77 protein-coding genes and 1 tRNA gene (2 of these 78 cut by a window edge) are annotated in these 50,876 nt (G+C 58.2%); 31 read left to right on the forward strand and 47 right to left on the reverse strand.

From position 1 onward, the window contains the following. The 9 genes in view from CKW19_RS29060 to CKW19_RS11770 are tightly spaced (at most 57 nt apart) and all read right to left on the reverse strand, a layout consistent with a single transcriptional unit that may run on beyond the window. Positions 1-665, reverse strand: the 5' portion of a protein-coding gene (locus CKW19_RS29060) for a hypothetical protein (protein WP_256580326.1). It extends 274 nt beyond the left edge of the window; 665 of the gene's 939 nt are visible here — the first part of the coding sequence; it begins with the start codon at positions 663-665; its stop codon lies off the left edge, out of view. Positions 666-689: 24 nt separating this feature from the next. Continuing rightward, the gene (locus tag CKW19_RS11735) at positions 690-1,349 is read right to left on the reverse strand and encodes a hypothetical protein (RefSeq protein ID WP_095058015.1); all 660 of its coding nucleotides are present in this window, start codon (positions 1,347-1,349) and stop codon (positions 690-692) included. Beyond that, complete coding sequence (locus CKW19_RS11740) at positions 1,346-1,654, reverse strand: hypothetical protein (RefSeq protein WP_256580327.1); 309 nt, start codon at positions 1,652-1,654, stop codon at positions 1,346-1,348. Before CKW19_RS11740 ends, CKW19_RS11735 begins: the two co-directional genes overlap by 4 nt. Positions 1,655-1,705: 51 nt before the next feature. Next, the gene (locus tag CKW19_RS11745; protein WP_095058017.1) at positions 1,706-4,744 is read right to left on the reverse strand and encodes a DUF1983 domain-containing protein; all 3,039 of its coding nucleotides are present in this window, start codon (positions 4,742-4,744) and stop codon (positions 1,706-1,708) included. Beyond that, entirely contained in the window at positions 4,741-5,139 is a 399-nt protein-coding gene (locus tag CKW19_RS11750; RefSeq protein WP_095058018.1) for a hypothetical protein, read from the reverse strand. Before CKW19_RS11750 ends, CKW19_RS11745 begins: the two co-directional genes overlap by 4 nt. A 2-nt stretch (positions 5,140-5,141) precedes the next feature. After that, positions 5,142-5,744, reverse strand: coding sequence for a hypothetical protein (locus CKW19_RS11755; RefSeq protein WP_095058019.1), 603 nt, complete (start codon positions 5,742-5,744; stop codon positions 5,142-5,144). Continuing rightward, entirely contained in the window at positions 5,744-6,328 is a 585-nt protein-coding gene (locus CKW19_RS11760) for a hypothetical protein (protein ID WP_095058020.1), read from the reverse strand. Before CKW19_RS11760 ends, CKW19_RS11755 begins: the two co-directional genes overlap by 1 nt. A gap of 19 nt (positions 6,329-6,347) precedes the next feature. Next, complete coding sequence (locus tag CKW19_RS11765; protein WP_095058021.1) at positions 6,348-9,182, reverse strand: phage tail tape measure protein; 2,835 nt, start codon at positions 9,180-9,182, stop codon at positions 6,348-6,350. 57 nt (positions 9,183-9,239) lie between these two features. Next, a complete protein-coding gene (locus CKW19_RS11770; protein WP_095058022.1) occupies positions 9,240-9,590 on the reverse strand; it encodes a hypothetical protein in 351 nt (116 codons plus the stop codon). A gap of 88 nt (positions 9,591-9,678) precedes the next feature. Between CKW19_RS11770 and CKW19_RS11775 the strand changes: the two genes are divergently transcribed. Next, positions 9,679-10,404 carry a DUF2971 domain-containing protein gene (locus CKW19_RS11775; RefSeq protein WP_095058023.1) on the forward strand — a complete coding sequence of 242 codons (726 nt, stop codon included), beginning with the start codon at positions 9,679-9,681 and terminating at the stop codon, positions 10,402-10,404. A gap of 551 nt (positions 10,405-10,955) precedes the next feature. On the opposite strand, the gene CKW19_RS11785 is transcribed toward CKW19_RS11775, so the two are convergent. Further along, positions 10,956-11,633, reverse strand: coding sequence for a PDZ domain-containing protein (locus tag CKW19_RS11785; RefSeq protein ID WP_095058024.1), 678 nt, complete (start codon positions 11,631-11,633; stop codon positions 10,956-10,958). Positions 11,634-11,851: 218 nt separating this feature from the next. Here CKW19_RS11785 and CKW19_RS11790 point away from each other — a divergent pair, with 218 nt between their 5' ends. After that, the gene (locus CKW19_RS11790; protein ID WP_095058025.1) at positions 11,852-12,082 is read left to right on the forward strand and encodes a hypothetical protein; all 231 of its coding nucleotides are present in this window, start codon (positions 11,852-11,854) and stop codon (positions 12,080-12,082) included. Positions 12,083-12,209: 127 nt separating this feature from the next. On the opposite strand, the gene CKW19_RS11795 is transcribed toward CKW19_RS11790, so the two are convergent. The 21 genes from CKW19_RS11795 to CKW19_RS29505 form a co-directional block, all read right to left on the reverse strand. After that, a complete protein-coding gene (locus CKW19_RS11795) occupies positions 12,210-12,449 on the reverse strand; it encodes a hypothetical protein (protein ID WP_095058026.1) in 240 nt (79 codons plus the stop codon). A gap of 17 nt (positions 12,450-12,466) precedes the next feature. Continuing rightward, positions 12,467-12,937: a hypothetical protein gene (locus tag CKW19_RS11800; protein ID WP_095058027.1), complete on the reverse strand. Its 471-nt coding sequence runs from the start codon at positions 12,935-12,937 to the stop codon at positions 12,467-12,469. Between the two features lie 77 nt (positions 12,938-13,014). Next, the gene (locus CKW19_RS11805) at positions 13,015-13,935 is read right to left on the reverse strand and encodes a phage tail tube protein (protein ID WP_095058028.1); all 921 of its coding nucleotides are present in this window, start codon (positions 13,933-13,935) and stop codon (positions 13,015-13,017) included. A gap of 73 nt (positions 13,936-14,008) precedes the next feature. Then, positions 14,009-14,428 (reverse strand): hypothetical protein, encoded by a 420-nt coding sequence (locus tag CKW19_RS11810; RefSeq protein WP_095058029.1) that lies wholly within the window; start codon positions 14,426-14,428, stop codon positions 14,009-14,011. 8 nt (positions 14,429-14,436) lie between these two features. Beyond that, positions 14,437-14,829, reverse strand: coding sequence for a phage tail terminator-like protein (locus CKW19_RS11815; RefSeq protein WP_095058030.1), 393 nt, complete (start codon positions 14,827-14,829; stop codon positions 14,437-14,439). After that, positions 14,826-15,206, reverse strand: coding sequence for an HK97 gp10 family phage protein (locus CKW19_RS11820; RefSeq protein WP_095058031.1), 381 nt, complete (start codon positions 15,204-15,206; stop codon positions 14,826-14,828). The genes CKW19_RS11815 and CKW19_RS11820 overlap by 4 nt, the downstream gene beginning before the upstream one ends. Further along, entirely contained in the window at positions 15,206-15,592 is a 387-nt protein-coding gene (locus tag CKW19_RS11825) for a glutamate 5-kinase (RefSeq protein ID WP_095058032.1), read from the reverse strand. The genes CKW19_RS11820 and CKW19_RS11825 overlap by 1 nt, the downstream gene beginning before the upstream one ends. A gap of 2 nt (positions 15,593-15,594) precedes the next feature. Beyond that, entirely contained in the window at positions 15,595-15,972 is a 378-nt protein-coding gene (locus CKW19_RS11830) for a hypothetical protein (RefSeq protein ID WP_095058033.1), read from the reverse strand. Between the two features lie 3 nt (positions 15,973-15,975). Then, the gene (locus CKW19_RS11835; RefSeq protein ID WP_095058034.1) at positions 15,976-16,254 is read right to left on the reverse strand and encodes a hypothetical protein; all 279 of its coding nucleotides are present in this window, start codon (positions 16,252-16,254) and stop codon (positions 15,976-15,978) included. 49 nt (positions 16,255-16,303) lie between these two features. Further along, positions 16,304-17,272, reverse strand: a complete 969-nt coding sequence (locus tag CKW19_RS11840) for a major capsid protein (protein WP_095058035.1) — start codon at positions 17,270-17,272, stop codon at positions 16,304-16,306. 9 nt (positions 17,273-17,281) lie between these two features. Beyond that, positions 17,282-18,028, reverse strand: coding sequence for a DUF6651 domain-containing protein (locus CKW19_RS11845; RefSeq protein ID WP_095058036.1), 747 nt, complete (start codon positions 18,026-18,028; stop codon positions 17,282-17,284). A 104-nt stretch (positions 18,029-18,132) separates the two neighbouring features. Next, a complete protein-coding gene (locus tag CKW19_RS11850; protein ID WP_095058037.1) occupies positions 18,133-19,248 on the reverse strand; it encodes a hypothetical protein in 1,116 nt (371 codons plus the stop codon). Position 19,249: 1 nt separating this feature from the next. Beyond that, positions 19,250-20,623: a DUF4055 domain-containing protein gene (locus tag CKW19_RS11855; protein ID WP_095058038.1), complete on the reverse strand. Its 1,374-nt coding sequence runs from the start codon at positions 20,621-20,623 to the stop codon at positions 19,250-19,252. A gap of 2 nt (positions 20,624-20,625) precedes the next feature. Beyond that, positions 20,626-21,912, reverse strand: coding sequence for a terminase large subunit domain-containing protein (locus tag CKW19_RS11860; RefSeq protein WP_095058039.1), 1,287 nt, complete (start codon positions 21,910-21,912; stop codon positions 20,626-20,628). Beyond that, positions 21,875-22,408 carry a DUF2280 domain-containing protein gene (locus CKW19_RS11865; protein WP_095058040.1) on the reverse strand — a complete coding sequence of 178 codons (534 nt, stop codon included), beginning with the start codon at positions 22,406-22,408 and terminating at the stop codon, positions 21,875-21,877. Before CKW19_RS11865 ends, CKW19_RS11860 begins: the two co-directional genes overlap by 38 nt. 31 nt (positions 22,409-22,439) lie before the next feature. Beyond that, positions 22,440-23,063 carry a putative metallopeptidase gene (locus tag CKW19_RS11870; protein ID WP_095058041.1) on the reverse strand — a complete coding sequence of 208 codons (624 nt, stop codon included), beginning with the start codon at positions 23,061-23,063 and terminating at the stop codon, positions 22,440-22,442. Between the two features lie 16 nt (positions 23,064-23,079). Then, a complete protein-coding gene (locus CKW19_RS11875) occupies positions 23,080-23,502 on the reverse strand; it encodes a hypothetical protein (RefSeq protein WP_095058042.1) in 423 nt (140 codons plus the stop codon). Between the two features lie 33 nt (positions 23,503-23,535). Beyond that, entirely contained in the window at positions 23,536-23,727 is a 192-nt protein-coding gene (locus CKW19_RS11880) for a hypothetical protein (protein ID WP_095058043.1), read from the reverse strand. Then, positions 23,724-23,918 (reverse strand): hypothetical protein, encoded by a 195-nt coding sequence (locus CKW19_RS11885; protein WP_095058044.1) that lies wholly within the window; start codon positions 23,916-23,918, stop codon positions 23,724-23,726. Before CKW19_RS11885 ends, CKW19_RS11880 begins: the two co-directional genes overlap by 4 nt. Positions 23,919-23,920: 2 nt before the next feature. After that, positions 23,921-24,250 carry a phage holin, lambda family gene (locus CKW19_RS11890; protein ID WP_095058045.1) on the reverse strand — a complete coding sequence of 110 codons (330 nt, stop codon included), beginning with the start codon at positions 24,248-24,250 and terminating at the stop codon, positions 23,921-23,923. A gap of 23 nt (positions 24,251-24,273) precedes the next feature. Further along, positions 24,274-24,621, reverse strand: coding sequence for an HNH endonuclease (locus CKW19_RS29505; protein WP_371856346.1), 348 nt, complete (start codon positions 24,619-24,621; stop codon positions 24,274-24,276). Here CKW19_RS29505 and CKW19_RS29065 point away from each other — a divergent pair. Further along, positions 24,514-24,759: a hypothetical protein gene (locus CKW19_RS29065; RefSeq protein ID WP_256580328.1), complete on the forward strand. Its 246-nt coding sequence runs from the start codon at positions 24,514-24,516 to the stop codon at positions 24,757-24,759. The two genes, CKW19_RS29505 and CKW19_RS29065, sit on opposite strands and share 108 nt — an antisense overlap. A 414-nt stretch (positions 24,760-25,173) precedes the next feature. On the opposite strand, the gene CKW19_RS11900 is transcribed toward CKW19_RS29065, so the two are convergent. The 11 genes from CKW19_RS11900 to CKW19_RS11950 all read right to left on the reverse strand — a co-directional run bounded on the left by CKW19_RS11900 (position 25,174) and on the right by CKW19_RS11950 (position 30,643). Then, complete coding sequence (locus tag CKW19_RS11900; RefSeq protein ID WP_095058047.1) at positions 25,174-25,845, reverse strand: hypothetical protein; 672 nt, start codon at positions 25,843-25,845, stop codon at positions 25,174-25,176. Continuing rightward, positions 25,842-26,513 (reverse strand): recombination protein NinG, encoded by a 672-nt coding sequence (locus tag CKW19_RS11905; protein WP_095058048.1) that lies wholly within the window; start codon positions 26,511-26,513, stop codon positions 25,842-25,844. The genes CKW19_RS11900 and CKW19_RS11905 overlap by 4 nt, the downstream gene beginning before the upstream one ends. After that, positions 26,510-26,980 (reverse strand): hypothetical protein, encoded by a 471-nt coding sequence (locus CKW19_RS11910; RefSeq protein WP_095058049.1) that lies wholly within the window; start codon positions 26,978-26,980, stop codon positions 26,510-26,512. The genes CKW19_RS11905 and CKW19_RS11910 overlap by 4 nt, the downstream gene beginning before the upstream one ends. Continuing rightward, complete coding sequence (locus CKW19_RS11915) at positions 26,977-27,201, reverse strand: hypothetical protein (RefSeq protein WP_095058050.1); 225 nt, start codon at positions 27,199-27,201, stop codon at positions 26,977-26,979. The genes CKW19_RS11910 and CKW19_RS11915 overlap by 4 nt, the downstream gene beginning before the upstream one ends. Continuing rightward, entirely contained in the window at positions 27,198-27,548 is a 351-nt protein-coding gene (locus CKW19_RS11920; RefSeq protein ID WP_143500340.1) for a hypothetical protein, read from the reverse strand. The genes CKW19_RS11915 and CKW19_RS11920 overlap by 4 nt, the downstream gene beginning before the upstream one ends. Next, entirely contained in the window at positions 27,541-28,200 is a 660-nt protein-coding gene (locus tag CKW19_RS11925) for a replication protein P (protein WP_095058052.1), read from the reverse strand. Before CKW19_RS11925 ends, CKW19_RS11920 begins: the two co-directional genes overlap by 8 nt. Continuing rightward, a complete protein-coding gene (locus CKW19_RS11930) occupies positions 28,200-28,988 on the reverse strand; it encodes a Pyocin large subunit-like protein (RefSeq protein ID WP_095058053.1) in 789 nt (262 codons plus the stop codon). Before CKW19_RS11930 ends, CKW19_RS11925 begins: the two co-directional genes overlap by 1 nt. Continuing rightward, complete coding sequence (locus CKW19_RS11935) at positions 28,988-29,848, reverse strand: BRO family protein (RefSeq protein ID WP_095058054.1); 861 nt, start codon at positions 29,846-29,848, stop codon at positions 28,988-28,990. Before CKW19_RS11935 ends, CKW19_RS11930 begins: the two co-directional genes overlap by 1 nt. A gap of 83 nt (positions 29,849-29,931) precedes the next feature. Then, entirely contained in the window at positions 29,932-30,144 is a 213-nt protein-coding gene (locus CKW19_RS11940) for a hypothetical protein (protein WP_095058055.1), read from the reverse strand. Between the two features lie 19 nt (positions 30,145-30,163). Further along, positions 30,164-30,364 (reverse strand): hypothetical protein, encoded by a 201-nt coding sequence (locus tag CKW19_RS11945; protein WP_009048020.1) that lies wholly within the window; start codon positions 30,362-30,364, stop codon positions 30,164-30,166. A 30-nt stretch (positions 30,365-30,394) separates the two neighbouring features. Beyond that, complete coding sequence (locus tag CKW19_RS11950) at positions 30,395-30,643, reverse strand: Cro/CI family transcriptional regulator (RefSeq protein WP_095058056.1); 249 nt, start codon at positions 30,641-30,643, stop codon at positions 30,395-30,397. Between the two features lie 95 nt (positions 30,644-30,738). On the opposite strand from CKW19_RS11950, the gene CKW19_RS11955 reads away from it, so the two are divergent. The 10 genes from CKW19_RS11955 (at position 30,739) to CKW19_RS11995 (ending at position 35,777) form a co-directional block, all read left to right on the forward strand. Beyond that, positions 30,739-31,593 carry a S24 family peptidase gene (locus CKW19_RS11955; protein WP_095058057.1) on the forward strand — a complete coding sequence of 285 codons (855 nt, stop codon included), beginning with the start codon at positions 30,739-30,741 and terminating at the stop codon, positions 31,591-31,593. Between the two features lie 42 nt (positions 31,594-31,635). Next, complete coding sequence (locus CKW19_RS11960) at positions 31,636-31,893, forward strand: hypothetical protein (protein WP_095058058.1); 258 nt, start codon at positions 31,636-31,638, stop codon at positions 31,891-31,893. Between the two features lie 34 nt (positions 31,894-31,927). Continuing rightward, positions 31,928-32,161, forward strand: a complete 234-nt coding sequence (locus CKW19_RS11965; RefSeq protein ID WP_095058059.1) for a hypothetical protein — start codon at positions 31,928-31,930, stop codon at positions 32,159-32,161. Between the two features lie 92 nt (positions 32,162-32,253). Beyond that, complete coding sequence (locus CKW19_RS29510) at positions 32,254-32,481, forward strand: helix-turn-helix transcriptional regulator (RefSeq protein ID WP_160012835.1); 228 nt, start codon at positions 32,254-32,256, stop codon at positions 32,479-32,481. 25 nt (positions 32,482-32,506) lie between these two features. After that, positions 32,507-32,695, forward strand: a complete 189-nt coding sequence (locus CKW19_RS11975) for a hypothetical protein (RefSeq protein ID WP_095058061.1) — start codon at positions 32,507-32,509, stop codon at positions 32,693-32,695. A gap of 119 nt (positions 32,696-32,814) precedes the next feature. Further along, on the forward strand, positions 32,815-33,237 hold the full coding sequence (locus CKW19_RS28725) for a hypothetical protein (RefSeq protein ID WP_160012836.1): 423 nt from the start codon (positions 32,815-32,817) through the stop codon (positions 33,235-33,237). After that, positions 33,167-33,655 carry a helix-turn-helix transcriptional regulator gene (locus CKW19_RS11980; protein WP_160012837.1) on the forward strand — a complete coding sequence of 163 codons (489 nt, stop codon included), beginning with the start codon at positions 33,167-33,169 and terminating at the stop codon, positions 33,653-33,655. The genes CKW19_RS28725 and CKW19_RS11980 overlap by 71 nt, the downstream gene beginning before the upstream one ends. Next, positions 33,652-34,092 carry a hypothetical protein gene (locus CKW19_RS11985; protein ID WP_095058063.1) on the forward strand — a complete coding sequence of 147 codons (441 nt, stop codon included), beginning with the start codon at positions 33,652-33,654 and terminating at the stop codon, positions 34,090-34,092. The genes CKW19_RS11980 and CKW19_RS11985 overlap by 4 nt, the downstream gene beginning before the upstream one ends. 888 nt (positions 34,093-34,980) lie before the next feature. Then, positions 34,981-35,448 carry a PDZ domain-containing protein gene (locus CKW19_RS28730; protein ID WP_159953394.1) on the forward strand — a complete coding sequence of 156 codons (468 nt, stop codon included), beginning with the start codon at positions 34,981-34,983 and terminating at the stop codon, positions 35,446-35,448. Between the two features lie 86 nt (positions 35,449-35,534). After that, positions 35,535-35,777: a hypothetical protein gene (locus tag CKW19_RS11995; RefSeq protein ID WP_095058065.1), complete on the forward strand. Its 243-nt coding sequence runs from the start codon at positions 35,535-35,537 to the stop codon at positions 35,775-35,777. Between the two features lie 49 nt (positions 35,778-35,826). On the opposite strand, the gene CKW19_RS12000 is transcribed toward CKW19_RS11995, so the two are convergent. Continuing rightward, on the reverse strand, positions 35,827-36,138 hold the full coding sequence (locus CKW19_RS12000) for a DUF1654 domain-containing protein (RefSeq protein ID WP_095058066.1): 312 nt from the start codon (positions 36,136-36,138) through the stop codon (positions 35,827-35,829). Positions 36,139-36,586: 448 nt separating this feature from the next. Here CKW19_RS12000 and CKW19_RS12005 point away from each other — a divergent pair, with 448 nt between their 5' ends. The 10 genes from CKW19_RS12005 (at position 36,587) to CKW19_RS12050 (ending at position 41,953) form a co-directional block, all read left to right on the forward strand. Next, positions 36,587-36,859: a hypothetical protein gene (locus CKW19_RS12005; RefSeq protein ID WP_095058067.1), complete on the forward strand. Its 273-nt coding sequence runs from the start codon at positions 36,587-36,589 to the stop codon at positions 36,857-36,859. Positions 36,860-37,217: 358 nt separating this feature from the next. After that, positions 37,218-37,613 (forward strand): hypothetical protein, encoded by a 396-nt coding sequence (locus CKW19_RS12010; protein ID WP_095058068.1) that lies wholly within the window; start codon positions 37,218-37,220, stop codon positions 37,611-37,613. After that, the gene (locus tag CKW19_RS12015) at positions 37,613-37,804 is read left to right on the forward strand and encodes a hypothetical protein (protein WP_095058069.1); all 192 of its coding nucleotides are present in this window, start codon (positions 37,613-37,615) and stop codon (positions 37,802-37,804) included. Before CKW19_RS12010 ends, CKW19_RS12015 begins: the two co-directional genes overlap by 1 nt. Continuing rightward, positions 37,801-38,022 carry a hypothetical protein gene (locus tag CKW19_RS12020; protein ID WP_095058070.1) on the forward strand — a complete coding sequence of 74 codons (222 nt, stop codon included), beginning with the start codon at positions 37,801-37,803 and terminating at the stop codon, positions 38,020-38,022. Before CKW19_RS12015 ends, CKW19_RS12020 begins: the two co-directional genes overlap by 4 nt. A 157-nt stretch (positions 38,023-38,179) precedes the next feature. After that, the gene (locus tag CKW19_RS12025; protein WP_095058071.1) at positions 38,180-39,280 is read left to right on the forward strand and encodes a hypothetical protein; all 1,101 of its coding nucleotides are present in this window, start codon (positions 38,180-38,182) and stop codon (positions 39,278-39,280) included. A 7-nt stretch (positions 39,281-39,287) separates the two neighbouring features. Beyond that, positions 39,288-40,070: an ERF family protein gene (locus CKW19_RS12030; protein WP_095058072.1), complete on the forward strand. Its 783-nt coding sequence runs from the start codon at positions 39,288-39,290 to the stop codon at positions 40,068-40,070. Further along, complete coding sequence (locus tag CKW19_RS12035; RefSeq protein WP_095058073.1) at positions 40,054-40,671, forward strand: lambda exonuclease family protein; 618 nt, start codon at positions 40,054-40,056, stop codon at positions 40,669-40,671. The genes CKW19_RS12030 and CKW19_RS12035 overlap by 17 nt, the downstream gene beginning before the upstream one ends. 9 nt (positions 40,672-40,680) lie before the next feature. After that, positions 40,681-41,154, forward strand: coding sequence for a single-stranded DNA-binding protein (gene ssb / locus CKW19_RS12040; protein WP_095058074.1), 474 nt, complete (start codon positions 40,681-40,683; stop codon positions 41,152-41,154). A gap of 1 nt (position 41,155) precedes the next feature. Then, on the forward strand, positions 41,156-41,512 hold the full coding sequence (locus CKW19_RS12045) for a hypothetical protein (RefSeq protein ID WP_095058075.1): 357 nt from the start codon (positions 41,156-41,158) through the stop codon (positions 41,510-41,512). An 81-nt stretch (positions 41,513-41,593) separates the two neighbouring features. Beyond that, positions 41,594-41,953 (forward strand): hypothetical protein, encoded by a 360-nt coding sequence (locus CKW19_RS12050; RefSeq protein WP_095058076.1) that lies wholly within the window; start codon positions 41,594-41,596, stop codon positions 41,951-41,953. Here CKW19_RS12050 and CKW19_RS12055 read toward each other — a convergent pair. Then, positions 41,950-42,417, reverse strand: a complete 468-nt coding sequence (locus CKW19_RS12055; protein WP_095058077.1) for a hypothetical protein — start codon at positions 42,415-42,417, stop codon at positions 41,950-41,952. The genes CKW19_RS12050 and CKW19_RS12055 overlap by 4 nt on opposite strands. Before the next feature lie 83 nt (positions 42,418-42,500). Between CKW19_RS12055 and CKW19_RS12060 the strand changes: the two genes are divergently transcribed. From CKW19_RS12060 to CKW19_RS12090, 7 genes are all read left to right on the forward strand, one after another. After that, positions 42,501-44,549 carry a DNA cytosine methyltransferase gene (locus tag CKW19_RS12060; protein ID WP_095058078.1) on the forward strand — a complete coding sequence of 683 codons (2,049 nt, stop codon included), beginning with the start codon at positions 42,501-42,503 and terminating at the stop codon, positions 44,547-44,549. Positions 44,550-44,596: 47 nt separating this feature from the next. Beyond that, on the forward strand, positions 44,597-44,905 hold the full coding sequence (locus tag CKW19_RS12065; protein ID WP_095058079.1) for a hypothetical protein: 309 nt from the start codon (positions 44,597-44,599) through the stop codon (positions 44,903-44,905). Continuing rightward, positions 44,902-45,138: a hypothetical protein gene (locus CKW19_RS12070; protein ID WP_095058080.1), complete on the forward strand. Its 237-nt coding sequence runs from the start codon at positions 44,902-44,904 to the stop codon at positions 45,136-45,138. The genes CKW19_RS12065 and CKW19_RS12070 overlap by 4 nt, the downstream gene beginning before the upstream one ends. 46 nt (positions 45,139-45,184) lie before the next feature. Then, positions 45,185-45,427 (forward strand): hypothetical protein, encoded by a 243-nt coding sequence (locus tag CKW19_RS12075; protein WP_095058081.1) that lies wholly within the window; start codon positions 45,185-45,187, stop codon positions 45,425-45,427. A 49-nt stretch (positions 45,428-45,476) separates the two neighbouring features. Beyond that, positions 45,477-45,902: a hypothetical protein gene (locus tag CKW19_RS12080; protein ID WP_095058082.1), complete on the forward strand. Its 426-nt coding sequence runs from the start codon at positions 45,477-45,479 to the stop codon at positions 45,900-45,902. A 532-nt stretch (positions 45,903-46,434) separates the two neighbouring features. Beyond that, on the forward strand, positions 46,435-46,668 hold the full coding sequence (locus CKW19_RS12085; RefSeq protein WP_095058083.1) for a hypothetical protein: 234 nt from the start codon (positions 46,435-46,437) through the stop codon (positions 46,666-46,668). After that, positions 46,668-47,807, forward strand: coding sequence for a tyrosine-type recombinase/integrase (locus tag CKW19_RS12090; protein ID WP_095058084.1), 1,140 nt, complete (start codon positions 46,668-46,670; stop codon positions 47,805-47,807). Before CKW19_RS12085 ends, CKW19_RS12090 begins: the two co-directional genes overlap by 1 nt. A gap of 112 nt (positions 47,808-47,919) precedes the next feature. Here CKW19_RS12090 and CKW19_RS12095 read toward each other — a convergent pair. Further along, positions 47,920-47,996 (reverse strand) — tRNA-Val (locus tag CKW19_RS12095). Positions 47,997-48,180: 184 nt separating this feature from the next. On the opposite strand from CKW19_RS12095, the gene CKW19_RS12100 reads away from it, so the two are divergent. After that, a complete protein-coding gene (locus tag CKW19_RS12100) occupies positions 48,181-49,464 on the forward strand; it encodes an FAD-binding oxidoreductase (RefSeq protein ID WP_095058085.1) in 1,284 nt (427 codons plus the stop codon). Between the two features lie 79 nt (positions 49,465-49,543). On the opposite strand, the gene CKW19_RS12105 is transcribed toward CKW19_RS12100, so the two are convergent. Together CKW19_RS12105 and CKW19_RS12110 are read right to left on the reverse strand one after the other, a co-directional pair. After that, the gene (locus CKW19_RS12105; protein ID WP_095058086.1) at positions 49,544-50,515 is read right to left on the reverse strand and encodes an XdhC family protein; all 972 of its coding nucleotides are present in this window, start codon (positions 50,513-50,515) and stop codon (positions 49,544-49,546) included. A gap of 2 nt (positions 50,516-50,517) precedes the next feature. Then, a protein-coding gene (locus tag CKW19_RS12110; RefSeq protein ID WP_095058087.1) for a cytochrome c crosses the window boundary here: on the reverse strand, positions 50,518-50,876 show its end. It continues 880 nt past the right edge of the window; 359 of the gene's 1,239 nt are visible here — the last part of the coding sequence; the start codon falls outside the window, past its right edge — the gene reads right to left on this strand; it ends in the stop codon at positions 50,518-50,520.

The raw sequence follows: 50,876 nt of genomic DNA on the forward strand, positions 1-50,876 counted from the left end.
AAGAGCTTCATGTAAGTGCCGTTGGCGTTAGTTGCGGTGTCCACAATCGCCCCAGTTGGAATTCCACCTGCCTGCGATACCGCACCAACTGCGTTGCTCTTTCCGTAAGCACCTGCTGCTTGTAGTGCGGCCAGCAACGCGGCAATTGAGGTAACTCCAGTACCGCCAAGTGCCGCACTCAGCGCAGTGGTCAGGCCTGTCAGTGACGTAATGTCGCTGTTCGCTCCAGACTTGGCGGAACCTAAGGTGAGGCGAGCTGAAGATGCGTCAGGGTCATTGAGCAGTCCCTGGATGTACGCCGAGAGGTCCGTAATCCCGGTACCGCCTTTGTTGGGCGGCAATATGTCGTAGTTGCCGGTGGTGCCCAGTGCGGCCAATATGGCGCCGTACTGATTCACCAGCGCCCGCAGAGTATCGGCCGATTCTTTTGTGTAGCCCTGCATGGGTGCCAGTGCGTAGATGCCGGCGGCGACCGTCGCACCGAGATAAGCAGGGAGGATCGACAGCACGGTATCGCTTGCGATATTCGCGACCTCGTACCAACGCCCGTCCGGGCCGAGGTAGGCATCGCCAACCCTGGCATTAGCTGCGAAGGCGGTGCCGGTTCCGGTAACCGTCGTCGAATTGAGGGTGCACGCCACCGTTCCTGATTTGTACCAGGGCATTGAATATCTCCAGAAATAAGGTGGTCAGGCCAGTAATTTGGCGCAGAGAAATGGCCGGTGACCTTGGTCGGTCCAGGCGGTGGTGGCGAGGCTGTACATCATGATTCGGCCGGTGGAGTAGTCGACGGCCAACCCGCAACCGCCGCCAGAAGCATCGTTGTGGCAGTTCATGGCAAACGGGTTGAGCGAGATGTACTCGCCTGCCGCAAGAGCCTTGGTAATTGCCCATATGTAACGGCGACCAACAGCCAGTACATCGGTCCCCACGTACGTCCAGTTGCCCGCTGCGAAAGTCACGACGACCGCTGGTGCGCCACTGTCATAGACCAGCGCGGCGTTCTGATCCCACAACCGCAGTCCGTATGCCGCGGTACCCATCGAAGCCCAAGCGGCCACGAAATACTGACCGCTCAGCGTTGCGTTGATGTTGGACGCCTTCATGGCGAAGCCGGTCCAGTTGCCAGGCCCGCCGGTGAACCACACCGATATTGGCACCTGAATAGCGCCTGCATCCGGCCGGATAAACACCAGCGGCGGATCCTGGCTGGTGATTGCTCGGGCAAATGTCCCCGACGCATTGGTGGTGCCTGAATACGATCCTTTGGTCAGCAGGCACAGTCGCGGCGCTTCGGAGTCGATCTGGACAAAGGAGTTGTCATTGATGCTTTGGAATCCATAGCTCATGTCGCAAACCTTATCGCGTAGGCCTTTGAGACGATCCTTGTCTGCCCGGTGGACGCACCGGCTGATGGGTTTTTAGGTAGGACGGTCACTTGCCCCATGGCGGGAGTGACGTAGGGGTACGACTTGGCGTTTCCCGAGCCGTCGAGCTCAGACGATTGCACATCCTGTGCCCTGGTCGGAATGATCATGAACACGCAGTTGGCCGGGTTGAAGCCCGGGATGTTCAGCGTGTAGCTGGGCGTGGCGCCACTGAAGTCGATCACACCCTGCCAGATCACCTGGTAGGTAAAGGTGTTGGTGTCCATGGATAGGGCACCGTTTTCATCAAAAACGCGAAGACCAAATGAAGCCATTGTTCACCCCAGATAGCCGAGTCGAACACGCAACACATTGTTGGCGTCGTAGACCGATACGTTCTGCGCGTTGATCACCATCCGCCCTTGTCCAGGGATAATGCCGTTGATCTCAAGCGTTCCGTCTTTATTGAGAATCCAGCCCTGCTGGCCGGCGATGTAGTTGGTGGAGCTGATATAGCTGCCGATCTTCGCGTTGGTGATGGTCCCGTCCTGAATGAACGCCTGATTCATGAACACTTGCCCGCCCTGCACCGCAAACGGAACCGAAATGGCGCCGCCGGCGATGGTGTTGACGATGGCGAACCGATCTGCGGCAACTAGGAACTGGCTTTGCAGTCCGGCGCCGGTGTTCTCGATGCCGAGACCGATGCCCGCGGCGATGTACTTGCCGTCGGCTGCGACCTGCATTTTCACCGACCACATCGTCGACAACTTGCCATTGGTGTCGGCGAACGCCGTTGAGGTCTCCTGAATGGCGGCGGTGTTGTTCGCGACCGAGACATTCAGCTGGGAGATCTTCGTAGCCGTCGCTGACTCATTGGTCGCAACCACCTGTTCCAGCTCGGTGATGTTGGCCTCGTTCTCGCCGACGCTTGCGTCGAGAGTGGTAAGTCGCTGAGCCATGGCGTAGTTTTCAGAGGTCCGAACCTTCTCTTCGGAAGCAATAGCCGCCGTGCTGGTCCAGCCTTTCAGCGCATCCGCCAGATCGCCTTCCCCGTTGTCGTCTCTCGACGATGCCCGCAGCGCCTCGAACGACGTCGCTTGAGCCGTGACCACTCCGTCGAGCTCGGTGATATCAGCTGTGTTGAAGGCAACTTGTTGCGCCAGCCCATTCGCTGTCTCGATCGACTGACCGACATCCAGCCAGTAAGTAGCGTTCGGCGGCGGCGTATTGATAGGAACCTGGCCTTTGGCCTGGAATATCCGGTCGTCCTCAACCACCATCTGGTCTTTCTCATAGACCTGATCAGGCTTGTAGGCAGACAGGCCGTCGAGCGCATCGATCTGTTCTTGAAGCCCCGGGATCTTGTCGATCTCGTCGACGATGTCCTGCCCTAGTTCGGTACGACCGATCTTTCCCGCGAGCGCCGCAAGGTATGCAGACACATCGTTAGAGGTTTGAGTCGGCACATAAAGGAATGAGCTTTTCCCATAGGCGTTCGATGAGCGAATGAAGTAGTAATAGTTCGTGTAAAACGCCAGTCCTGTGTGCGTGAAGGAAAGGCCCTGCCCCAGATAATCTGCGTCATTCGCCGTGGCCGTCGGTGACGTACTGAAGAAATACTCGTAGGTGCCGCCGTTCAGGCCGGTCGCAGTGTTCTGTGGGATCAACACGATGTTGTCGATCGAGGACTGCACCACGCAGGACTCAGGGATTGGCGGCCCGTTGATGCTGACGGAAATACTCGCCTCACCAGATCTCGCCATTGGCCCTACTGCCGCCACACTCATCGTGTAGTTACCGGACGGCAAGCTGTTGATGGCGCACTGTGTCGAGGTCGCTGGCACCGAATGCGACTGAACAGCGGTCGCGCCATGGCGAACGATGACGACGTAGGAAGACACGATCCCGGTAGGAGGAGCCCACGACAGGACGCCCTGCACAACCTCCGCCCCCGTGTTCTGCGTCCAGGCCAAACCTGTTGGAGACCCCAGGCCGCCAGCCGGTAGGTTGATGAAGCCAATCGGGTTGTATGGTTGACCAACTGCGTCGTCGAATATCGCCGCCTCGTACTGTTTGACCTGCACGGTGCAGCCTTCGCTGTCGCCCATCGACCAGTCTGAAACAATGAACTCGCCGAGGATGTTCAGCGACGGCAGGTTGACCCGTACCACTCGACCCGGTCGGCAGTTATAGCCGGAGAAGTTCATCGGGATGCTGATCGCACCACCCGCACGGCGCCGGCGCAGCTCCATGTTCGCCAAGCGCTGGGCCTGATATGGATCGGTGACGTACGAATAGGTCAGCGTTTCCGCTGCCTCGCCGCCATCCTCAACAATCCACTCGGACACGCTGACTTCCGGGTAGTCGGTCTCAGTCCAGGACTGTTCCGGATCGATGAACGTGCCGCGCACGGTGTTGATTGCTGAGTCATTGGTTGGCTCAGTGCTGCCCGTGACCGTGCCGATCACCATGTCTTCGGTGATCTCGAAGTCGTATGGGCCGTAGTAAGCGCCGGCCTGAAACATCCAGCGCCCGCCGACACGGATCAAGCGACCACCGGAAGCAGCTTCCAGCTTCTGCAAGACACCGGTGCGCTGCTCGTCGGCGCCAATAACGCAGGCAGTTCTATAGCGCTGACTGGTCGATCCGTCGGCGTTGCTGACAGCCTCGTCGCAGACGTTGGCGGCACTGGCGAAGGTCTCGAACACGATCTCATCGTCCGGCACGCCACAGCGGTTACGCAGGAACCAAAGCAGGTGCAGTGCGGTGTTTGCGCTGTACACAGCCGTGCCGGTGCGAGGGTCGTAAATATCATTGCGCCCGCGAACCACGAAACGAGTATCCGGAATCCCAGACGGGAATTTTTCTGCGCTATACCGCAGCGACACCCGAACATAGGAAAGCCCGCGGCCGATCTGCGAGTCCTTCCAGTCCGGGCAGTTAGCCTTCAAAAACGCGTTAACTTGGGTCGGGTTGACGACCAGCTCATAGCTAGCCAGTGCGCCGAACGAAGAGATTTCCTCTTCGCCTAAGTAGATGTTTTCCAGCGCATCGATGGCGCCTTCGCACAACACGTAAACCAGGTGCAGCCATTCACCCTCACCCTGAGTACCTGATTGCTCCTGAGCCCAGACCAGTACGCCGCCCGTGGAAACCCGGCCAAGGATAAAGCGCACTGGCGCCTTTGACGAGCGCACGGTCTGTGCGGACGGCTCGTTGTCGCGTAGCGGCGACTTGGTGTTGAGCTTTTCCTGTTGCTCGGAGGCGTAGAAAGCCAGCGCCGCGCCAGCGACCGCGCCCCACGGACCGCCCTGAGCAAAGCCAATGGCAGCGCCGACCGCGACTTGAGCAAGTTTCTTTACGCCGCTGCTCATTCAATTCTCCACGCGGCCAGTGGCTCGCATTCGACCCGGACTGCGCCGTCGTCGGTTGTTGCCCAAAAATCGCCAGCCCAGAAAACAGCCATGCTTCGGCCACCTGGTGCGTCGTACATCACCACGTCGCCGCGCTGGATGAAGGTCAGCGGAACCCGTACAAAACAGGCGTCCCACGCAGCTTCGAGGCTGCCGTGCTGCTTCTTCAATTGCCGCTTGGCGCCTGTCTCTGTCGTGTATTTGCCGCGGTACTGCTCGGCCGGATCCACTCCACACACAGCCGTCGCGCAGTCAGCCGCGAACAGGCAGCAGTCAAATTCGCCCCATGAAAAAGGCCGCTCTTGGGCGGCCTTGATCACGTCGTTCAGACGGGTTGTCCAGTCTCGGTAGCGCATGGCTAACTTCCATAAGTGAATGTCGGTGCGTCCTTCCTCGAGCCCCAGTAAATGGGCCACTCGGACATCTGGGCGATCGCGTAGAAGAACCGGTCGCCTTCATGGCGCGCGCGGTGGTTTTCATCGGTGAAGCGCTCGGTGCCGGTACGACTCCACTCGGCCATGCGGTCGATGACCGGGACGGTAATGTTGTTGCCGTCCTGGCCATTACCGGCGAACGAGAATTTGGAAGCATCCATTCGCCCCGAAAACAGGATGTCCGCCGCGTAATTGCCAGCCTCGTCGAACACGACAAACATGACCTTGGCTGCACGCCCGCGACAGCCGCGCACGTTAGTCTCGGACAGGATGTACGCATCCAGGCCGCTCAGGGTCAGCTCGACCGACATTGGCGAGCCTGAGTTGTCACTCTCCTGCGACTGACTGACCTGGCCGAAATTGCCAACTCCCAGGTACGTGATCCCGTCGACCACAAGATCTCCGGTACCGGTGTGCGCGAAGACCATGCCGTCAACGAAGTCGAGTTGCACCGCGTATACAGGCATGAACTTGCCGGTGGCGATGATGTTCACGACGTTCTGGCTAAACGGGAATGCTGATGGCATCAGAACGCCTCCCTGAATTGGTAGCTGCCGTTTGCGATCACCGGCTTGACGGACATCGCCCATGTATCGGTGGTCATGCGCATTTCCGAGTACGGGTTCAGGTACTCGACTGCGGCGCCCGCCGTGAGAGACTTGCGAATCCGCTTGTTGAGCAGGACCGTCACATTTCCCTGCGCGTTCGATGATGCCGGATCGGTGACCTCGAACATTTCGCCGGCGATGGTGATGTAGTCGCCTGCGCTGAAAATGGCCGTGCTGGGCGCGGCTCCGGCGATGAGCATGTTGCGCGCCTGCGCATTGCCGGTGACGACCGTGAGCGCGCCAATGCTCGCTGTTCGACGCCGGGTGAAGGCTGGAAGGTTGAACGTGCCGAACATCCCATCCAGTCGCCCGAGGAACGCCGACAGCTCGCGCTCCTGGGTTCTGGTGAGCAGCCCGAAGGTCAACGTGCACTGCCAGTACGCCCCCGGGTAGCCGACGATCTGCTGGGCATTCGAAAGCGTCGAAGTGAACGCCCTGCTGTTGTTAACGATGCCCCACGTCATTTCTGACGGGCGCAGCGAAGCCGGCCACGTGAGAGCCATGCAGTACTCCTTAAATGCTTTAGCGCCGCGCGATCAGCTGGCGGATGGTTCCGTTCATTTTCAGGTCACGGACGACAAGCTCGTAGCCACCTTTCGCCCCCTGCATCGCGGCCTCCTTGACCATGTTGACGGTCGCGTCGTCTGGTGTGCCTTGAAAGCTGAAGCTTTGGTGAATGAGCGGAGCGGCTGTTGATGCCGACGAGATCGGCACAACGTTGGATTTCGTAGCCGCAGCGGTAGACCCGACATATCCGCCGTCCGCATAGCCCTTGGTATTCGCGTTCATGCGCTCAAGGAACTCTCGGGCGCCAGGCTGGCTGACCACTTCCTTGTTAACAACAAACTCGCCGCCGTGCACCACGCCCTTCGGCTCGAACTTGCCGCCGTCACCGGTATAACCGCCATCGGAGAAGCCCATACCGAACCCGGCACCGGCAAAGCTGCTGAATATGCCGACTGCCGCCTTCCGCACACTAATTCGGACCAGGTCAGCAATGATTCCGTCAGCCAGATCGCTGAAGGACAGCTTCCCGGTTTTCACGAAATCGACAATCCCGTCTTCCATGTTGCTGAAGGCGTTGGTGAACAGGTCGCGGGTTTGTCCGGCAACGTCAGCGGCCTGCTCGGCGTAGTTCTGAAATGCCGAAGAAGCGCCGATAGACCAATCCGACTGCGCCTTATCTACATCCGAGTAATACTGCCGCTGCATGGCGAGGCGGTCGGCCAAGCCCTGCTGAATTATCGTGTTCTGCTTGGCGTACAGATCGGCGCTGATTTTCCCAGTGTTACGTTGTTCAAGGAGATCGGCAGACTGTCTGGCGTAATCGCGCTGGATGGCCATGTCTTGCTTCAGCCTGTCCCGCGCTTCATCGCCCAAACCTAAACCGGCAAGGTTTGAATTCAGCCCCTCTTTGGCGGTGCTGAGCCTGCTGCCTTGGTTGGCTTGGAAGGCGGCCAGCTTATCTACCTCCTCCTTGGATGCCTTGCGTAGCTCGACCTCCTTTTCAAGCGCAGAGTTCTTCTTGAGCTGGGCGGTGATCAGATCCTGACTGGCCAGTAGCGCCTTTTGATCGGCGGTGAGCGTGCTTTTCGACTTAATGTCGGCAAGCTGTTGCTCCCAGCGGATCAGTGCCTGAGCCTGGGCGCCTAGCTTCTGTGTTGCGATGCCTTGTCCACTGATTGAGACGCTCTGCTGAAGCAGCACGGCATTGGTCTGCCGGGCTGCGTCCAGCATCTTGAGGCCGGCGCTTTCGGTGTAGGCCTTAGCAGCCTCCGGCTTTTTCTCCTTGTACTGCTCTGCCGCTGCGTCTTTCAGCTGCTTGATTTGAGCCTCTGTATACGTCCGGCCGCGGCGACTTGCGGACGCGATCAGCTCATCGATCTCGGCGTACCGTGCTTTCAGCTTTTCAGCATTTGATGCCGAATTCTTCAGCTCCTGGCTAAGCCTCCCTTGGCTCTCGATTGATTTCTTATCCAGGCGCAGCGCCTCAGCCTTGGCGGCGGCTCGGCGATCATCCTCGGCCTTTTGAACATACAGATCGGTGATTGCCGACTGCGCTCCGCTTTCGCCTGCACCAAGCTCTCCAAGGTTTGGATTGTCATCGAAGATGGTCGGCGTCTTGGCGTTGCGCACCCGATTCAACCGATCCTCAAGCTTGATCAGCTTCTGCTCGAACGTGTCTTCCCGGCCAATGTCCAGGACTGCATCCCATGCGCCCTTGGCTGCCGACTTAACCCCGTCCCATGCAGTTTCGACAAGACCGAGCTTGCTTTTGATGAGGTCGGCCCGCGAGCTGATAGCTTCGGCGTAGGCCTTCTCAGCAAGGTTTGCAGCTCCCTGCTGATCGCCCTGCTTCGCCAGTGCCTCAATTTGCGCGTAAGTTGACGCAGTCAGGTAGCCAAGCTGCTCGTTTAGCTCTGCCGAGTACTTCACTGGATCTTTCGCCAGCTTCTCGAAGTCCGCCACGGTTTGGCTTGCAGCCTTTCCGGTGGCGTCCTCCATCTTGAGCGCTGCAGTAGCGATCATCTCGAACGACGATGCGGGTATTTTCGACGAGCCGGCCAGCTGAGCCAGCACTACCGATGCCGCACCGATAGTTCCCACGGATCTGCTGACATTGGCGGCCATTGAGCTAATGGCGCCAGCACTTGTACCTGCCGCATTGCCCGTCAGAATCAGGGCCTGACTGTAGGCGTCAGCCTCCTTTGATCCTTGGTAGTAGGCCAGGCCAAGCGTGCCGACTGCCGCGGCAGCCACGGTGAACGGATTGATCAGGCCGAGGACGTAGCCGCCCAGCGCTTTGGCCGCCGGCCCAGCGCCGCCGAACATATCCTTGAGCTGGCCGCCCTGCTGCAGGAATACCGTCAGCGGGTTCTGGCCGCCCTGGAGCGATACCGCGATGTCAGTGAACTGCGCAGGCACGCCTCGAAGGGCTGCCGCTGTATGTTTGGCAGTGTTTCCGGTACGGGTCAGCGAGTCATCGAACTTAGTCAGGCCGGTGCGTGCCTGGTTGATCTTGGCCTGATATTCGTTATAGGTGGCAGTGTCGAGCTTTCCGGCCTTGCGATGCTTGGCCAGGTCCTGCTCCTGCTTGTCCAGCTCACCCAAGCGGCGAACCACCGGATCAATCTGCCCCAGCAGCTTCTCCAGTTCGTCGGCTTCATCCTCGATGGACTTGGTAGCCTTTTCGGCGTCCTTGCCCATTTTCTCCATGCCGGCGCCGGCCTTGTTTAGTGCCGGCTGAACTCTCAGACCTGCATCTTCCAGCGCCTCAAGCGCCTTGCGCGTATCAGCCGCCTTTGCTTCGGCGTCTCGGCTGTCCAACTCAATGACGAGGCGGGATGTCTGCGCCATGGCTTTTCTCCTGACATAAAAAAACCCGCTCAAGGCGGGTCTTTAGGATGTGAATATTTATAATTTATAGCCGTGTTCTGCACAACTTTGCGTGATTGTCACGCTGGGAACACTTTCGCTATCCCCATCTCCCATGCCCAGGAATTGATACCCTCCCGATGGCAATACAAATACTTGGAATACCGCATTGCCTGCATAGCCGCCGAAACTATTTTTAGAATTGACTAGTCCGCAATAAACCGTGCCGCCCTGATATTTTCCAAGCTTAAACTTGGCGCTTTCGGAGTCTAGGAGCTGATCCCTCACCACATCCTGTAGCTTCTTTTTTTGCTCTGATGTGAAATCCTTCGCAAATATCTGTGCCGAAAACAGCAGCGCTAAAGCAATAAAACCGTGTATCGCCCTCATTTGTTACCCTCCCTGTAGATGGCAGCAATCTACCACCATCCACCGCAAGCGCCAAAGCCCGGCCCAGCCAGCGCGAAAGGAGGCCACGATGATTGTTTACAAATACATGAGCCTAGAGGGACTAGATGCCTGCCTGACCGAGCGAATCGTCAGATTCACGAAGCCGGTAAACTTCAACGACCCCTTTGATTGCGCAGCCTCAGCAGGGGCGACAATGGGAGGGCTTAATATCCATGCCGTTGGCTCGACCAATGCAGACAGACTGTTTGCTATCAGAAACGCTATCGGCGTCCTGTCATTGACTCGCAATCCGCTGAATTTATTGATGTGGGCCCACTATGGGCAGAACCATACTGGCGGGGTGGTCGCTTTAGACGCTGAGGAGGCAGGTCTCGAATGCGCCGATGCAAACATTATAACTGCCAGCGCTGGCAACATCATTTACACGACTGTCAGGCCAAGCGTGGACGGCGACATGCTCCCCTATCACGACGAAATTTCTGCGCAGCATGACAGGCTCATGCTTGAGCGATTGTTCCTCTACAAATCGCTGCATTGGTCGTATGAAGAGGAAATTCGCGTAGCACGTCGCGTGGACTACACGCCCCAGGTTCGCTACCAAGATTTTCAGGTCCCGAGCTCCGCTATCAAAGGGGTTTACCTAGGAGCGAAGTATTTCTCGGCGCTGACAGATGACTTTGACGGAAAGCTCCCAAAAGTCCATTTGAAGCACAGCGAGTACGAGTTTCACCGCTGCTACGAAGACCCGCAGACGTGGGACCTTCGCTCTCAGCCATATATCCCGCACTATTAACCAGCCATGCCAAACAGGCTGACTGGGCGCCAGATGCAAAAAGCCCAGCTGGTGGGCTGGGCTCTATACGCTTCCAATCGCCACTACAGAGAGCGAAGCTCAGTGAACGCCCGAGCAATACAGTAAGGAATCACTGCGCAAGTCAGTCCCATCGCAGCAGCAGCCGCCTCCTGAGGAGCGCTCTTCGCCAATATCATCCCGCCGAAACCAACAACTGCACCGAGCAACGACATGAACACGGTGACAATCCACATGAGTTTGGCCAATTTCATTCCCTTAATTTCGTGACTGATAGCTCGTCTGCACATGCAGGTCGAGGCGGTACTGCGCTCGAATCTACAGCGGCTTTCGAATAAGAGTCAATTCGCCATCACGGCCGCAACAGCCAACGCCCCTACGATCAATTTCATGCAGGTCACTCCTGTGGGAAAGGTGGCAATGTAACATCCGAGGGGCAGGTACGAAAAAGCCCAGCGGGTGGCTGGGGTTTATGATTCTTCCTCGCCCTGAAAGAGGAGATTGCACGGCGCTGTGGTTTTACCAAGGTTGGCTCACAGTTGGCTATCGGAAACCTCGATCCGAACGTCGGTGACGGCACGATAGCGCCATACCTTTATTGATGCGTTATCACCCGGGGTCATGCGGCTAATGATGGCTGTAACCTCAGGAGGACTATTCACCGGAGTGCCTGCGATCTCCAAAATAATATCGCCAGGTAGAAGCCCCATTTTCGCGGCATCGATTCCTGCCTCAGGCCCGAAAACCAAAACACCCTTTTCAGAGGCTAAACCGAAGCTTTTGACTATTGCCGGAGTCACTGGACTTATATGCGCCCCTAAACGTCCTACAGGAACCGGTTTGACAGCCGGTGCCGGCACCGCCGCCAAAGGAATCTGACTTGGGGTAGCTCTTGGAACAATCTGCGTGGCTGGTGAAGCGCTCGTTGCAACCCCTGGATTGGTTGCGACCGTGCCCGTACATCCTCGCTGAGTAACTACCTGACCAATCACTTGCCGGATTTTCTCCGTTCTGGGAGTTGCGTACTGCTCGTAGCTCGTTTGCGTAATTAATAGTGTATTGCAGTCCATAGCTTCGTAAGTTGCCGGAGACTCGGTTTGGCGATGAAATTCAGCGTATTTCGCTTTTTCCTCGGCGCTCATCGGAAGGAAAATGCAGCTCACCAGTAGTGGGGTTGCTGTAACCATTAACGTCATGAGCTTGATAGACATAGCCTTCCCTGATGCAGGTGATTTTCTTTTGTGAATTGAAAGCTACTGTTTTGGCATGAACCTGTCCAATTGAGGTGCGCCTGTACGAATCCCCAGTAGCTACTTGCTGCCTCTGAATAGTAGCCTTCTGCCCACAATAGGATTACCCAGTCCTTTGCCTGCAAGCCCAAGGACTGGGATTGCGCCAGTTTCGGCGCGGATATGACCTGGAGGTCAAGATGTCAGGAATACCAGCAAGCCAAAGTGAAGTTCGCGCTCTTGGATTAGCGCTTCAGTGCCTTGCAGCGAGCCTCAAGCAAAACGGCGCACTCAATGCCGACCTTTACACCGCCAGGCTACAAAGCCATATCAATGCAGAGTATCCAGCTGCCGAAAACAAAGAAATTTTCAATCTTGTCCTTGAGAACTTGGTCTCCGATCTAGCTCGCATCGAAGCCCCGGCTGCTTAATTCGCGCCGGGAGGGCCGAACAGAACAAAATCTGCTTCGGCCCTTTTCTTACACTCCTCCTCGATAGATTTCTTTTGCGCATCAGTAAGCATGCTCGTCTCCTGCGGCCCTGCCGCATCATGAAATTTCAATCCGTACTCCCCGCCAGGCACACCGCATCCAGCGCGAACACCACCTCGTCGACTTCATCCCGCGGTAATGGCGATGGATGCGATTCCAGCCAATCAGATATCTCACGCGCCGACAGAGGCAACGGGAAGGCACCGGCCATGCTGGCGATGTACCGGCGACCTCGGCAGACGTTGCGGTAGAGATTCAGCAGGTAGGCCGTGATCGGGTCGCTCTCTGGCTCATCTGGAACCGCCATGCCAAGCCGCTGGTAAATCAGCCGGCGCTTTTCTGTCTCGCCGCCCCACTCTTTTTCCCACCGGAGGCGGGCAACGGCTTTCCCACGGTCTCGACCAGGGCCTTTTGCGCCTCCAGTGCCGATGCGGAAGCCTCACGCAAGACGAACAGGAAAAACCCGAGGTTCGCATCGAGCATCTGCTCGGCATCCTCGGAACTGTACGGCAGAGGGTTACCGCCCTCGTCCTGCACACCAGTCCAGTCCTTGACGATGAACTGGCTAATCAGCTTGCACTGGGTCTGATGCTCGGTCACCTCGCCTTCGACTGCACCCACGACACCGACGCCGAACTGTGCGTCAGCGTTGCGCAGCTTGCGGCGCTCGCGCTCAAGGGCGACTTGGTATTCAGGGTTATCAATTCGTGCCAGCAGCACCTTCGTGTCGTCGTCATAGGCGACCCACTTGGTTTCCGAGGTGTTCTGGTCTTTCTTTTTCAGCTGCAAAGCCATGGTCATTCCTCACGCCACGCCGAAAAGGACCGCCCCGGCTGGCGTTGGTACCGGGGCAGTCAAGGGGTGAATCGGTGTTACGGCGCCACGTATGGCGCGCGGGTGATGGTCGGAGCGATCTTGGCCACGGTGTAATTCAGCGTCACCTCGATCAGATCCTTTTTGCCGCCACTCGGCAGCTCGCCGTCGACTTCCACCGCCGGGAAGCTGAAGGTGTACTTGTTGCCAACGCTGTCGGTGATCGGGAATTCGATGGAGACCGGAACACGGGTGAAGGTGTTCTTCCAGATGCCCCAGGCCGTCGCGGACCAGGCGAGCGTGATGGTGCCGGTGATGGCCGCCTCGGTGGCGATCTGCGCACCCGGGCCCATCTTGTCGGTGCCAATGCAGCGCTGAGCCTGCAGGCCGTTATCCAGGCTGATGGTCATGGCCGAGACGCAGGCCTGACCTTCGAGCGATACGCCATCGACCAGGAGGGTACCGACGTTGCCGTTGCTCATGAACGGGGTGGAAGTCGGTGCCGCCGGCGCAAGCACGATCGGCGCATCGCTGTCGGTGTAATCGAGGCAGGCGGTGCCGAAGGTGACGGTGACCTTGCCGTCGCTCGGGATGTCCAGAGCGAACGTCGGGATGTGCACGCCCTTGAACAGGGAGTAAACACCCACATCCATGTAGTTCTTGGCGATCGAGAATGTGTGGCGCACGTCGCCCACGGTCAGCACGTTGGCGGTCCAGTTGCCGTAGAAAGCGGCCTCAAGCAGCTTGTCGAAGCTGCCATAGGACAGCTCGGCGGTCAGGTCGCCGCCGATGTCGGTACTGGTCACGACCGAACCTTGGCTGATCCGCGAGTCGGTGATCTCGTCGCTGGTAGCCGTGTTGACGGTCGGAGTCATGGCATTGCCGGTCAGCCGTAGCGTGTCCCAGGTGCCGGAGCCGGGAGTAACGCCGGGCGTCACCTCGGGGATGATGTAACTTGTGACTTTGGCGCCGCTCGACATAGTGAGTCTCCAGATTGCGGACATGAAAAAGCCCGCGCGCGGCGGGCCGAGAATGAGTCAGAGGGCGCTCTGCTCAGGTGGACTTTTTGAGATCTTCCAGCACGGCGCGGTATCCGTCGCTCGCGCCTTTCGATACGGCCTCCCGAATCAGATCAACGAGGTCTTGATCAGCAGGCTTCTGGTCGCCACCGGTGTATCCACCTGAGCAAAAACACTGACCTACTCCAAGACCAATCCCGGCCGCGAAATATTGCCCGTCGCGCAACTCCATCTTGATCGACCAGCTATCACCGATCTTCGTATTGGTGATTGATCCGCGCTCCACCTCGGCCTCGCTGATGTAGGTCACGCCGTCGACTACGACAAATGGCTTTGGCTGTTCCTTTTTGCCAAGACTGGCAAGGCATGGGTCGCCCGACGAGTGAAATTCAAACGCGCCATTTTTGTGGAGCTTCCACCCTGACACGCCTGGCTTGAAATTGTGGCTCTGCATGTTTCCTCTCAGCCGGCGCGAAACCGGATATTGACGTTGATCTGGTAGAAGCCCTCGAACTCGCCGGCCGGTATCTGGCTCGCCTCCAGGCATTCGAGGTCGCCTGATTGCCAGTAGGCAAAGTGCGCTTCGAGCTGATCAGACAGGACGCTGAGCGCCTTAAGGCCGGTGCCGAGCCGTGCGAAGCATTGGATGCTGATCTGCCCAGGCTTGCGGGTGTACGGCTTGTCAGCCATGCCAGCCATGAAGGCCGTTGCGTGCCGGATGTTCAGGCGGCACCAGAGTCCGGCAGCCGGAGGCGTGAAGGTCGGGGTGTTCGGGTAGTCGATGCTCGACTGCGGCAGGTCGGTAAAGGCGACCATGCGCGCCGTGATCAGCTTGCGGATGTCTTCATATGTCACTTGTAGACCTCGCTCACGCCGATGAAGGACAGCCCATAAATACCGGTCGGCGCCTGGCTTGAATGGCCGTTTTCGAGGCGCTCGGCATATGGCAAGTTGTTCTGTATGAAGACTTGGGTGTACGGCTCCAGACCCGACAGGACTGCCCCGCCACGCCTGATCGTTTCGTTACCGCTCGGATCAACGTCAGTTGTGGATGTGTAGACCGGCGAGCCAATGCTGACGATGTTGTTGCCACGGAACCGCCCGGTATCAACCGGTGATTTCTCGATGATTTCGCCGAGCAGCGCCAAGGCGATATTTCTGACCCGTTTGCTGACTTCCTCGTCGATCTGCACCGCAAAGGCGCTTGGCGGAAAGCTCCAGCCCTTGCCCATTACGGCGCCCTCAGTTGTATTTGGTAGGTGGCTGACGCTGGATCAACCTGCACGCCCTTGACCACGTAACTGACGCTCTTGGCCCGGTCGGCCAGATCCGGCGCCGCGATCGTGTGCCCTTCTGCTGGACGGTCCGTGACCTCATTGGTCAGCGCGATCAGCTGCAGGTCGCCCGACAGAATGTTGATGTTGTCGATGCGTTTGGTTTCGCACTTGGCCAGCACGCCGCGCCCGGTGTAGGTCACGGTGATGGCCGTGGTGGTTTCCTCGACCGGGTCCCACACGCCTGGCCCCTGATACGAGCCAGTGAACGCCGACACAGCATCGGCCAGCTTCCCGTCGAACGCCTTGGCCAGCTTGGTCTGAAGCTTTTCCTGTAGGCCCATGCTCAGCCCCTCACCATCGGAATGGAATTGGTGCCGGTGGTCCATGGGTAGATCAGCGCCAAGGCGAAGTTCTCCCCAGAAGACAGCGCGACAGAGCCCTGAACGTAGGTTTCACTGACGGACGTGCCAGAGACAGCCGATACCGACTCGCTCACCGTCTCGCGGTCGGTGGCCTTGTACAGGGATCCAGTCGAGGCGACTTTTGCAACTTGGGCGCCGGCCTGTTTGATCTCGGCCGGTACTTCGGCGGGAACAGGACGCTTTATCTTGCTGGTCAGCCAGGCGTTGGCCTGCATCACAGACATAACCGGATCACCGGCACCCGCCCAGCCCGACCCCAGCAATGCGTCAACGTCTGCAACAGTGATGAAGTCGGTCATGGGTTATTCCTGGTCAGCCTTGTCGAGCAACTCGGCCAGGGCTGGCCGCTCGGCTTCAGCATCGAACTGAATGCCTTTCTCGGTCAGCTTCACCTTGATCTCTTCGACCCGCAGTCCTTTGGACGGCTTGTCACCACCCGAAGCCCCCTTCTTCATCGGCTCAGGGTGCTTGTAGTCATCCGGCGCGAACTTGGCGTCGATGATCTTGTAACCCTTTTGGCGCAGTTCAGCCTTGCGCTCAGCGGTGACCGGGTGTTTCTCGTAAACGACTTTCTCGTCCATGGTGGACTCCTGGCAGGTGGATCAGGCGACCCGAAGGCCGCCGTCTCGATTACTTGGTAGCGTCACCGATGGTGATAACGCCAGCCGAGGCCTTGATGCTGTTCGCAACCAGGTCCCAGTTGGTGCCGGTGGCCAGCTCAGCGCTGGTCGGAGACTTGCCGCCGTTGGCGGTGTCCCACGTGTAGCCCTTGAGCCCCATGCCGAAGGTGTAGTCGGCCTGCATGGTGGTCTCGATGCGCTCCTTGCCGTTGGAGGTCTGGATGTTGGTGATCAGGTCGGAACCATCCATCACCATCGCAGCGCCGTCGGCCAGGCTCAGCACCTTCTGCTTGTTCGGGGTGCCGGCCTCGTACAGCGCGGCGGCGTCGGTGATGATCACCGCCTTGCCCAGAATGTCGACAACCTGCACGCCGCTGAAGGTGAACAGCTTTTCGGCGTTGACCAGGTTCTTGCCGATCAGCTTGTGGTACATGGCGCCGGTCATGACCTGGGCGATCAGGCGCTGCGAGGCGTCACCGAACAGCGCGTGCGCGTTGTTGATGGCGACGTAGTCCACGCCGGCGGTGGCGGATACATCGTTGGTGGCGGTTGGCTGGTTGCCAATGGCGGCGACCAGAGCGGCGATGGCGGTGTTCAGCTGGTCCGACATGATGGCTTCGGACAGGTTGCGACTGATCACTTCCAGGGCTTCTTCCGGGTTCTTCTCAACCCACGACAGCTGCGAAGGCTCCCACAGGATCGGGCCGAAGCCGCCGGCGATCTTCACCGAGTCGTACTGCTTCTGGGTCAGCGGGGTTGCAGCCTGCGCGCCGTTGGCGGCATAGCGGTCAACACGGCGCTGAGCGCTGTGCAGGCCAGCCCAGAACGACTCTTGCAGGAAGTCGCCGTCGATACCTTGAGTGGTCAGGCGGATGGAGCCAGCGGAGGCGGCGTTGAATTTTTCAACGTCCTGCGCCAGGGTTTCGATGGTGGTTTTCTTGAGGTATTCGTTGAATACCTTCATGTTCGACAGGGACATAGTTGCTCCTTAACTTGTTGCGGTCATGGCCTTAATGGCTGCTACGCGATCTGCTTTGCTGCCGCCAAAGTTGCCCTTGGCGCCGGAATTGCCGCCATCACCGCCCTGAGCGCCGCCGCCATTGGCGTTGGAACTCTTCAGGATGTGGTCGCGGTGGGGGTACTGCGAAACAAGTGTCTCGATGGCTTCGTCGAAGTCGGCCAGTTCGCCTGGACGGGAGCGACTGAAAATCTTCTGGCCTTGGGCGTCATAGGCGACGACCTTGCCTTCCTCGATCTTCAGGTTCTGACCGAACGTGGCCTGAACCATGTCTACCGGCACGGCCAGCTTGTCGGCGATGTACTTCGAGCGGGCAAAACTGCCGCCGATCTTCTCGGCATACAGCTGCTGCTCAAAGGTCTGCACCTTGCCGTTGGCTTCATCCAGCTGGGTTTGGAAGGCCTTGCTGATTTCGCCCTTCACCTTCTCGATTTCGCCGGCATCCACCAGTTTTTTAGCATCGAGATTGGAGACGATCTCCAGAGCCTTGCGGGCTGCAGTTGGGTCGTCGATACCTTCGAAGGTCTTTACCAGGCCCTCGGCAGTCTCGGCGCGGGTGCGGTGCGATTTGGCCTCGGCGTTCAGCCGGGTGATGGTGTCGCGGGTGCCAACAGCATCGAACGCAATGTCCTTGCCGTCGTCACCAGTGAATACGGGCTTCCCATCCAGGACTTCCGCGTATTGCTTGCCATCGACTTCAACGATCTTGAGTTTCATTGTTTCTCCTAGCAGGCCATCCGGCCCAGTGCGCCCCGCTCATCCGAACAGACAGGCAATAAAAAGCCCCGGCGTATGCCAGGGCTGAATGATTTGGTTTGTGGTTACAGGCCGGCTTTGGCGAATGCCGCGGCGTCCTGTTCGCGTAGCTGATCAAGGGTGAGCAGCTTGCCCTTGTCGTTGTAGAACTGATCCAGATCGAGCCCGCCATCACGCAGCAGCTTGCCGCGCGCCGGACCCAGCACCTGATCCTGTCTTGCTGCGCTCTGCGACTTGATCCAGTCGCCGTAATTCGTGGACTGCGGCACCTGGCCGTCCATGCTCGCCCGCGTGCCTTCTGGCAGGCCTTTGGACAGCTTCAGCGCCTCGTAGCTCTTGATGATTGGCATCGAGGTCGACCGGCAGCACCAATGCAGCTTGCCCGGTCCGCTGAGCCAGGGGACTTTGTGGCCGACTGGCGCATGCCTGCTGTCGTTGGTGTAGACGAGACGGTCACGCAGTCGGCATGGGGCGGATGTTTTATTGTCTAGAGTGCTGAGCCAGCGAACCTCGTCGACAAGGTCGTCGTTTTGCTGGTAGTAGGCCTCGCGGGCGCCCTGTGCTGTGTGGCTGATCGCCGTCCGCACCACTGAATCAAGGTCGCGCCGACTGCGCTCGATCAAGCCGTCAGCGTAGCCCTCGGCCCTGGTGCCCATGATGCGGCGAACGATCTGGTCAGTGGTTTGGCCTTCGGTCATGCCGATGCGGATGCCGTCGCGAATCTTCGCCGCCCGGCCTGCCTCAAGGTCGCCTATCCATTCCTTGAGCAAGCGCCCCTGGAATGGTCGACTGAGCGCGATTTCTCGCACCTGCGCCAGGTTGACCGTGTTCAGCTTGACCTCGACCAGAACCTGGCCGGGAATGACCCGCGTGTACAGCGCCCCCTGATACTCGACCTCGTACTGGCCGATGTCGACGACCGACTCAGCCATGACCTCGCCAATCGAGGCATAAATCGACTTGTTCAGCTCCAGCACCGAGACCAGCACGGCGTTGAGGTGCTTGGCCGTGTAGGAGTCGGCACCCAGGCGCTCGATGGCATCGATCAGCTTGGCGCGAAGGTCGGCATCCACGCTGTTCAGCAGCTTGATGACCTTGCGCGCCTCGGAATTGCTGAGGTGTTGCAGGTCAACCGCATGACCGATCGATGCCGATTGCAGTTGCTCGTTGACCGTTGCCATGTCAGAGCGCCCCTAGTGCTGGTCCTTGTTCCTCGATGCGCGCCTTCTCGGACTCCCAGTCGATCTCGTCACTGATGACGCCGCGGCGCTGCATTTCGGAGTAGAGCGTTTCGTCGCTGAGCTTGCCGGAGTTGGCCATGCTGATCAGGTTGGGCAGAGACACTTCAGGCGCGAAGTCGCTGTCGAAGTTGCCTCGCATTTCGACGTGGCCACCTTCGCCCAGGCTGCCGTAATCGGCCAGAATCTGGAGCAACTGGGCAATGCAGTCAGCGAACTGGCCAGCCAGGCGAGCCAGCGGGGACAATTCCTGCGCCGCTTCCTCGTTAGCCTGTGCCGCCGTCTTCACGACCTGCTTGTCCTTCTGGAGAAGCTTCGCCCCGGCCATGCGCATATCGTCGACCAGATCGTTCAGTGAGTCGCGGCCGGCGGTGATTGCTGCCCCGGTGTGCTCGACGTACTTGGCGTTGCCGTCCTTCGGCATGCGGGTCGCGCTGGCCGAGCTGATAGTCAGCTGGAATTCTTCATTGTCGGTGAACACGAACAGCAGTGGGACGCGGGCAACGTGCAGCAAGTTGTCCTGGTCGCTCTGTGACTGCCAGTGCTTGACGTTCAGGTGGGCCAGCTCAAGCAGTGGCGGCTTAGCCGTCATCGGCCCTGTGCGGCCCGTGTAGAACGTCACCCATGGAATGTATGTGAGATTGGTCGGGCCCTGCCCGTTCAGCTCCCAGGCGCCACCCTTCTCGGCCTTTTGGTAGGTACGCCAGCTGCCCGGCTCCAGCACGCGGACTTGATCCACGCACTTGATGCCGAAGTCACCGTCTGCGACCTCGACCGACTCCATGTAGCGAACCTGCATAAGCTTGCCGCCGCTGAAGCGCCAGCCGAGCACCTGGCCCGGCTTGATGATGACGGCGTAAGGGCGAACCCCTGCCGCCTCTTCCTCGGCGACGGTCTTGTACAGTTTGTTACCCTCAGCATCGAGGGTTGGCTGATGCTCGATCATCGCGTGACACAAGCCACTGGCCAGCGCCGAGCGGAACCACTCGACCGACCACGAATTGAGGTCATTGCCGCCCAGGTCGATATCGTCGCAGAGCAGCTTGATCGGCTCAGGGATGTCTTCTCCCAACTGAAGAGGCTCGGCGAATACGCGGGAAGTGCTGCTGCTGACCGTCTCGGCGTAGGCCGGGAGCAGCGTGGACAGGGCCAGGCGCTCTTTGTAGGTGTCATCCTTTTCAGCCGGGTACTGAGGCAGCAAGGCCTTGCCAGCCGCCCGCATGGCCTGAGTCCCGCCCATCAGCGGATCGACAATGGCCCAATACTCGCGCATGCGGTCTACCGCCGGGAGCTTGATGCTCGGGTCGTCGTTGCTCATGGTTAAATTCTCAGGTCTTGGGTTTGGGTTTTCGCCGGTTTGACGATCGGGTATCGATGCACGACGAAGTAGCCGAAGGCGTCGGCCGGGTCTTCCGTGCCGTCCTTGTTGGGCTCGCCCTGCTCGTTGTAGGCCTGCTGCTCCAGAACCTGAGTGGTTACCGGGCACTTGTCCGTATTGACCTTCAGGCGGCGCTGGCCTTCGCCATTGAGGAACATGGCGTTGACTGCCAGAACCCGGTCGCGAACCATCGGGTTTGATGGGTTGACGCGAACCGAGTAGCCGGCCTGCCTCAAAAGGCTGTGATCCGACTCGCTGCCGTTGACGCTCTTGCGGTTCTTGCCGCTGGCGTCCGGGTAGACGGTGATCTTGTGCTTACCCTGATAGCGCGTGTCCAGCGCCTCGATCATGGCCGGCGTATCGAACAGGTTGGTGAGCTCATCCAGTAGCAGCGGCTCGCCGTTGCGAATGACGAATACGCAGGCCGCCATCCGGTTGATGTTGAAGTCCATCCCGATATGCAGATCCTCGCCCGGGTGAATTTCCTCATCGGTATGGCAGGTAACCCGATTGAAGTTCGGGTACACGCTGCCCGACGTCAGGTTGACGAACTTACCGTCGATGTACGCATCGACCAGGTTTGCTGGGTATGACTTGCGAAGGGACGGTATGTAGTCCTTTGGAAGGTTCTTGGCGTTCTGCCGTGTCGAAGCGTGCACGATTCCGTAGAACTCGCGCTGCGACGGGTCGGCAGCCAGCTCCTTGATGAACTTGCGATAGACCCAGTTGAAACCTTCAGGCGTCGTCGTGACGTCGATGGTGTTCTGCTCTCGGCCAGGCCAGACCGTCGACATCCGTGCGATGATTTTCTTCCACGCGCTATCGGCCTTCTTGATCGGCATGCAGTCGATCTCGTCGACCAGCGCGTGAGCGATGTTGAAACCGACGATGCGGTGCGGGTGCTCCATGCTCTTGCAGACGATGGTGGAAAGACACCTGCCTTTTTTGTCCCGCAGATACACACGCTTGTTGCTCGCCACGATGTCAGCGAACAAACCGAACGCCTCTGCGACTCCCGGGAGCGTGTCGTAGAAGATGTCGGTGATCTGCGGGTACGTGGGAGCGAAGTAGCCCTGGGGAATACCAGGGAACTCCAAAGCATTGATGCACATCCGCACACAGCCGACGAAGGTCTTACCGCTGCGGTAGCCTCCGACGAAGGCCATGAACTTGTAGTGACTTTTGATGAACTCAAATTGAGGCTTGTTCAGCATCAGGATCGCTTGCATCTTCAACCCCGATGATTACTTGCTTGGGCTCTGGCAGGCCCTTATCCGGGTCTTCCAGTTCGCGCTGTAGCTTCTGAATGTTCAGTCGCTTGATCTCGTCGTCCAGCGACTTGTCAGGCTCCACGCGACGATTGACGTAGGCATCCCCGACTTCCTTGGCAGCCTGCTCCAGCAACTGAGCAGTCAGCGCCATGTTCTTCATGTTCTCGGCTTTTTCAGCCATGCGGCCGAGCGCCCGGAGTCGATACGCACGGTTGGCGATCGGGATCTCTGCCGTCTCTTCACGAAAGCGCTTGCGGGTATCCTCAAACAGGGTTCGCCACTTCGCCGCCAGATTGACCCCTGCACGCTTCGTTGGATCGTGCTGTTCAACCTGCTGACGGGTCACATCAATGTCGAATTCTTGCTTAACGCTTTGAGAGACGAGCGTGGGCGTGTCAAAGCACGCCAAAGCCTGAACGATGAAGGCTTTGACATCGTTTTTCAGGGCTGCCATAGATTGGATTCCGTCTCATACCTGTCTCACATCAGGCCGACTTGAGCAGACAGGTTCCGCAGGCCCTCGATATGTTCAATTTCCCCACCTCAGCGGGACTGTTTGCAGCATCCACCAAAGCTTGAACGTCAGGGCTCGCACCATAGCGACGGACCACACCGACGAACTCTTCAACGTCGTGTCCGCGCATCTCAAGCTTTGGCAAGCCTTCCTGGGTGAACTTGGGGGCGCCGTACTGATCCTTCGCCTGGGCGATGTGGTAAAGCTCATGCTCGATCAGTGCGCAGAAGTCAGCGTCGGAGCACTGGGCGCAGTAATCAGCAGCCAGGGTGATGATGTAGGTCGGCACAGTGCCAAACCAATCGAACATCTGCTGCTCCATCCGGGCCTTCTGCCATCCACCCGCGCGGAACGCTACTTGCTCGGCCTGACCAACCACCGTGCGTCCCTTCTTGCTGAATGCAGCCGATGCCCACATCACACGGATGTCAGCGTCGATCAGATGAGCATGGTCTTGGTTGTGAATGCTGCCGGTGTCGGCCAGGATCTCGGCCTGGAGCCACTCCCATACCTCGGGCGCTGGAGTGAGTCGCATACCGAAGTCGGATAGACCGGACAGCTCAAGCAATGACACTGGTGGGTACGGCCTGTCCATTAGCTCCATCCAATACCTAGAAGATGGGATACGAGATCAGCACTTTGACCCCTACGTGCGAAGCGAGGCCGAGAAAAATAACTCGGTTACGCCATCTGTAGAAAAAACCAGTTCGGAGACTTTGTTTGTTCATCTGCTCTTTAAGATTTGGAAAGCTCCTTTTTGGATTCGCATGACAAAGCTCCAGGTGGCGAGCATTTATACTGATTAGAGTGATCGTGCTCTCGACCCTCTTAAACCCAAGCCACGCACCTATCCCAAGAATCAGCAGAGGGATAATCTGCAATGTTTGTTCGTTCCAGCCGATTACCCCGTACTTCAATGTTTGGGCAAGATATGCACACGCAGCAAGCGCCACGCCCAGCACAAATTGATCAAAGGTTAGATTGCCTTTGTAGTAGTGATCATCAAGCGCGGTAACCCTTGGATCTTCTTGCATGCAACGCTCCTCCTAATACGAGACTAGGAGATGTTAGCGCGCCACCATCGTCGCCGTCTCACAGTGCGCATGCCCATGGAGCAGCGACACGATTAGGCCCTGAGGTAATCCAGCAGCCTTGGCGGCCTTGATGGCTTGCACCAGGGCGTCGTCCAGATCCTTTACCGCTACACCTACATCGGCCGGCAGCGGCAGGGAATGGTGCAGACGGGTGACGCTACTCATTTGCTCAGCTTCGGCTGAAGGATCACCCGGGCGATCATCACTAGGACACCCAGCACGCCATAGGCCATCGGTGGCAGCACAGCCTGAAGTTGCGGCATCAGCTGTTCAGCGATACCCAGTGCAGCAATGGCACCACCCGCCTGAACGCTGGTCATGCTCAGCGCTTTTTTCCAGTTGTCGATCAGTTGCATAGTCACTCCTGCCGCTTGGGCAATTTGAAGTCGGTGAATCGGTCGGCCAGGTCGGCAACCTTCTTCACGCCGAGGGTACCGATGACAGCGCCGAGGGCAGCTGCAAGGCTTGAAGGCAGGTTGAAGTATTCGAGCAGCGGGAACGCCCCAGCTGTGATCGCGCCACACAGGCAGGATTCGAGCAGGGCCTGTCGCCGTCCGCCTCCCCCGTAGATGACACGCAAGAAGGCGATCCAGCACGACAGCGCCGCGGCGTAGAACATCGGGGAGTGTTGGCTAAGCCAGGCCATGACGATGAGCCAGGTGTCTGGATTTTTCTCTGGCATATTCATTCTCTGCTCGCCTCATGTAGGCGCTAGATAGATGCAGCCTTCCGCGCTACAGGCATGCCGTGCAGCTCGTGGTAACCGAACTCACGCTCAAGCGCCTTGCGAGCATTGGCGGCATCATCAATTGATAGGTAGTAGCCAATGCACTTGTGCTTGCCATTCGTGGTTATCTGCCCGGTCCACTTCATTGTCTTTCGACACCAATACACACCGATAACCCCGCTCCGATTTGTAACCCGGAGCGATAGGTTCCTTTGGTTCTCTGAGTGAGCAACAAGTCGCAGATTGATCAAGCGATTGTCCGTCCCGACACCGTTCAGATGGTCAATGACCAGGGCTTCATCAATACTTCCGTGCAGCAAAATCCATATCAAGCGGTGGCATGGGTAGACACGACCATGCACGCTCACTTGTATGTATTGCTTTCCCTCACTCTGCTTCTTGGTTCCAGCTACAGCACCAGCAAACCTGGTATTCCATCCGCGGCACCGGCTATCGCTACTGAACAGTGAGCGATCCTTTTCGCGCCATCGAAGCAGACCGCTATCTGGCTCATATTCAAAAAGGAGGCGCAACTCTTCCTGACCGAGGCTTATTGGCCTAGCCATCTTCAAGGGCATGTTTGGCATCCGGATTCCTCCCTTTCGGGGAGCGCGAGAATAGGTCCGGCACTCCACGCCTCTCTCATCCGCTCGAAGCAAAGACGATGGCGTGGGTACCAGATACGAAAAGGCCCCTGCGAATGCAGAGGCCTGAATGAGGCCCTCTTCCGGCGAGACGATTGAAGCGCCGAGGGCTTGGGTAAATCGCGGGCAATAAAAAACCCGACGCAGTGGCCGGGTTTGTTTGTGTCAATCCCTAACGCGCAAGATCGACAGGATGGGTAAATATTCTCTCATTCTCTCACTACTTGCAATAACTATTCGCTATGCCGCACAACTTTCGATTAAACCTTCTGCATCCATGATCTCTTGCGCCGCAGTCAATGCTTCGTTTACCAGATCATCCAGGCTCTTGCGGATCGATGAGCGCCACCGGTACCGGGTCGACTCTGGCTTGCCGTCGTTGTCCCAGTTGTCGATGTTGTACCAGGCGGCAGGCAGCACGGCTGTTGATCGCTTCAGCGTCTGCTTGCGGTCCACGGTGTCATCCATACCGCGCAAGCCCTTCTCATTGAACGAATCAACCAAGGCCTTGTTCTTGGCAATAGCCTCGGCCTCACGACTGACCACTTCGACTGTGGCTGACTCATGCCTGCCGCCAACCTGCGGAATGGCCCATGTCAGAATCGCGCACTCCCGGAACCGCTTCGGTGCTGGCGACTTGACCGAGTTCAACAACTCCAGGATGGCGCCATGCTTGCGTTCGTCGTGCGCGGAGTACTTCGCAACCAGAACTCTCCAGTGTGCAGCCGACAGAGACTTGTGCAGGCGACCGAACACCCAGCAGTCGGTGAGGAAAGCGGCCTCCTTGCCGACGATCTCCCCTTTCTGCTTGGCGCACTGCACCTTCGGCTCAAAGTCGCACCCACCAGCAGAGTTGATGGTTTCGGCGGCCAGCGCCCGAACTACTGCGGATACCACGTTGCGATAGGTCATGCCGCGCTCCTTTTGAGTTCTCTGGTCTTTGCCCGGTATTCGGCTGTGATCGCTTTCAGTTCATCGACGGTGTACTTGCGCGGCTCGTGGTCGGCCTCAAGCGCCTCTACGGCCTCAAGACCGATGCGAGCGATCAATCCAACCCGGAACCCCTGCGAAACTGTATGCCCTTTGCGTGCGTGCATGTAGGAGCCGGAATTGCAGCTTTTGCACTGGAGCCATATGTTGGCTGGAATCAGCCTCAGCTCTGGGCGTGCGCCCTTACCGAGGAAGTGGCCGGCATCGAAGGCGCCACCAGTCTTCCAGCCCTGAGCCGCCAGAATCGATTCCTGCGACTCACCGCAGCTGATGCAGCCACTGCCGATGATCACCTCGTAGGTGCGGCGGTAGTCCCGGACGGCTTTTTCGGCATCCTTGAGGTGATCTCCGCGACTTTTCAGGGCCTCTTTGCGGACCTTGATGTCACGGCGACCTATATCCGCTAGGGCCTTACGAGCGGTTTCCTGCCCTTTCTCCGACTGACCGTGAGCGATGGCGCACTCAATCTCGCCGCACACCGCCTGCGAGGCGCGGGCAGGTGCGAACATCACCAGACAGGACGGGCAGCGCTTGCGGCGCGGGCCTCTGGATGTGAGCGGGGTCTTGCGTTGCAGTGGCGTGCGCTTCATGCAGCCACCTCGCCCAGCAGATCCGTGAACACCACGCCGCGCTCCGTGAAGTCGGCCACGATGCGATCGGTGTAGGCGATGCCCTGGGCGCGACTGAACAACCGAGTTACCGGGAATCCGTCAGGACCGAACAGCGAACAGCCGCCCATCATGTCGAGCTTCTGTGCGTAGGTCAGATGACGCATGGTTTGGTACCAGGCCGCACGGAAGTCGTCGTCCTCGTTCAGCAGGATCTGAACGCCAAAGTGCAACTTGCAGTACCGGCGGGCGTCCTCCACGTCACCGATCTGCGTCATCGCTGCGATGCGCTGGTACAGCGAAAACCACAAGGCATTCTGGTCGAGGGTGCGATCCTTGCCCGGGCGCAGCGACACGACGACGAACTTCTTGTCGCGGTACATGGTGGTCAGGCTGGTGATTGCCTCGGACAGCTTGGCTTGGCTGTTGACGCTGATTTTGTCCGTCATTGGGTCACCTCGCCCAGCGCTGCGACCGCGGCCTCAAGGCTGGACTGATCGGCACCATCTACGCGCCAGGTGTTCGTGACGGTCTTCAGCTTCCGGTCAAACCGCCTGAACAGCGTCAGCCGTGGGTGCTGTACACACTCATAGCCATAGGCGAAAAAGGCCTTGCCGCCGTTGTAGTGCGCAACCTCACGGATAGTCAGCGCGCTTATGTCGATGGTCATAGCTGCACCTCCGAAGCGGCGCATGGGCCTTCGTGACCACTTGTTCGACTGCACTCCCAGCCCTCTGGCGGAACGTCACACATCGGAGCGACGTGCAACCCAGCATCACTGATAGCCATCGCCAAGTCCTTGTTGTAAACGGTGAACCGCTTTCCTTTGCCGTCGATCACGCGCCACGCAGTTGCTGAAACAACGCCGGTAGGAAGGCGTGCGGCCTGCCATGCCAGCCAGCAGTACTGAATCGTGGTGCTGTGGTACTCACCGTCAGCGAACTTGCTCATACGCTGGTTGGGATATTCACTCAGCACCCACGCCTCGAACTCTTCACGCATCCTTTCGTTACCCATGTGCATGCCCTCCCCGGTTCTTGCGAAGATCCGCCAGTGCTCGATTGCCAATCGCTGGTGTTGTGCGGCCGTCGACACGCTCAGGCAGGGCCAGCGGAATGTTCCGCAGGCGCTCACCGGCGAGCATCATGCGGATGGTGATGTCGTAGTTACGGTCGAACAGCTTGCGGCTGACCTCGGCCTTCATCGTGTTCAGTGCGTTGAAGCCGCACTGGCTCGCAGCGTGGTACACGGCCTGATGCGACCACTCCCGGCTGCCTGCCTTGCTCGGGTGAGCATTGGCGACGGATTCGGCGTAGGCGGCTTCGTGAGACGGTATGCCGAGGGCTTCAGGGGTTGGCTGGCACATCTGGATGAACTTCCCAACCGACGGCGCGAAGTCGCTGCCCAGCTTGCGGCAGTTCTGCAGGCCGAAGCGGATCTGCTCGATCTGCTTGATACCCTCGGTCATGAACGCCTTCACCCAGGTGCGCTTGGCAGTCATCAGCGCCTCATCGGTTGGCCAAGCCTGTCGCCACGCCGGGAAGATCGCCTGCAACTCCTTGAACAGCGAGTTCACGACGTCGGCGGTACCGGTGTCGATCTTAAGCGGAGCAGTCTCCACCACTGGCAGGTTGCCCAGGGTCTGCATGAGCTGATTCGGAGTTTTCATCACAGCGCCCCCAAGTCATCAGCCCAGCTCTTGTCGTCGAAGTCGGGGCCGTTGGCCTGACGACGCGGCGGGAACGGGTGGACGTTGCTTCCCGCAGGCGCCGGCTCTGGCACCTCGTCCTCCCAGCGCTTGCCGTTGAGCCAGGTCGACGGGTGCGGGATGAACTGGCCGTTGTCCTTGGTCCACTCCGTGCTGACGCTCTGCGCACCCAGCGCCTGAGCCATCACCGCGAAGAGCTCGACGGTCAGGGTGAGCTTGTCCCACGCCTTGCGCGCAGCCTCCTTGCCGACCTTGCGGGGATACAGCGACCAGAACCTGGCGAACAGCTCAGCCGAATCGACTGCATCATCGCCATAAGGCTTTTGATCTTTATCTTCTCTTCTCTTCTCTTCTCTGGTCCGCAATTTGTCCGCATCACTAGCGGACACTTTGCGGACGTTTTTCGTCTTTCTGTCGTTGCGCTTACGCTCGTTATCGTTCGCCCGGCGCTTCGCACTGGCCCCGTTATGTTCGTCAAAGCGAGGCATTACAAGGCCTCCAGACTCAATGCAGGCCCACTCAACGTCGATCATTGCCTGCGTGAAGCCTGGCCAGCCGACGACAGCATCCATTGCCTCAGCGGTGTAACCGACCAGCACGCCGTCATCACAATGAGTGTCGAAAGTGCTCCAAGCGACATGCAGTCCGCCGATAATCCGCAACCTGTCCGCACTCAATGCGGACACCATGCGGAATACTTTCGGATGGGTTTGAAGTTCGATGCGCATTTTGATCCAGTCTCCGGCCATTACTTGCTGCCTTTGCCGATCAGGTCGGCCAGTTCGAGGAAACGATCGACGTACCAGTGAGGTTGCGTCTCACGGGGGCATTGCGGGCTGGTGAGGTTCTTGCCGTACTTGAGGCCCTTCTCGGTGACGGACCAGAAGTCGACGGTTTCGCCCTTGGAGTTCTTGCGCTGCATGGTCTTGAGGAAGCCATAGGCAGCCAGGGCGCGATTGAAGCCGGGAGCAGTACTGCTGATGCCGTTGTCCTTAATTAGAGCGGTGACGGCCTTAGTCGGCATGGAAGATCCGCCAGCCGCATCAGGGGCGGCGTCTACGGCGTAGCCGGGCAGGAACTTGGCGTCGAGCCCGTTGTTGGCGGCGATCTGGGCCAGCATCATCATCTTGCTGGACGGTGCAGGCTTCAGCAGGCGGTCGAAGCATTCCAGGATTGCCAGCTCGCCGACGATTTTGGAGTTGTTCGGCGCCGGCGCCGAGTACTGGCCGGTTTTGCGGATGCTCGGCAGTACTTGGCCAACCACCCACTCTTCGAACTGTTCGGCGGCCGGCAGCTTCGACCTCATCACAAGCCGGTAAAGATCGCGCTCGGGGATTATCTGTACCGCCCTGACCTGACCTCCCATTTGGGTATGGCAGGTACTAACCGCCTTGCAGTGCGCGTTGATCGCCTTGGACGTGTTGGCATAGCCGAGAGCCTCCGCCACATCCCTGGCGATGAACAGTGGCTCACCGCTTCCGTCGTCGATCACGCGAACCAGAAGCCCGTGAAAGCTAAACTGAGTTGGAATACGCGACACGTTTTCACCGCTGCCAAATTGTGTCGCGACACTGGCCGGGGTATTGATCGTTTGGATTGATTGGTGCATGATTTGCTCCACAGCGTGTTTTAAGAGAGCCGGGTCACTACCCCGGCTTTTTTTCGTCTCGGATTTGGCAGAGGCCCTCTGGGTTACCCGGAAGAGTCCCTGCAAGAGGCCCTCATTGGGGTCACCAGTTGCAGCACCTTGGCTTTTTTGCGGCCCACTTCTGAAAGTGCCCCGTAAGCAATGGCGAGCTCTGTCATTTCATTGATGGTTTGGCTGAGGCTCCAGCCGTTGGCATGCATTAGCTCTTCCACCCTCTTCCGCGTCTGCGGAGGCAGCCTTTCAAGCTCTACGGTCATTTGGCCCTCCAAAGGGGCTTCAGCCCGCGATATCTTCTTGTTTGTCCTGCATGAGTTCCTCGATAACGCCGTTCGCAACGGCCCACTCGATGATTTCGTAGAGATAGGTCGCATGCTGCATGCGGGTTTTCGTTGCGGCTCGACGCAGAATCCGATCAAGAACAGGTTCGAAACGAACCTTCACCGGAATGGCGCGCTTTTGATTGGGGTCCATGTACATGCTGGGATTTCCTTGTGGCTGATGAATTTGTTAGGCGGCAGAAAGGGTTTCGCTGGGTTCAGAACAGATCTGCGCCCAAGGAAAAGTTGGGCAGAGGTCGGCCTTTTTGATCAGGCCCTCGGTCAAAGCCTCAATTTGTAAGGCGCGCTTTGCTGGTACCGCGCGCTCCCCCGAGCACCATTGGTTAACGGTCGGCGCAGTTACCTGAAGCAGGCGCGCCATCTCCGCCTGGCTGCCCAGCAAACGGGATGCTTTTTTGGCTGCTTCTGCTGATTTCATGAGTTCTCTCCTGGAGATTTGAAATGAATATAAGGCAATACCTTATTTCTAGCAAGCCATTGCCTAACCAACACGCCAATAGGCCTAATTAGGCAATGCTTACCGGACCAGAATTAGGCGCAGCGATTGAAGCTGCGCGGATCGCCAAGGGCGTATCAAAGAAGAAAATCGCAGACGACTTCCTGGTGAAGCCTCCGTCGATACAGGGCTGGGTGAAAACTGGCCGGATCGACAAGTCGAAGCTGATGGACGTGATCAATTATTTTGCGGACGTAGTCGGCCCAGAGCACTGGGGCTTGCGACCTGGTTTTTCTTTCGAAAACCTACCGGACGGCCCAGCCGACACTCTTATTGGTCAAGTTGATGACGAGCCGGATCCAGCCTTGTCGGCGGCAGAAATCGTTCGTCGGATGCTGATGACTCAAGGGAGAGGGTTGTCGAGCGATGTTCGTGACCGGATAGTCGCGGCGGCTGAAGCGCCAAGCAATGTCGTTACAGCTGACTTCTCTCGCCCAGGTCTTGTCGGTGACGAAATCAGAATTGCCCACTACGACATCCGCGGCGCGATGGGTGACGGGCAGAAGGCAGCTGACTTCCCAGAAATGCTGAAGGACATACGTGTAAGTCAAAAACACCTTCGCGAGCTTGGTGTTGAGTACGAGGATTTCAACTACCTCAAGCTTGTCACTGGCTGGGGTCAGTCGATGGAACCGACGATCAAGCATCGCGACCCTTTGATCGTAGATATCAGCATCAGAGACTTCGTCGGTGACGGCATCTACCTGTATTCGTGGGATGACCTGCTGTACATCAAGCGCATGCAGGTCGCTGACGCTGATAATTTTGAGATCATCTCAGATAACGCACGGCATACAGCTAAGCGGATAAGGCGTGACGACACACACATTCTGGCCCGCGTACTGCTGGTGTGGAACGCTCACCTGGTGTAGCGCTGAAACGCGTAAACAGTGTTGAAACTGAGTTGGCTCCGAATGAAAACTGCGATCAACGAAATCACCGAAGCTCTGGACCAGCAGATGGAGCTGAACTTTTTCATGGCTCGCAAGCTGATAGAGCTGTCTCCGCCCGACGAGCGAAAGCACCTGAAGAAAGAGCTGCATAGTCGACTCAGCACACTAAGGGAGCGAACCACGAAAGCGACTCTCGCACTTGAAAGCTTGGTTGGCGATCACCATCCACCTCGCCCCTCAGTGCGGCAGAGGATCAAGAAATGGTTTTCCCACAGCTAATGTCTGGCACATCTGAAGACCTGCAGGAGCCTTCATGTCACTCACCAAGCCCAACCAGGATCTGCGCCGCGACCTGAAGCAGGCCGCCGCTCTACTGAAGTGGTCAGGTGTCGATCTGCTCCAAGTTGCAACGAAGCTATCAGAGGCGGGACAAGAAAACGACGCACAGGAGCTCATGAGGATCGCCGTGAGTTTCCAAGAAACCGAGGATCGGCTGATGGCGCTTGCGGATGAAGTCAAGAGCGGGCAAATAACACGAACCACATAGCCAGGAGGCTTTGAGCGCTTGAGCGAGTATTTATGTTTCGTAGCAGGTTGTGGATATGGGAACAAGATGAGTGCCTGGCCCTGTGCAAAGCTATGGCTGAGTACAACGAGAGCAGGCCCAAGGAATTGCGCATCACCCAATGCCATGTGGCGAGTGAATTAGGGATAAGCCCTGCCGCCGCGAACGCCTACTTTCGTGGAAAAAGAGCTCTCAACATTGCAGTGGCTCAAGCAGTGCTCAAGCTTACCGGCATTCAGGTCGACAAATTCAGTCCGCGGCTAGCTGACGACATAAGGCTAAAGCACGGAGGTAATTCGTAGGTGATCCAGATCGAGGGTTAACGGCATGGCGCACTCGATTCAATACCAGATAGGTGAATCCGTTCGCGCCATCGAGGCTGAGGTGGAGAAACTGCTCGATCTGGCTACAGCGTTCAAAGAAGCTGGGAATGATGAGCTGGCGTGGGTTGTCACAACGCAGGCGCAAAAGCTCCTTGAGGCTTCGATAGCACTGAGAATTGCGATGGCTGGTTGAGGAAGCATTGTGCGGGGGAAAGTTGGGTAGATCTCAATCACGAGTCAAATTTCTGATTGGCTGCTTGTCCTGATGCTCAGGTTAGGCTTTAATGGAAAAAATATACCTAGGTCGATATAGTGTACGAGCTAATCCCTCATGACGATCTGGAGGAAGATCTTGAAAGATTGATGGGGATCGACCCAAAAATTGTCTATCAAGCATTGGATACGATCGATCAGCTTACTGCAGACCCTGATTTACTAGATGACTTGTTGCGCAATGGATATGGAGGGACGCCGTGGAAGCCTGCGCCCGGAGCTATATTCAACGTAAGAGCTTGGGGTAAAGCCCAAGAGCAGGGTATGAATCTTTGGGCGATACGTGACTTTGAACTATCCCGCAAAGGCTTCGAATTCAGGATTGTGTATGCCGTATTCCCCAAAACTGAGCAGATCTACATCCTGGCAATCATTGAAAGAGCATGGAATTATGACTTCGCTAGCCCCATTTCTCGACGCGTCTTCGCCAGCTATCGTGCCATCGAAGAGGAGCTATGGTGACGCTACCCCTGCCATATCAGGTTATGCGCCGCAGGTATACAACCTCAGCCCGACGGTAAAAAAATCCAAAGCAGCAGCTCGCCACACAAAGTTTTCAGCGTTTGTTGAACGATTGGAGCGCGACCCACTGCACGCAAAGGGTTTGGCGGAAAATAGAGTTCTAGTCGCAGATGCACTTTACCCAGAAGACGGCACCACACTGAAAACGCTGCGACTCAAGGCGGGTTTAACGCAAACTCAGCTCGCTGCAGCACTCGAGACAAGTCAGCCTCACGTGGCCCGGATGGAGATGGGTCGCCAAGAGCCAGTTATGTCTACCTGCCGGAAGCTTGGTGCGGTGTTTGGCGTGTCACTTGATGTAATCAGCTCTGCCCTGGAGAGACAGGCTGAGATCAACGAAAGCAAGGTTGGGAAATGACTAGATACGTTCACTCAACATACTGTGATGACATTCGCCAGGAAGTCGGTGGAAAGATTACGCTGGTTGGCATCTACGCCGGGCAATGCTTGGTCCCCGAAATTCCATGCTCGCTTCCTAAGCTTTGCCTGGTGCTGAACATTTCAGCGACCCGAGCAGCGCCTGTCACGTCGCTTACCGTGGTTGGTGCGTTTGCGGGAACCGAGGTCTTCACTATGGCTCTAGACAAAAGTCAGATCGAAGAAATTATGGCGCAGAGCATGAAAGACAGACCTGACAGCAAAAGCATGATGCTTATGCTAATGGGCGTGATGTCTCCATTCAATGTGCCAGCCGAAGGCAAACTAACGCTTTCAGTTATAGCTAATGGCGAAGAGCTGTACTGCGAAGGCCTAGACATTTCCAAAGCGCCTCCTAATACGTTATTCGGCCAATGAAAGAGCCCGGCCCAGCGCCGGGCTTTTCGTTTCCGCCCATGTCACACCATCGTCACATCCACCCTGCACAATGCAGTCAGCCAAACGGATTTGGCCTCGATTACCAGAAGCCCGGCCACTGCGCCGGGCTACTTCGTTCTAGCCTTGCACCCTCCCTCGTTGGATCTACACTGACCACGAGACTGCTGAAAGATCGCCGAATAGTTTTGCCCGCACATGCGGGGGTTTTACTTCCTGATTTCTCCCTCCCCGTCTCCCCCTCTTGAAAGCCCTGGTCACGCCACTGATCGGCCCATTCGTTTCTGCGACATGCTTTTCACGAAGCGCTCACATATCGGAGTGCAGATTGAAAAGACAAAAGGATTTGACCCCGCACAGAAAGCCCGACCAAGCGCCGGGCTTTTCTTTGCCTGCGATTCGGTATCAGCCCCTCTCCCGCCCCCCAACGCAACGCCTTAGAAAATTTCGAAAGTGTACAAAATCAAGGCGAATAGCCATTATGCATGGAGATACGAGTGCGTATCGTCCATCACCCTGGGGATTTAAATGCTCGTAGACGTCTCAAAGTCAGTCCGTTTATTAGCGGCAGCTTACTGTTTTGCAGGCGTAAGTGGGTGTGCTTCCGATGGCGGTGCAGGAGAATTAGCCGTAGTGGGCCTTGTAATAGGGGCGGCGAGCATGGATTCGGGGGCCTTGTTAGGTGCGGCTGCAGTCGGCACGGGGCTGATGGTCGCGGCGTCTATGTCTGGGGGGGACGATGTAAAAACGAACACTACGCCTTCCGCGCCATCACCGGCCGTCGTCCCACCTGTGACAGCGCCAATAGCCCTCGTCACCCCCACAACAAACACCAATAAGTCTGTGCAGGGCTCGTCGCTGGAGGAGTTTTTGGCCAGAGAAACGGTTGCAAAGTATCAGGGCCGATCGTGCGACTACTTACAGCTTTCTTTGGCTGACGCGGACTCTTTGATAGCCTCTACCGGCCCCATAGCTCCGCAAGTGGGACGTGCTCAAAAATCTGCAGTGACGGAATCACTTAAAGATAGAAATTGCCCTACGCTGTCCCCGCTGGCAGGCCGCATCGGGGCATCCATCGATACAATTGATCCTGTTAAAGCACCACAGCTAAAGCTTCCAACAGCTGGCGTATGGATTAATAGTGTTTCTCCTGGCAGTAACGCTGAAAAGGCCGGGCTATCAAGAGGTGATGTCGTGGTGGCAATCAATGACAACCCCATTAAAGATACAGCTGACTTTCGCTTAGCCATTGGCCAATCAGCCATCGGGTCTACAGCCAGACTTAAGGTCTGGCATGCACAAAAATTCTACGATGCGCCCGTCCTAATAGGTCAATAACGCTTTGCCCCCATCTACAGAGAGCCCGCCACTGAGCGGGCTTTTTGCTGCCTGCTACGCTTTTCTTTAGACACAGGAGAAAGGCCATGCCCCTGCCAGACGATCCTACCCCCGCCCTGCTCCACCGCCTCAACGAGAACATCATGGCCCTAGGCTGTGCCGTTGAAGAGATCGGTATTTGGATCGATCAGCGCGGCTCCACGGAGGTATCCAATCAAATCAACGAGCATCTAAAAGTACTGGAAAACAACAGTGATGCTATTGCCGAACTGTTGGTTGACCTTATCGCCAGGTGGAAGCCTGAAGTGGAGGAAGATCCCGAGGACTGAAGTCGACCCGACTAGATAAGCCCGCCGAACGCGGGCTTTTTATCGCCCATCAAAAAGGCGCCGCCTCCTCCACCGGCTCGTTAACTTCTACCGGCCGATCTTCCTCAGCGCACGCCTCCCACTTCAACGTCACCGACTCGTCATCGTTGAAGGTCATATCTATGCCATCCGTTTCGGATAGCAAGCCCATCACCTCCTCCCACTCCCGATCTCCATCCGTGTCCAGGCGATGAATCGTCACCCAGCGCTGAGTCTGCGCGACCGGGTGATTGATCATTGACGATACGCGCAGCCCTAGCCGCTCTATCCCGCTGATTTCCTGACGCTCTACTGGTTTTTCTTGCCTCTTCGACTTCGCCATACTTGCTCCTTGATGCTGTATATCCATACAGGTTTAGCAAAGCTTATATCAGTCACTCGAAAATGTAACCCCTGAACATAAGGCGGTGATTCGTGAAAAAATCACAGAAATAATTAGGCATTACCTATTTACAGATATTAGGCATTGGCTTATTGTCCACCCATCGCAGCGACACACAGCCACTGCGAAGGGCCTCAAAGGGTCCGCTCCGATCAGGAGTCGCTCTTTAACAATCAGCGCAATACGAACAAAGACGGCACTGCCTCTACGGCGACCGGAGATCAGATAGCCCCGAAAGGCTACCAACGCGAGGACCACCTCGACGGCTGACTAGAGCGAAAGGCTCGAACCGCGTGAATGACCCGCTAAGCGGTGCCAGAAGGAACGGAATTTTCACTGATGCACCTGGTTACTCGGGTGCATTGGGAAAACAACCGGAGACAGCAGCATGCAGATCAACCAGCAGAAAACGGTGCAAGTCGACGTGACCGAGTTGCACCTGCACATCAAGGTGCGCGACGGCTTCGCTGCCGGCCTGAAGGATGCACAGGGCGAAGAAGTAGGCAGCTACGAAGGCTACGTGCCGGACTTCTTCCCCGGCGATCACTACGGCGACTACCTGATCCTCAACATCGATCTGGAAACCGGACAGATCAAGAACTGGAAGAAGCCAACCACTGGCGACATCGAAAAGATGCTCGCTCAGGGTGAAGACGACTGAACAGCCAGCGCCACGTCAGCCTGACGAAAACTGCCCTATACCGGTGATGGTTGAGGAAGTGGGTGGTCACTTCGAATCCGGTTAACCCACCCGAGCACCTGGTACTCCCCAGCACCAGGCCGCATCGGAGTGTGATCTGCGCCGACGGTAGGCCAAAGCACCGGGGAAAGCGCGCACCGGTAAGCCAGATCACACCCCGATGCGGACGATTCTGCACCGCGCAACGCGGCCCCCTGCATCAACCTTTCAATTCAAACACCCACCCGCATGCACTCCCCTCCGCGCCCAACGGCAACCAGCGGAATGGATGAGTGCAGCCGGGTTTTGTTGGATCAACACCGCCACTCTGGAGGCGACCATGAACGCACTCGCAGCAGCACAGTCCCGCTGGGACCACATGACCCCTTGCGACACCTCGGCGCGTGATGAGGCCGCAGACAATTGGTCCTACAACGCCGCTGAGCAGCTGGTGCTGGGCTGTGACGTTGTGATTCGCACTCGCCGCCAGACGAAGGTCATCGGGTACGCGGAGTTTCTCGGCAAGATTCAGACGCAGCTGAATCAGCGCCAGATCGACGGAGAGGACAACGAGGACCTCTTTGCTCAGTTAGTGGTCGCTGCAATCAAGGGCGGCAACGTAAGGGGCTTCGCGGAAAAACTGCTCGGCCCGCACGGCCTTCAGGACATCGCCCTAGAACTGGTCGAACCTTGGTTTGATCTGGCAGTGGAGCAAGCCCGGGAGGATGTCGACTGATGAGCCCGCACATCCTCATCGATGAAGCGCTGGATAGCCTCGCTCATCCAGACAGCCCGCCAGGCAACAGCATTCTGGTTCAGCAGATCATCACCAACCTGATGACCGATCAGTTGATCACCCTCGAAGAGTTCAGCCACTACTGCCAGCGCCTGCTTAAGCAATGCAGGCAGCGCAAGGAGTTCGCATGAGTACACCACTGGTTAAAACGCTGATCGACGAGCAGCTCGACGAACTGCCAGAGCATATGGCCGTGCCAAGCGACCGCCTGCTGATGGTGTTCAAGGGGCTGACGATGTGGGACGCCATGCAGGCAGCGGAGCGGGCTCACATCGAAAACCCGCAAGCCTGGAGCCGGCGTGCATGCCTATGCGGTGAATGGACTTTGGCGTATGAGGTGCGGGCTTGACCTCCTACCAGCGTGCCAAGCGTCTCTACACCTGGCGCGGCTCGGCCATCGCCCTGCTGCTCTTCACTGCCTGGATGCTGGCAAGCGCCTACTCCGGCCAGCTCACCCAATAACTCACACCTTCAAACGCTGCGTGCATCGCGGCCAAGGATTTCTCATGTCCGCAGAACAGCAACTGGCCGTCGTGCCGCCCCAAGAAACCACTCTGGCTGTCTACTCCGCCGAAAAAGGCCTGGAGCCTTGGCTGCAGGTGATCCGCAGCAAGATCGATGGCTTCACGCCGGACATCAGTACCCGCAAGGGTCGTGATGCAATCGCATCAATGGCCTATGCAGTTGCCCGCTCCAAAACAGCGCTGGACGACGTCGGCAAGAAGCTGGTCGCCGATCTGAAGGAAGTCCCAAAGAAGATCGACGCCGAGCGCAAGCGCGTCCGGGACACGCTGGACTCATGGCAGGAAGAGGTCCGCCGTCCGCTGAATGAGTGGCAGGCCGCCGAGGACGCCCGGGTCGACAAACACAACGATGCAATCGAGCGTCTCCGGCTGCTGGCCGTGAATCTGGACGGCATCACCGCCGAAGATCTGGCCGACCGCGTCGCACAGCTTGAAGCAGTTGCCCTGGGCGACGACTGGGAAGAGTTCGAACCGGAGGCTGCTCGCGCCAAAGACAAGGCACTGGGTGTGCTTCGCGCTGCCCTCGCCGCCCGCCAGCAGTACGAAGCCGAACAGGCTGAACTGGTCCGTCTGCGCGAAGAGAAGGAAGCCCGAGATAAGAAGGACAACGAGGACCGCATTGCCCGTGAAGCCGCTGAGCGTGCCACGCGGGAGGCCGAGGAAAAGGCTAAGCGTGAGCGTGACGCAGAAGCTCAGCGAGTCCGTGACCAGCAGGCAGCCGCTGAGAAGCGCGAGAACGACCTGAAGTTGCAGACCGCTGAAGCAGAACGTCGTGCCGAGCAGGCAAAACGCGAGCAGCTTGAGGCAGAGCAGAAGGCTGAGCGTGACCGCTTGGAAGCGGTTGAGCGACAGAAGCAAGCCGTCGAGCAGGCGCGACTGGATGAAAAAGCCAGGGCGGACGCAGCAGCAGACGAAATCCTGCGCCAAGAGCGGCTGCGCGAGGCCGACAAGGAGCACAAGAAGACCATCTGCCTCGCCGCACAGAAAGCCCTAATAGCTGGTGGCATTGATGAAGAAGTGGCGAAGGCCGTCATCATCCTGATCCACCAGCGCAAGATCCCCGCCATTTCAATTCAGTACTGAGGTCGCCATGAGCAATCTTGCAGTGACAGAAAAGGTCGAGCGCGTGCCGGCCATTCAAACCGAGTCGGCAACCATCATGTCGATCATCCAGCAGGTGGCCATGAGCCCCGACGCTGACATCGACAAGATGGAGCGCCTGATGGCCATGCATGAGCGCTTCCAGGCGCAGCAGGCCAAGCAGCAGTACGACGATGCACTGGCCCAGATGCAGGAAGAAATGCCGGTGATCGGCGAGCGCGGTGGCATCAAGGACAAGAGCGGCCGAATCCAGAGCACCTACGCACTCTGGGAAGACATCAACGAAATGATCAAGCCAGTGATGGCCAAGTATGGCTTTGCCCTCACCTTTCGCACGCCGCGCAACGAGCGAGGCATCGAGGTCGAGGGCGTGCTGAGCCACCGGGCCGGGCACCGTGAAGTGACATCGATCGTCTTGCCGGTGGATACCTCCGGCAGCAAGAACGGCGTGCAGGCCGTGGCTTCCAGCGTCAGCTACGGCAAGCGGTACACCGCAGGCCTGCTACTGAACATCACCACTACCGGCGAAGACGATGACGGCAACGGCCCGGCCGCACAGGTAACGCCGCGCGTGACTTCTGCCCAGGCCGCGCAGCTCGCCATGCTGCTGGAGAAGTGCAGCGACAAAGCGAAGTCCGCTTTCACCGGCATCCACGGCACACCGACCTCCGTTGAGAAATCCATGTTTGACCAGGTGTTGGCCATGCTCACCAAGTCAGCCACCCAAAACAGCAAAACCACCGAAGGGAAAGACGATGAAAATCATCAGTAACGTTGAGCAAGGGACTCAAGAGTGGCTGGACCTGCGCCTGGGTATCGTGACCTGCTCGGAGCTGGACACCTTGCTGGTCAACGGCAAGGGCGAAGCTGGTTTCGGCGCCGGCGCATTCACCTACATGAACACGCTCATCGGCGAACGCATCACCGGTGAAGCTGCCGACCCATTCCAAGGTAACCGGCACACCGAGCGCGGTCATGAGTACGAAGGCATTGCCCGCGGCCTGTACCAGTCGCAACTGGATGTCACCACCGAGCAGGTCGGCATCATCCTGAATCACGGAATTGGCTACTCGCCAGATTCGCTGATCAGCGAAGACGGCCTGTGCGAGATCAAAACCAAGCTGCCTAAATTTCAGGTGGAAGTGATCCTGTCCGGCGAGATACCGAAGGAACACATCGCGCAGTGCCAGGGTGGCCTCTGGGTGTCGGACCGAGAGTGGATCGACTTCGTCAGCTACTGGCCGGGCATGAAGCTGTTCGTGAAGCGTGCCTACCGCGACGAAGTAATGATTCGCAAGATGGGCGAACGGGTCAAAACCTTCTACGAAATCCTCGACGAGCGCATGAATCGCGTGCTCGGCATCGCCGCTTAAGGACATTCCATGCCAACACTTACCGACGTCGGCCGCATTGGCCGTGACGCTGAACTGCGCTTCACCCCTAGCGGTGACCCCGTGATCAATCTGGCGCTGGCCTGCGACTACGGCCGCAAAGGCCAGGACGGCAAGCGCCCGACCCAATGGGTTGACGCCACCCTCTGGGGCAAGCAGGCCGAAGCCATGGCGCCCTACCTGCTCAAGGGCCAGCAGGTCTACTTCACCATGGACGACGCCCACATCGAAACCTACGCCAAGACCGGCGGCGGTGAGGGCTTCAAGCTGACCGGCAAAATCATCCTGATCAAGTTCGTCGGCTCACCGCCTCAGGCCGCCAATCAACCGCAGCAGCAGGCCAGGCCGCAACAATCCCGGCAACAGGCGGCAGCTCGGCCAGCGAAAAACCAGCAAGCCGCGCCGCCCGACAGCTTCGACGACGACATCCCCTTCGCGCCCCTCCACCATTTAAACGGTGCCTGACATGGACCAAGAATTCGTAGAAGCCGCAAAGCGGCAAAGTGGACTGGAGGCGGCGAAAGCTGCCTTCTTTGCATCCGGAGGTCAGGCTCAACTGATCCCAATAGGCGTCGGAAAGGACAGTCCCGGCATAGAGGCACTTCCGAAGCCGGCATACGGTTATCGCACCATCGAGGCGGCAAAAAGCAAGCGCGGGCGACCCATCAGCGGTGAGGTAAAGGCCGCCCTGGCCGCACAGTTAGTGGAGTGCAAAGCAGCCGGCATGTCTCGGTACAAAGCGAGTAAGCACCTCGGCATCAGCGAAACGCTATGCCGCCGGCTGATCGCCGATTACTCGCTCGACTTCCCGGCATCAGCCTGATGCGCAGGATGGTTCGAGTTCAGCAACGCAAACGGCAGACCTGGCTGGGAATGCCGGCCAGCGGAATAGAAGAGGCAGGCCATGGCCGAGGAACAGCAGGAGCTGACGGCGGAAGCCAAAAAGCAACGCAAGAAACGCGAAAAGAAAGCAGCGGACGATGCCAAAAAGGGCATCGGGCGCTTACAGGTTGAAGTCGCCGGCGTGTTCATGGCGGACCTCAAGCGCTTGATGAAGGACCACGGCTTTAACAACCAGCAGGAGGTGTATCAGAACTTGCTGCGCAATGTGATCGCCGCCGACTTCGAAACTGCAGAATGGATGCTTCGCTGTGTCACGACACCTTATGAAATCCCTGAAAAGGTGTCGCGAGCATTTTACGAAAAGAGCATGGCCGAACTGGCGGCCGACCCGGGCGACGAAATAGTTAAGCCGGATGCTTAGAGAAAGTACACATCCTCTGGCTTGAACTCGCGCCGTACAGAGTGCGATTCGGATGGACAGTCGGAATGACCGACAAGCCCCTTCCAGAATTCATCATCAAACCAGCCCAACAGATAAAAATAATGGCAGGCGTCGATCAACGTTCCTCGCTCCCACTCCGAGCCAGAACTTGCAAGACCTTGAATGTCGTAATGGTCTTCAAGCCCATAAAAGGAGATCTTCTCCTTTTTTAACCACTTTTCGTCCAAAAATTTTGCCAGTTCAGATACCTGCTCTTCGCTGATTGCAAACTGCTCTTTGTACGGTTCATGCCAAGGCGCGCCATCATTACCAATGGGGTAAACACCATTGTCCCAAGCATACGCGTAGGCAGGCGTGATGTTTTTTCCGGAGCGATCGCTCGTAAAGAGCGTGAGCAGTTGAAATTTCTGAAGATTGAAAAGCATTTCTGCAGTAGCTGACATTTTCTCTCCTTGCTCCGGCCCTATGCCGGACCAAACACAAATACCCCACTTCAACGAATCACGCCAGCCGGCGAGGATCCCCTATGTCCGCACAACAGAAGAAACACCCCTTCGATTTCAAAACTCAATACGGACTCGGCTTCAGCACTCAGGACGATGAGATCGTTGTCGACTTCTTCTGTGGTGGTGGCGGCGCCGGTACCGGCTTGGAAATGGGCTTGGGTCGCGCGGTGAATGTCGCGAAAAACCACAGCCCCCAAGCGATCAGCATGCATACCGTGAATCACCCGGGCGCCGTGCACTTCACCACCGACGTGTTCGAGGGTGATCCGGATACCGAGTGCGGCGGCAAGGCCGTTGGCTGGTTCCACATGTCACCTGATTGCACACACCACAGTCAGGCCGCCGGTGGCCAGCCGCGTAAGCGCGAGATCCGGAACCTGTCGTGGATCGGTCTGAAGTGGGCCGGCAAGAAGAAGCCCCGCGTCATCAGCCTCGAGAACGTTAAGCAGATTTTGCAGTGGGGCAGACTGATCGCCAAGCGCGACAAGGATACCGGCCGGGTGGTGAAACTTGGCGGCGAAGTTGCTGCACCTGGCGAGGTTGTTCCGGTCGGCCAGCAGTTCCTCATCCCGGATCCGAAGCAGCGCGGCCGTACATGGCGCCGCTTCGTAGCTCTGCTCGAAGCGATGGGCTACGTCGTAGAATGGAAGGTAATCAAGGCCTGCGACTTCGGCGCTCCAACGAGCCGGGAACGCCTGTTCATGATTGCCCGCTGCGACGGCCAGCCAATCGTTTGGCCGGAGCCAACCCACGCCAAGAACCCGATCAAGGGCCAGCAGAAGTGGAAGACCGCCGCTGAGTGCATCGACTTCACCGACCTGGGCAAAAGCATCTTCGGTCGCAAGAAAGACCTGGCCCCGGCCACACTACGGCGCGTTGCCAAGGGAATGAAGAAGTTCGTCATAGATAGCGCGGCGCCGTTCATTGTGCCGATTGCCAACTGGTCAGGGGAAGCGGTGCAGTCGGCCGACGAGCCGCTGCGCACCGTCACCTCATACCCGAAGGGCGGCGCCTTCTCAGTAGTGAGCCCGATCATCGCACCGGCAACGCACCAGGGCAGCGATCGCATCAATGACCCGCTCGACCCTCTGCCGACGGTGACTTGTGCGAACCGCGGCGAGCTGACGCTGATCAGCCCATTGATGGTCGGGGCCGGTGGCCCGGAGTACTCCGGCAAGCCGGTGGGCATGGACCAGCCAGTGGGCACGTTGATGACGCAGAACCATCGAGCGCTGGCCTCGGCCTGCATCGTCCAGGCCGGGCACGGCGAGGGCTCTGGCGCAAACAAGCGCCGCTCCCACGGAGTGAACGACATCTGCGGTCCGATCGGCACCGTCACTGCCAGCGGCGGCGGCCAATCCGTCAGCGCCGCTGTGATGATCCAGGCCAACGGCGGATTCAACGCCACACACGCCAAGGGTATGCACGAACCGATGACCACGGTTACCAACACCGGCAGCCAGCAGCAACTGGCGGTGGCGAACCTGGTGCACCTGCGCGGCAACTGCGATGCACGGGACGTGAACGACCCGCTGCACACCGTCAGCGCTGGCGGCCAGCACCACGGCTTGGTCAGCGCGTTCATTGAGCGGGCATTCGGCGGCAGCGTTGGACCGGGCCTGGACGATCCGGCACCGACCATCACGGCCGGCGGCGGTGGCAAGATCTCGCTGGTGTCGCTCACCCTGTCACCGGAGCACGAAACAGGAGCCCTCCGGGTCGCTGCGTTCCTGATCAGCTACTACGGCACCGAGAACATCAGCGCTTGCGACTCGCCGGCGCCGACGATCACCACCAAGGACCGCCTCGCCATGGTCACCGTGATGGTGAAGGGTACGCCCTATGTGATCGTCGACATCTGCCTGCGGATGCTGAAACCGGCCGAGCTGTACAAAGCCCAGGGCTTTCCCGCCGACTACATCATCAGCCACGGTGCCGACGGCAAGCCATTCACCAAGACTCAGCAGGTGCACATGTGCGGCAACAGTGTCAGCCCACCGCCAATGGCGGCACTGGCCCGGGCCAATGACCCATGGCGCGTTGCCGAGCGCCAAGCCGAAGCAGCATAACCACCCACCATTCCACCGCCCGGGCATGCCCCGGCATAGGACGCCCCATGCCCACAGAAAACAAACCGGCTGAAGCTGGCTTTGACCTGAACACGCCCGATGGCGGACGCGGTTACATCGCCGACCTGTTCAAGACCGTGCTCAGGCGTCACGACTATCGCCAGTACATCACTGAGCGGCTGGCCGGTGACTTCGCGTGCACGCTGGCTCAGCACTTCGAACGCATCACGGCCGAACGTGACGCCCTACAGCGGCGCCTGAACGCAGCGGATCAGCGGATTGATGATCTGTTAGCAGAAATTGCAACAGTGCGGCAAGGCCCCTGCAAGATGATCGTCGGGGACGAACTGCCATGAGCCGCTTCATCGCGGTTTTCCACTACTGGTTCGTCGATAGCAAAGGATTCACCGTGCTGGAATATGACGGCGATCACCAGCGTGCTGACGAGCAGGCCGCCAAATACCTGCGGGATACCGCCGGAGACTTCAATCGCGGTGACTACACGCTGGTTGAAATCGACGATACCGAGCATCTGTCCCGCCGCCTGACCTGGCGTGAACGGATCACCGGCAAGCTCGAAACGCAGTAACCCCCTCCCCCTTCAAAGTCAGCCGCTATAGCGGCAAGGAACCCGCATGACCGCAGTGACAGATCACGACGTCGAGTTCGCGCAAGCCGTCGTCGCGTTGGCGCGCAAGCACGGCATGACCGGTATCTCGATGGAGTTCCGGCAAAACTTCGACCTTTCCCAATCGACCGGCTGCTACTGCGGCAAGCGGATCACCTGGTCTGAAGGACGTCACGGTGACGAAGCGACAATCAAATTCCGCACTGAGGCCGAGGCATCGTTTCCAGAAAAAGCGAAGGTGACGCCATGATCGCCCTCGCCTGGTTCGCCTACGTGTATTGCTACAGGGGGAGGCGGTGATGATCGTTAAAATCGCATTCGATCCGGCCAATCTAAAAGCTGAAGACGAAGCCTGGCCAGCGTTCAACACGGGCGGTCTCACCCTCAAGATCTGGGCGCTCTACAAAAAACACTTCGTCACTTCCCAGCACTTCCGCGACTCCTTGGTGCAGATGGCTGAGCTGTTTGAGCGAATGCTCGACATCGATGACCACGAAGTTCGGCCATACATGAACATCGACGAGTTCATGGGTTACCTCGGTGCCTGCGGCATTTACGGAACAGTGGTCGGGCCACGCCATAAAGAAATGGCTGAGTGGGTGGTCAGGTACTGGGACTATTTCAACCTCTCAACACAACGAGCAGTGACCCTCCAGTTCAAGGTCGTGAAAGAAGTCGATGAGACTTTAACGGTCTGCGGCTTCGGCCCAGCCACCGCCGCTTAACCCCTCTTCCACCTACCAGCCTGCCGGTGAACAGCTTGCTACTTATTCCGCTGCATCCATCCAACCATCAATAACGTGCCACCTGAGACGAATAAGCCAAAAGCCAAGTAGCCGACGCTGTCACCCCGAAGCAAATGATTCAGGCAAACGCCGAGCCCGAAAATAGCCATTAGCAGCCCAATGACAAAAATTGGGGTTCGAATCGCCTTATTCATCGCTAACTCCCGCTCAAGATCTATTTCATTAAACCATAGGCCTGCCGGTGAACGGCGGGGAGGAATTCGTATGTCCGAACGAATCGCGTGCTCGCAATACGACGAGCGCCAGTCGAAATGCAAAAGCGGCTTCCCGCGCATCCATCCGACCTGCTGGGGTGGGCCGTCAGGCTGCCATGCATGCGGCGCCCAGCAAAGCACTCCGATGTGCATGCAGGAGGACCCGCCGTCCCATCACCTACGCGAGAACGGCCTACCTCTTGGATGGCCAGCACACTAACCACCTTCTGCCGCCACGCGCGGCATGGAGCATCATCATGGCAAAAGTCATTGCCCAGATTACGGTAAAGCTCCCGCGCCTGATGGAGGTGAGCGAGTACAGAAAGTTGCGCTACGCCGGCGGTAAGCCGAGTGTGCAGCAGCTGAAAAAATGGATTGAGGAAGGCGAAGTGATTGGAGAGGTAAAGGGCGGGATGTACTTCGTAGATTTGCAGGCGGCCGTGATTGGATCGAACGATCCGTTGCTCGCCAAGATGATGGAGGTGGGCTAATGGCTCCGCCGCGCGCCAGGACAGTGAAGAACCGGGACCTGCCAGCGAATCTCTACCCGAACGGGAAGTACTGGCAGTACAAAAACCCGATCACCGGCAAGAAGACCAGCATCAATAAGCCAATGGCCGAGGCCATCAAGCTGGCCAATGCCGCCAACGCCAAGCTGCTGCCGCTGCTGGCAGACGACGGGGCGTTGCTGGCGATGATCACCGGTGACGCGGCGCCGAAGTTCAGCGGCTGCCTGGAGCGCTTCGAAAAGGAATGGCTGACCACCAAAACTTACGCCGCGAGCACGCTGAAGGAAATCAAATTCAAGTTGGCCCGGTACCGCGAGGATCTGGGCGACTTGATGATGGGGCAGTTGGATGTGCTGACTATCGCGGAGTACCTGGATGGTTTCGAGAACAATGCCTACACGAAGCACCGTGGGCTGCTGGTCCAGGTGTTCGCGTTCGCCGTGGCCAAGGGTCTGTGCGATCGCAACTCCGCCGAGCTGACCTTGGTCAAGAAGGAGGCCGAGAAGAAGCGCCAGCGCCATACCGTTGAGGGGCTGAACACGATTCTGGAATACGTGGGGACACCGATCTGGTTGAAACGCGCCATTCGGCTTGGGTTGCTGAGTCTTCAGCGGCGGGAGGATATCGTGGTGTGGCCGAAATCGGCCGTGGACCTCGAGCAGAACACCATCAAGGTATCGCCCGGGAAGACGCAGAACTACGGAAAGCCTGTGCACCTTGAGATCGTCATGGGCCAGGCACTGCGGGAGGTCGTTCTGGACTGCATAAAGTCGCCGGTCGTCTGCCCTTACCTGATCCATTACTCGCCGAAAGCACGCAAGCGGAGTCAGCTGGACGCCAAGCTACACTGGAATGCGGTGACAGCGGACTACCTGACCAAGTCATTCGCCCAGGCGCGGGACGATTCACACGCTTACGACAACATACCAGCCGGCGAGCGCCCTACCTTTCACGAGATCCGGGCTCTCGGCGCGTGGCTGTATGAGCAACAGGGTTTCGAGCAGGAATACATCCAAGGCTTGATGGGTCACGCTGACGTGAAGATGACCGAGCACTACCAAGCGGGGCACGGTGATGAAGCGGTGGTTTATATGAAGGTGAAAGCAGACCTGAAGGTGTAGCTCAGTGGTCGTTTGCCCAAAATATTCCCAAAGTTTGCCCAAAGGCACACAACAAAAAAGGGCCCACCTTTCGGTGAGCCCTTCTAGACCGCCCAGCAGAGCGGATTTTGTTTGGTAGGCGCGATTGGACTCGAACCAACGACCCCCACCATGTCAAGGTGGTGCTCTAACCAACTGAGCTACGTGCCTGCTGTGAGGCGGCATTCTACGGAATTCCGGAGGGGTGTCAACACCTTTTTTCGCGCTAACCCTATGAATATGCAAAATATTTAATTTCGCGAGTGCGAAGTGGATTTTCCGGGTGGCTGGCGGGGGATTTTTATCTCGGGTAGGATCAACGCACTCGTAAAATATATTAAACAGAGGCTGCCGGATGGCGAACACTCCCTACCCAGAGTCCTACTACGCCGCATCGGCCAATGCGGTTCCGCCACGGCCGGCATTGCAGGATGAAGTCCAGACGGATGTCTGCGTGATCGGCGCCGGTTATACCGGGTTGTCCGCTGCCCTGTTCCTGCTGGAGAACGGTTTCAAGGTGACTGTACTCGAAGCGGCCAAGGTAGGTTTTGGGGCGTCGGGGCGTAACGGTGGCCAGATCGTTAACAGCTACAGCCGTGATATCGATGTGATCGAGCGCACCGTGGGCCCAAAACAGGCGCAGTTGCTGGGTCAGATGGCGTTCGAGGGTGGACGGATCATTCGCGAGCGGGTTGCCACCTACAACATTCAATGCGATCTGAAGGACGGTGGCGTGTTCGCCGCCATGACTCCCAAGCAGATGGGTCATCTCGAGTCCCAGAAGCGTCTGTGGGAGCGATTCGGCCACACTCAACTCGAGCTGATGGATCAACGCCGAATTCGTGAAGTCGTGGCCTGCGATCAATATGTCGGTGGGATGCTCGACATGAGCGGCGGCCATATTCACCCGCTTAATCTGGTGCTGGGTGAAGCGGCGGCAGTCGAGTCCCTGGGTGGAACGATTTATGAACAATCGCCGGCGGTGCGCATCGAGCGCGGCGCGAACCCGGTAGTGCATACCCCGCAAGGCAAGGTCAGGGCCAAGTTCATCATCGTGGCCGGCAATGCCTATCTCGGCAATCTGGTTCCGGAACTCGCCGCCAAATCGATGCCTTGCGGCACGCAGGTCATCACCACCGAGCCGTTGGGCGAAGAACTGGCGAAAGCCCTGCTGCCACAGGATTACTGCGTCGAAGACTGCAATTATCTGCTCGATTACTACCGCCTGAGCGGCGACAAGCGTCTGATTTTCGGTGGTGGCGTGGTGTATGGCGCGCGGGATCCGGCGAACATCGAAGCGATCATTCGCCCGAAGATGCTCAAGGCGTTCCCGCAGCTCAAGGATGTGAAAATCGATTACGCCTGGACCGGCAATTTCCTGCTGACCCTGTCGCGCCTGCCCCAGGTCGGACGGTTGGGCGACAACATCTACTATTCCCAGGGCTGTAGTGGCCACGGCGTGACCTACACGCATTTGGCAGGCAAGGTATTGGCCGAAGCACTACGCGGTCAGGCAGAACGTTTTGATGCGTTTGCCGACCTCCCTCACTACCCATTCCCCGGCGGACAAATGCTGCGCACGCCGTTTGCGGCATTGGGCGCGTGGTATTACGGGTTGCGGGACAAGTTCGGGTATTGACTGCTAAAGATCAGCATCGAAAGATCGCAGCCTTCGGCAGCGCCTACATGGGAATGCGTTTGGCTGCGTTCTTCTGATCTTAAAGACGATCCCGTGGGATACCGCTGCGAATCCGCAGAATGTCCGCCAGCACCGCCAGCGCAATTTCCGCTGGCGTCTTGCTGCCCAGGTTCAGGCCGATGGGCGCGTGAATCCGCGCCAACTCTGCATCCCCCAGCCCACCAATCCGCCGCAAGCGCTCGAAACGCTTTTGCGACGTCTGCATGGAACCCATCACGCCGATGTAAAACGCATCTGTGCGAACCGCTTCCATCATCGCCAGGTCATCGATGCGCGGATCATGGGTCAACGCCACCACCGCGGTATCGCTGTGGCAGCCACCATCGGCGATGAACACCGACGGCAGTTGACGACGAATCTCCACGCCATCCAACACGACGCCTTCAAGCACTTCGTCCCTCGGATCACACAGGATCACCTCGAACCCCAGACCGACAGCGAACTCGGCACAGGCTTGAGCGACGCTGGAATACCCAGCCAGCAGCAAGCGCTGGGCCGCGCCGATACGCACGCGAACCCGATCGATTTCACGCTCGATGCGCACGCCCTGTTCACGATCATCGAACAGACTGCGCGCACCGTTGGCCAGGTCGACTTCACGGATCAACCGACGTCGCCCCAACAGCGCTGACTCCAGTTCTCGCAGATGCGCCTGAACCTCGCAATCGGCTTCAAGCTTCTCCACCAACACATCGAGCACACCGCCGCAGGGCAGGCTCACCCGCGAGCGCGGATCATCGCCTTCGCCGTAACGAACGACGCTGACTGCGTTCTCGAACGCCCCCTCGGCGACGCGCTCGAGGAAATCCTCTTCAACGCAGCCACCGGACAGCGAGCCGATCCATTGCCCGTGAGCATTCACCGCCAACAACGAGCCCGGCGCGCGCGGCGCCGAGCCGTAGGTCGCGAGCACCGTGCAGAGCCAGATGCGCTGACCGGCCGTCGACCACTCCAGCGCCCGGCGTATCACTTGCAGATCGAGATGCTGCATGGTCAGTGCGCCTTGTGCTCGAGCGGCGGCGCATCGGCCCGCAACTTCTGCACGTTGTTCACCGCAAGATCACCCGGCTGACCGCCCCATCCCTGACGCAGATAGTTCAGCAGGTCGGTGAGCTGTTCGTCGTTCAGCTTCTGGACGAACCCCGGCATCGGCTGCATGTGCTCGAACCCGGAGAATTTCTGTTCACCGATACCGTCGTCGATTACACGCACCAGATTGCGCGGATCTTCCAGGCGCAACGTAGTGTTGCCGCGCATGGCCACCGCGATGTGCGGCTTGCCCTCGCCACCTGGCGCGTGGCAACCGGCGCAGACATTCAAGTATTCCTGACGGCCACGCTGGGCGCTTGGGC

Source organism: Pseudomonas sp. Irchel s3f7 (genome assembly GCF_900187615.1).
Lineage (GTDB): Bacteria > Pseudomonadota > Gammaproteobacteria > Pseudomonadales > Pseudomonadaceae > Aquipseudomonas.

What these genes read in the sequence shown, in the direction of transcription:
- CKW19_RS11735 (WP_095058015.1), bottom strand. Translation starts at nt 1,349, where the DNA reads ATGAGCTATGGATTCCAAAGCATCAATGACAACTCCTTTGTCCAGATC.
- CKW19_RS11740 (WP_256580327.1), bottom strand. Translation starts at nt 1,654, where the DNA reads ATGGACACCAACACCTTTACCTACCAGGTGATCTGGCAGGGTGTGATC.
- CKW19_RS11745 (WP_095058017.1), bottom strand. Translation starts at nt 4,744, where the DNA reads ATGAGCAGCGGCGTAAAGAAACTTGCTCAAGTCGCGGTCGGCGCTGCC.
- CKW19_RS11750 (WP_095058018.1), bottom strand. Translation starts at nt 5,139, where the DNA reads ATGCGCTACCGAGACTGGACAACCCGTCTGAACGACGTGATCAAGGCC.
- CKW19_RS11755 (WP_095058019.1), bottom strand. Translation starts at nt 5,744, where the DNA reads ATGCCATCAGCATTCCCGTTTAGCCAGAACGTCGTGAACATCATCGCC.
- CKW19_RS11760 (WP_095058020.1), bottom strand. Translation starts at nt 6,328, where the DNA reads ATGGCTCTCACGTGGCCGGCTTCGCTGCGCCCGTCAGAAATGACGTGG.
- CKW19_RS11765 (WP_095058021.1), bottom strand. Translation starts at nt 9,182, where the DNA reads ATGGCGCAGACATCCCGCCTCGTCATTGAGTTGGACAGCCGAGACGCC.
- CKW19_RS11770 (WP_095058022.1), bottom strand. Translation starts at nt 9,590, where the DNA reads ATGAGGGCGATACACGGTTTTATTGCTTTAGCGCTGCTGTTTTCGGCA.
- CKW19_RS11775 (WP_095058023.1), top strand. Translation starts at nt 9,679, where the DNA reads ATGATTGTTTACAAATACATGAGCCTAGAGGGACTAGATGCCTGCCTG.
- CKW19_RS11785 (WP_095058024.1), bottom strand. Translation starts at nt 11,633, where the DNA reads ATGTCTATCAAGCTCATGACGTTAATGGTTACAGCAACCCCACTACTG.
- CKW19_RS11790 (WP_095058025.1), top strand. Translation starts at nt 11,852, where the DNA reads ATGTCAGGAATACCAGCAAGCCAAAGTGAAGTTCGCGCTCTTGGATTA.
- CKW19_RS11795 (WP_095058026.1), bottom strand. Translation starts at nt 12,449, where the DNA reads ATGGCGGTTCCAGATGAGCCAGAGAGCGACCCGATCACGGCCTACCTG.
- CKW19_RS11800 (WP_095058027.1), bottom strand. Translation starts at nt 12,937, where the DNA reads ATGGCTTTGCAGCTGAAAAAGAAAGACCAGAACACCTCGGAAACCAAG.
- CKW19_RS11805 (WP_095058028.1), bottom strand. Translation starts at nt 13,935, where the DNA reads ATGTCGAGCGGCGCCAAAGTCACAAGTTACATCATCCCCGAGGTGACG.
- CKW19_RS11810 (WP_095058029.1), bottom strand. Translation starts at nt 14,428, where the DNA reads ATGCAGAGCCACAATTTCAAGCCAGGCGTGTCAGGGTGGAAGCTCCAC.
- CKW19_RS11820 (WP_095058031.1), bottom strand. Translation starts at nt 15,206, where the DNA reads ATGGGCAAGGGCTGGAGCTTTCCGCCAAGCGCCTTTGCGGTGCAGATC.
- CKW19_RS11825 (WP_095058032.1), bottom strand. Translation starts at nt 15,592, where the DNA reads ATGGGCCTACAGGAAAAGCTTCAGACCAAGCTGGCCAAGGCGTTCGAC.
- CKW19_RS11830 (WP_095058033.1), bottom strand. Translation starts at nt 15,972, where the DNA reads ATGACCGACTTCATCACTGTTGCAGACGTTGACGCATTGCTGGGGTCG.
- CKW19_RS11835 (WP_095058034.1), bottom strand. Translation starts at nt 16,254, where the DNA reads ATGGACGAGAAAGTCGTTTACGAGAAACACCCGGTCACCGCTGAGCGC.
- CKW19_RS11840 (WP_095058035.1), bottom strand. Translation starts at nt 17,272, where the DNA reads ATGTCCCTGTCGAACATGAAGGTATTCAACGAATACCTCAAGAAAACC.
- CKW19_RS11845 (WP_095058036.1), bottom strand. Translation starts at nt 18,028, where the DNA reads ATGAAACTCAAGATCGTTGAAGTCGATGGCAAGCAATACGCGGAAGTC.
- CKW19_RS11850 (WP_095058037.1), bottom strand. Translation starts at nt 19,248, where the DNA reads ATGGCAACGGTCAACGAGCAACTGCAATCGGCATCGATCGGTCATGCG.
- CKW19_RS11855 (WP_095058038.1), bottom strand. Translation starts at nt 20,623, where the DNA reads ATGAGCAACGACGACCCGAGCATCAAGCTCCCGGCGGTAGACCGCATG.
- CKW19_RS11860 (WP_095058039.1), bottom strand. Translation starts at nt 21,912, where the DNA reads ATGCAAGCGATCCTGATGCTGAACAAGCCTCAATTTGAGTTCATCAAA.
- CKW19_RS11865 (WP_095058040.1), bottom strand. Translation starts at nt 22,408, where the DNA reads ATGGCAGCCCTGAAAAACGATGTCAAAGCCTTCATCGTTCAGGCTTTG.
- CKW19_RS11870 (WP_095058041.1), bottom strand. Translation starts at nt 23,063, where the DNA reads ATGGACAGGCCGTACCCACCAGTGTCATTGCTTGAGCTGTCCGGTCTA.
- CKW19_RS11875 (WP_095058042.1), bottom strand. Translation starts at nt 23,502, where the DNA reads ATGCAAGAAGATCCAAGGGTTACCGCGCTTGATGATCACTACTACAAA.
- CKW19_RS11880 (WP_095058043.1), bottom strand. Translation starts at nt 23,727, where the DNA reads ATGAGTAGCGTCACCCGTCTGCACCATTCCCTGCCGCTGCCGGCCGAT.
- CKW19_RS11885 (WP_095058044.1), bottom strand. Translation starts at nt 23,918, where the DNA reads ATGCAACTGATCGACAACTGGAAAAAAGCGCTGAGCATGACCAGCGTT.
- CKW19_RS11890 (WP_095058045.1), bottom strand. Translation starts at nt 24,250, where the DNA reads ATGAATATGCCAGAGAAAAATCCAGACACCTGGCTCATCGTCATGGCC.
- CKW19_RS11900 (WP_095058047.1), bottom strand. Translation starts at nt 25,845, where the DNA reads ATGACCTATCGCAACGTGGTATCCGCAGTAGTTCGGGCGCTGGCCGCC.
- CKW19_RS11905 (WP_095058048.1), bottom strand. Translation starts at nt 26,513, where the DNA reads ATGAAGCGCACGCCACTGCAACGCAAGACCCCGCTCACATCCAGAGGC.
- CKW19_RS11910 (WP_095058049.1), bottom strand. Translation starts at nt 26,980, where the DNA reads ATGACGGACAAAATCAGCGTCAACAGCCAAGCCAAGCTGTCCGAGGCA.
- CKW19_RS11915 (WP_095058050.1), bottom strand. Translation starts at nt 27,201, where the DNA reads ATGACCATCGACATAAGCGCGCTGACTATCCGTGAGGTTGCGCACTAC.
- CKW19_RS11920 (WP_143500340.1), bottom strand. Translation starts at nt 27,548, where the DNA reads ATGGGTAACGAAAGGATGCGTGAAGAGTTCGAGGCGTGGGTGCTGAGT.
- CKW19_RS11925 (WP_095058052.1), bottom strand. Translation starts at nt 28,200, where the DNA reads ATGAAAACTCCGAATCAGCTCATGCAGACCCTGGGCAACCTGCCAGTG.
- CKW19_RS11930 (WP_095058053.1), bottom strand. Translation starts at nt 28,988, where the DNA reads ATGGCCGGAGACTGGATCAAAATGCGCATCGAACTTCAAACCCATCCG.
- CKW19_RS11935 (WP_095058054.1), bottom strand. Translation starts at nt 29,848, where the DNA reads ATGCACCAATCAATCCAAACGATCAATACCCCGGCCAGTGTCGCGACA.
- CKW19_RS11940 (WP_095058055.1), bottom strand. Translation starts at nt 30,144, where the DNA reads ATGACCGTAGAGCTTGAAAGGCTGCCTCCGCAGACGCGGAAGAGGGTG.
- CKW19_RS11945 (WP_009048020.1), bottom strand. Translation starts at nt 30,364, where the DNA reads ATGTACATGGACCCCAATCAAAAGCGCGCCATTCCGGTGAAGGTTCGT.
- CKW19_RS11950 (WP_095058056.1), bottom strand. Translation starts at nt 30,643, where the DNA reads ATGAAATCAGCAGAAGCAGCCAAAAAAGCATCCCGTTTGCTGGGCAGC.
- CKW19_RS11955 (WP_095058057.1), top strand. Translation starts at nt 30,739, where the DNA reads ATGCTTACCGGACCAGAATTAGGCGCAGCGATTGAAGCTGCGCGGATC.
- CKW19_RS11960 (WP_095058058.1), top strand. Translation starts at nt 31,636, where the DNA reads ATGAAAACTGCGATCAACGAAATCACCGAAGCTCTGGACCAGCAGATG.
- CKW19_RS11965 (WP_095058059.1), top strand. Translation starts at nt 31,928, where the DNA reads ATGTCACTCACCAAGCCCAACCAGGATCTGCGCCGCGACCTGAAGCAG.
- CKW19_RS29510 (WP_160012835.1), top strand. Translation starts at nt 32,254, where the DNA reads ATGGCTGAGTACAACGAGAGCAGGCCCAAGGAATTGCGCATCACCCAA.
- CKW19_RS11975 (WP_095058061.1), top strand. Translation starts at nt 32,507, where the DNA reads ATGGCGCACTCGATTCAATACCAGATAGGTGAATCCGTTCGCGCCATC.
- CKW19_RS11980 (WP_160012837.1), top strand. Translation starts at nt 33,167, where the DNA reads ATGACTTCGCTAGCCCCATTTCTCGACGCGTCTTCGCCAGCTATCGTG.
- CKW19_RS11985 (WP_095058063.1), top strand. Translation starts at nt 33,652, where the DNA reads ATGACTAGATACGTTCACTCAACATACTGTGATGACATTCGCCAGGAA.
- CKW19_RS11995 (WP_095058065.1), top strand. Translation starts at nt 35,535, where the DNA reads ATGCCCCTGCCAGACGATCCTACCCCCGCCCTGCTCCACCGCCTCAAC.
- CKW19_RS12000 (WP_095058066.1), bottom strand. Translation starts at nt 36,138, where the DNA reads ATGGCGAAGTCGAAGAGGCAAGAAAAACCAGTAGAGCGTCAGGAAATC.
- CKW19_RS12005 (WP_095058067.1), top strand. Translation starts at nt 36,587, where the DNA reads ATGCAGATCAACCAGCAGAAAACGGTGCAAGTCGACGTGACCGAGTTG.
- CKW19_RS12010 (WP_095058068.1), top strand. Translation starts at nt 37,218, where the DNA reads ATGAACGCACTCGCAGCAGCACAGTCCCGCTGGGACCACATGACCCCT.
- CKW19_RS12015 (WP_095058069.1), top strand. Translation starts at nt 37,613, where the DNA reads ATGAGCCCGCACATCCTCATCGATGAAGCGCTGGATAGCCTCGCTCAT.
- CKW19_RS12020 (WP_095058070.1), top strand. Translation starts at nt 37,801, where the DNA reads ATGAGTACACCACTGGTTAAAACGCTGATCGACGAGCAGCTCGACGAA.
- CKW19_RS12025 (WP_095058071.1), top strand. Translation starts at nt 38,180, where the DNA reads ATGTCCGCAGAACAGCAACTGGCCGTCGTGCCGCCCCAAGAAACCACT.
- CKW19_RS12030 (WP_095058072.1), top strand. Translation starts at nt 39,288, where the DNA reads ATGAGCAATCTTGCAGTGACAGAAAAGGTCGAGCGCGTGCCGGCCATT.
- CKW19_RS12035 (WP_095058073.1), top strand. Translation starts at nt 40,054, where the DNA reads ATGAAAATCATCAGTAACGTTGAGCAAGGGACTCAAGAGTGGCTGGAC.
- ssb (WP_095058074.1), top strand. Translation starts at nt 40,681, where the DNA reads ATGCCAACACTTACCGACGTCGGCCGCATTGGCCGTGACGCTGAACTG.
- CKW19_RS12045 (WP_095058075.1), top strand. Translation starts at nt 41,156, where the DNA reads ATGGACCAAGAATTCGTAGAAGCCGCAAAGCGGCAAAGTGGACTGGAG.
- CKW19_RS12050 (WP_095058076.1), top strand. Translation starts at nt 41,594, where the DNA reads ATGGCCGAGGAACAGCAGGAGCTGACGGCGGAAGCCAAAAAGCAACGC.
- CKW19_RS12055 (WP_095058077.1), bottom strand. Translation starts at nt 42,417, where the DNA reads ATGTCAGCTACTGCAGAAATGCTTTTCAATCTTCAGAAATTTCAACTG.
- CKW19_RS12060 (WP_095058078.1), top strand. Translation starts at nt 42,501, where the DNA reads ATGTCCGCACAACAGAAGAAACACCCCTTCGATTTCAAAACTCAATAC.
- CKW19_RS12065 (WP_095058079.1), top strand. Translation starts at nt 44,597, where the DNA reads ATGCCCACAGAAAACAAACCGGCTGAAGCTGGCTTTGACCTGAACACG.
- CKW19_RS12070 (WP_095058080.1), top strand. Translation starts at nt 44,902, where the DNA reads ATGAGCCGCTTCATCGCGGTTTTCCACTACTGGTTCGTCGATAGCAAA.
- CKW19_RS12075 (WP_095058081.1), top strand. Translation starts at nt 45,185, where the DNA reads ATGACCGCAGTGACAGATCACGACGTCGAGTTCGCGCAAGCCGTCGTC.
- CKW19_RS12080 (WP_095058082.1), top strand. Translation starts at nt 45,477, where the DNA reads ATGATCGTTAAAATCGCATTCGATCCGGCCAATCTAAAAGCTGAAGAC.
- CKW19_RS12085 (WP_095058083.1), top strand. Translation starts at nt 46,435, where the DNA reads ATGGCAAAAGTCATTGCCCAGATTACGGTAAAGCTCCCGCGCCTGATG.
- CKW19_RS12090 (WP_095058084.1), top strand. Translation starts at nt 46,668, where the DNA reads ATGGCTCCGCCGCGCGCCAGGACAGTGAAGAACCGGGACCTGCCAGCG.
- CKW19_RS12100 (WP_095058085.1), top strand. Translation starts at nt 48,181, where the DNA reads ATGGCGAACACTCCCTACCCAGAGTCCTACTACGCCGCATCGGCCAAT.
- CKW19_RS12105 (WP_095058086.1), bottom strand. Translation starts at nt 50,515, where the DNA reads ATGCAGCATCTCGATCTGCAAGTGATACGCCGGGCGCTGGAGTGGTCG.